General features: G+C 69.9%; 54 protein-coding genes, 2 tRNA genes and 1 pseudogene. 20 read left to right on the forward strand and 37 right to left on the reverse strand.

Annotated elements, in window-relative coordinates; all coding sequences use genetic code 11:
* The first annotated feature begins 371 nt into the window (after positions 1–371).
* The 3 genes from AQJ27_RS05970 to AQJ27_RS05980 all read left to right on the forward strand — a co-directional run bounded on the left by AQJ27_RS05970 (position 372) and on the right by AQJ27_RS05980 (position 5,269).
* Positions 372–2,558: a transglycosylase domain-containing protein gene (locus AQJ27_RS05970; protein WP_067362915.1), complete on the forward strand. Its 2,187-nt coding sequence runs from the start codon at positions 372–374 to the stop codon at positions 2,556–2,558.
* Between the two features lie 111 nt (positions 2,559–2,669).
* Positions 2,670–3,971: a polysaccharide deacetylase family protein gene (locus AQJ27_RS05975; protein WP_096239740.1), complete on the forward strand. Its 1,302-nt coding sequence runs from the start codon at positions 2,670–2,672 to the stop codon at positions 3,969–3,971.
* Positions 3,972–4,138: 167 nt separating this feature from the next.
* Positions 4,139–5,269 carry an amidase domain-containing protein gene (locus AQJ27_RS05980; protein WP_067362920.1) on the forward strand — a complete coding sequence of 377 codons (1,131 nt, stop codon included), beginning with the start codon at positions 4,139–4,141 and terminating at the stop codon, positions 5,267–5,269.
* Between the two features lie 22 nt (positions 5,270–5,291).
* On the opposite strand, the gene AQJ27_RS05985 is transcribed toward AQJ27_RS05980, so the two are convergent.
* The 3 genes from AQJ27_RS05985 to AQJ27_RS05995 all read right to left on the reverse strand — a co-directional run bounded on the left by AQJ27_RS05985 (position 5,292) and on the right by AQJ27_RS05995 (position 8,537).
* Positions 5,292–6,050 (reverse strand): DUF4383 domain-containing protein, encoded by a 759-nt coding sequence (locus AQJ27_RS05985; protein ID WP_079064825.1) that lies wholly within the window; start codon positions 6,048–6,050, stop codon positions 5,292–5,294.
* 241 nt (positions 6,051–6,291) lie between these two features.
* On the reverse strand, positions 6,292–7,680 hold the full coding sequence (locus tag AQJ27_RS05990; protein WP_067362924.1) for a coiled-coil domain-containing protein: 1,389 nt from the start codon (positions 7,678–7,680) through the stop codon (positions 6,292–6,294).
* Between the two features lie 74 nt (positions 7,681–7,754).
* The gene (locus AQJ27_RS05995) at positions 7,755–8,537 is read right to left on the reverse strand and encodes a DUF4097 family beta strand repeat-containing protein (RefSeq protein ID WP_067362927.1); all 783 of its coding nucleotides are present in this window, start codon (positions 8,535–8,537) and stop codon (positions 7,755–7,757) included.
* 179 nt (positions 8,538–8,716) lie between these two features.
* On the opposite strand from AQJ27_RS05995, the gene AQJ27_RS06000 reads away from it, so the two are divergent.
* Positions 8,717–8,791: transfer RNA gene (locus tag AQJ27_RS06000), tRNA-Val, on the forward strand.
* 92 nt (positions 8,792–8,883) lie between these two features.
* Here the strand turns inward: AQJ27_RS06000 and AQJ27_RS06005 are convergent.
* The 11 genes from AQJ27_RS06005 to AQJ27_RS06050 form a co-directional block, all read right to left on the reverse strand.
* A complete protein-coding gene (locus tag AQJ27_RS06005; protein ID WP_067362930.1) occupies positions 8,884–10,017 on the reverse strand; it encodes a tyrosine-type recombinase/integrase in 1,134 nt (377 codons plus the stop codon).
* Complete coding sequence (locus AQJ27_RS06010) at positions 10,017–10,229, reverse strand: helix-turn-helix domain-containing protein (protein WP_067362932.1); 213 nt, start codon at positions 10,227–10,229, stop codon at positions 10,017–10,019. Before AQJ27_RS06010 ends, AQJ27_RS06005 begins: the two co-directional genes overlap by 1 nt.
* Positions 10,226–11,605, reverse strand: coding sequence for a replication initiator protein RepSA (gene repSA / locus AQJ27_RS06015; RefSeq protein WP_067362933.1), 1,380 nt, complete (start codon positions 11,603–11,605; stop codon positions 10,226–10,228). The genes AQJ27_RS06010 and repSA overlap by 4 nt, the downstream gene beginning before the upstream one ends.
* The gene (locus AQJ27_RS06020) at positions 11,598–11,783 is read right to left on the reverse strand and encodes a hypothetical protein (protein WP_067362935.1); all 186 of its coding nucleotides are present in this window, start codon (positions 11,781–11,783) and stop codon (positions 11,598–11,600) included. The genes repSA and AQJ27_RS06020 overlap by 8 nt, the downstream gene beginning before the upstream one ends.
* Before the next feature lie 88 nt (positions 11,784–11,871).
* A complete protein-coding gene (locus tag AQJ27_RS06025) occupies positions 11,872–12,207 on the reverse strand; it encodes a SpdD-like protein (protein WP_067362938.1) in 336 nt (111 codons plus the stop codon).
* A gap of 23 nt (positions 12,208–12,230) precedes the next feature.
* Entirely contained in the window at positions 12,231–12,386 is a 156-nt protein-coding gene (locus AQJ27_RS54600) for a hypothetical protein (protein WP_096239738.1), read from the reverse strand.
* Positions 12,387–12,398: 12 nt separating this feature from the next.
* A complete protein-coding gene (locus AQJ27_RS06030) occupies positions 12,399–12,590 on the reverse strand; it encodes a mobile element transfer protein (protein WP_067362941.1) in 192 nt (63 codons plus the stop codon).
* 19 nt (positions 12,591–12,609) lie between these two features.
* On the reverse strand, positions 12,610–13,257 hold the full coding sequence (locus AQJ27_RS06035; RefSeq protein ID WP_067362945.1) for a DUF2637 domain-containing protein: 648 nt from the start codon (positions 13,255–13,257) through the stop codon (positions 12,610–12,612).
* Positions 13,254–13,460: a hypothetical protein gene (locus AQJ27_RS06040; RefSeq protein WP_067362948.1), complete on the reverse strand. Its 207-nt coding sequence runs from the start codon at positions 13,458–13,460 to the stop codon at positions 13,254–13,256. Before AQJ27_RS06040 ends, AQJ27_RS06035 begins: the two co-directional genes overlap by 4 nt.
* A gap of 81 nt (positions 13,461–13,541) precedes the next feature.
* Positions 13,542–14,897: an FtsK/SpoIIIE domain-containing protein gene (locus tag AQJ27_RS06045; protein WP_067362951.1), complete on the reverse strand. Its 1,356-nt coding sequence runs from the start codon at positions 14,895–14,897 to the stop codon at positions 13,542–13,544.
* 2 nt (positions 14,898–14,899) lie between these two features.
* Entirely contained in the window at positions 14,900–15,253 is a 354-nt protein-coding gene (locus tag AQJ27_RS06050; RefSeq protein ID WP_067362955.1) for an SCO3933 family regulatory protein, read from the reverse strand.
* Positions 15,254–15,588: 335 nt separating this feature from the next.
* Between AQJ27_RS06050 and AQJ27_RS06055 the strand changes: the two genes are divergently transcribed.
* Complete coding sequence (locus AQJ27_RS06055; protein ID WP_079064826.1) at positions 15,589–16,722, forward strand: helix-turn-helix domain-containing protein; 1,134 nt, start codon at positions 15,589–15,591, stop codon at positions 16,720–16,722.
* Here the strand turns inward: AQJ27_RS06055 and AQJ27_RS06060 are convergent.
* From AQJ27_RS06060 to AQJ27_RS06080, 6 genes and pseudogenes are all read right to left on the reverse strand, one after another.
* Positions 16,706–17,500 (reverse strand): NUDIX domain-containing protein, encoded by a 795-nt coding sequence (locus AQJ27_RS06060; RefSeq protein WP_079064827.1) that lies wholly within the window; start codon positions 17,498–17,500, stop codon positions 16,706–16,708. The genes AQJ27_RS06055 and AQJ27_RS06060 overlap by 17 nt on opposite strands.
* A 585-nt stretch (positions 17,501–18,085) precedes the next feature.
* The gene (locus AQJ27_RS51820; protein ID WP_079064828.1) at positions 18,086–18,574 is read right to left on the reverse strand and encodes a hypothetical protein; all 489 of its coding nucleotides are present in this window, start codon (positions 18,572–18,574) and stop codon (positions 18,086–18,088) included.
* A gap of 159 nt (positions 18,575–18,733) precedes the next feature.
* Positions 18,734–18,823: transfer RNA gene (locus tag AQJ27_RS56310), tRNA-Ser, on the reverse strand.
* A gap of 302 nt (positions 18,824–19,125) precedes the next feature.
* Positions 19,126–19,974, reverse strand: coding sequence for a hypothetical protein (locus AQJ27_RS06065; protein ID WP_159064334.1), 849 nt, complete (start codon positions 19,972–19,974; stop codon positions 19,126–19,128).
* A 667-nt stretch (positions 19,975–20,641) separates the two neighbouring features.
* Positions 20,642–21,361, reverse strand: a pseudogene (locus AQJ27_RS06075) (tyrosine-type recombinase/integrase); the annotation flags it as partial.
* Positions 21,362–21,544: 183 nt separating this feature from the next.
* A complete protein-coding gene (locus AQJ27_RS06080; RefSeq protein ID WP_067362964.1) occupies positions 21,545–23,038 on the reverse strand; it encodes a protein kinase domain-containing protein in 1,494 nt (497 codons plus the stop codon).
* Positions 23,039–24,947: 1,909 nt separating this feature from the next.
* Here AQJ27_RS06080 and AQJ27_RS06090 point away from each other — a divergent pair.
* On the forward strand, positions 24,948–26,390 hold the full coding sequence (locus AQJ27_RS06090) for a DUF7405 family protein (protein ID WP_067362967.1): 1,443 nt from the start codon (positions 24,948–24,950) through the stop codon (positions 26,388–26,390).
* A gap of 156 nt (positions 26,391–26,546) precedes the next feature.
* Positions 26,547–27,047: a GNAT family N-acetyltransferase gene (locus AQJ27_RS06095; RefSeq protein ID WP_067362970.1), complete on the forward strand. Its 501-nt coding sequence runs from the start codon at positions 26,547–26,549 to the stop codon at positions 27,045–27,047.
* Between the two features lie 38 nt (positions 27,048–27,085).
* Here the strand turns inward: AQJ27_RS06095 and AQJ27_RS06100 are convergent, their stop codons facing one another.
* From AQJ27_RS06100 to AQJ27_RS06110, 3 genes are all read right to left on the reverse strand, one after another.
* Positions 27,086–27,460 carry a hypothetical protein gene (locus tag AQJ27_RS06100; RefSeq protein WP_067362973.1) on the reverse strand — a complete coding sequence of 125 codons (375 nt, stop codon included), beginning with the start codon at positions 27,458–27,460 and terminating at the stop codon, positions 27,086–27,088.
* Between the two features lie 83 nt (positions 27,461–27,543).
* Positions 27,544–28,014, reverse strand: coding sequence for a hypothetical protein (locus AQJ27_RS58505; RefSeq protein WP_235613463.1), 471 nt, complete (start codon positions 28,012–28,014; stop codon positions 27,544–27,546).
* Between the two features lie 83 nt (positions 28,015–28,097).
* Positions 28,098–30,068, reverse strand: a complete 1,971-nt coding sequence (locus AQJ27_RS06110) for a SpoIIE family protein phosphatase (protein ID WP_067362976.1) — start codon at positions 30,066–30,068, stop codon at positions 28,098–28,100.
* A gap of 109 nt (positions 30,069–30,177) precedes the next feature.
* On the opposite strand from AQJ27_RS06110, the gene AQJ27_RS06115 reads away from it, so the two are divergent.
* Together AQJ27_RS06115 and AQJ27_RS06120 are read left to right on the forward strand one after the other, a co-directional pair.
* Entirely contained in the window at positions 30,178–30,414 is a 237-nt protein-coding gene (locus AQJ27_RS06115; RefSeq protein ID WP_067362979.1) for a hypothetical protein, read from the forward strand.
* Positions 30,415–30,464: 50 nt separating this feature from the next.
* Positions 30,465–30,992, forward strand: coding sequence for a GNAT family N-acetyltransferase (locus AQJ27_RS06120; RefSeq protein WP_067362981.1), 528 nt, complete (start codon positions 30,465–30,467; stop codon positions 30,990–30,992).
* A 105-nt stretch (positions 30,993–31,097) separates the two neighbouring features.
* Here AQJ27_RS06120 and AQJ27_RS06125 read toward each other — a convergent pair whose 3' ends face one another.
* From AQJ27_RS06125 to AQJ27_RS06135, 3 genes are all read right to left on the reverse strand, one after another.
* Positions 31,098–31,988 (reverse strand): nuclease, encoded by an 891-nt coding sequence (locus tag AQJ27_RS06125; RefSeq protein WP_067362983.1) that lies wholly within the window; start codon positions 31,986–31,988, stop codon positions 31,098–31,100.
* 74 nt (positions 31,989–32,062) lie between these two features.
* Entirely contained in the window at positions 32,063–32,404 is a 342-nt protein-coding gene (locus tag AQJ27_RS06130) for a hypothetical protein (protein ID WP_067362986.1), read from the reverse strand.
* A gap of 110 nt (positions 32,405–32,514) precedes the next feature.
* Positions 32,515–32,922 carry a winged helix-turn-helix transcriptional regulator gene (locus AQJ27_RS06135; protein ID WP_067362989.1) on the reverse strand — a complete coding sequence of 136 codons (408 nt, stop codon included), beginning with the start codon at positions 32,920–32,922 and terminating at the stop codon, positions 32,515–32,517.
* Positions 32,923–33,040: 118 nt separating this feature from the next.
* Between AQJ27_RS06135 and AQJ27_RS06140 the strand changes: the two genes are divergently transcribed.
* Positions 33,041–33,943: an alpha/beta fold hydrolase gene (locus AQJ27_RS06140; protein ID WP_079064832.1), complete on the forward strand. Its 903-nt coding sequence runs from the start codon at positions 33,041–33,043 to the stop codon at positions 33,941–33,943.
* Here the strand turns inward: AQJ27_RS06140 and AQJ27_RS06145 are convergent.
* On the reverse strand, positions 33,905–35,422 hold the full coding sequence (locus tag AQJ27_RS06145; protein ID WP_067362992.1) for a hypothetical protein: 1,518 nt from the start codon (positions 35,420–35,422) through the stop codon (positions 33,905–33,907). The two genes, AQJ27_RS06140 and AQJ27_RS06145, sit on opposite strands and share 39 nt — an antisense overlap.
* Positions 35,423–35,566: 144 nt before the next feature.
* Between AQJ27_RS06145 and AQJ27_RS06150 the strand changes: the two genes are divergently transcribed.
* From AQJ27_RS06150 to AQJ27_RS06160, 3 genes are read left to right on the forward strand one after another with little or no spacing between them, the layout of a single operon-like run.
* Positions 35,567–36,055, forward strand: coding sequence for a MarR family winged helix-turn-helix transcriptional regulator (locus AQJ27_RS06150; protein ID WP_067362995.1), 489 nt, complete (start codon positions 35,567–35,569; stop codon positions 36,053–36,055).
* Positions 36,055–37,467: an MFS transporter gene (locus AQJ27_RS06155; RefSeq protein ID WP_201264265.1), complete on the forward strand. Its 1,413-nt coding sequence runs from the start codon at positions 36,055–36,057 to the stop codon at positions 37,465–37,467. Before AQJ27_RS06150 ends, AQJ27_RS06155 begins: the two co-directional genes overlap by 1 nt.
* Positions 37,468–37,469: 2 nt before the next feature.
* Positions 37,470–38,060, forward strand: a complete 591-nt coding sequence (locus tag AQJ27_RS06160) for a hydrolase (RefSeq protein WP_067363001.1) — start codon at positions 37,470–37,472, stop codon at positions 38,058–38,060.
* 93 nt (positions 38,061–38,153) lie between these two features.
* Here the strand turns inward: AQJ27_RS06160 and AQJ27_RS06165 are convergent, their stop codons facing one another.
* The gene (locus AQJ27_RS06165) at positions 38,154–39,155 is read right to left on the reverse strand and encodes a ketopantoate reductase family protein (protein ID WP_079064833.1); all 1,002 of its coding nucleotides are present in this window, start codon (positions 39,153–39,155) and stop codon (positions 38,154–38,156) included.
* Between the two features lie 62 nt (positions 39,156–39,217).
* The gene (locus AQJ27_RS06170) at positions 39,218–39,991 is read right to left on the reverse strand and encodes an MBL fold metallo-hydrolase (protein WP_067363004.1); all 774 of its coding nucleotides are present in this window, start codon (positions 39,989–39,991) and stop codon (positions 39,218–39,220) included.
* A gap of 78 nt (positions 39,992–40,069) precedes the next feature.
* On the opposite strand from AQJ27_RS06170, the gene AQJ27_RS06175 reads away from it, so the two are divergent.
* The gene (locus AQJ27_RS06175) at positions 40,070–40,306 is read left to right on the forward strand and encodes a DUF2277 domain-containing protein (RefSeq protein ID WP_067363007.1); all 237 of its coding nucleotides are present in this window, start codon (positions 40,070–40,072) and stop codon (positions 40,304–40,306) included.
* Positions 40,307–40,350: 44 nt separating this feature from the next.
* On the opposite strand, the gene AQJ27_RS06180 is transcribed toward AQJ27_RS06175, so the two are convergent.
* Positions 40,351–40,986 (reverse strand): DedA family protein, encoded by a 636-nt coding sequence (locus AQJ27_RS06180; RefSeq protein WP_067363010.1) that lies wholly within the window; start codon positions 40,984–40,986, stop codon positions 40,351–40,353.
* Between the two features lie 201 nt (positions 40,987–41,187).
* On the opposite strand from AQJ27_RS06180, the gene AQJ27_RS06185 reads away from it, so the two are divergent.
* Entirely contained in the window at positions 41,188–41,724 is a 537-nt protein-coding gene (locus tag AQJ27_RS06185; protein WP_067363013.1) for a superoxide dismutase, read from the forward strand.
* A 101-nt stretch (positions 41,725–41,825) separates the two neighbouring features.
* On the opposite strand, the gene AQJ27_RS06190 is transcribed toward AQJ27_RS06185, so the two are convergent.
* The 4 genes from AQJ27_RS06190 to AQJ27_RS06205 form a co-directional block, all read right to left on the reverse strand.
* Entirely contained in the window at positions 41,826–42,281 is a 456-nt protein-coding gene (locus AQJ27_RS06190) for a DoxX family protein (RefSeq protein WP_067363016.1), read from the reverse strand.
* 85 nt (positions 42,282–42,366) lie between these two features.
* Positions 42,367–44,331: an FAD/NAD(P)-binding protein gene (locus AQJ27_RS06195; protein ID WP_067363019.1), complete on the reverse strand. Its 1,965-nt coding sequence runs from the start codon at positions 44,329–44,331 to the stop codon at positions 42,367–42,369.
* 215 nt (positions 44,332–44,546) lie between these two features.
* Positions 44,547–46,214 carry an alkaline phosphatase D family protein gene (locus tag AQJ27_RS06200; RefSeq protein WP_067364648.1) on the reverse strand — a complete coding sequence of 556 codons (1,668 nt, stop codon included), beginning with the start codon at positions 46,212–46,214 and terminating at the stop codon, positions 44,547–44,549.
* Between the two features lie 130 nt (positions 46,215–46,344).
* Positions 46,345–46,989, reverse strand: coding sequence for an HNH endonuclease family protein (locus AQJ27_RS06205; protein ID WP_067363022.1), 645 nt, complete (start codon positions 46,987–46,989; stop codon positions 46,345–46,347).
* Between the two features lie 470 nt (positions 46,990–47,459).
* Between AQJ27_RS06205 and AQJ27_RS06210 the strand changes: the two genes are divergently transcribed.
* Positions 47,460–48,041 (forward strand): TMEM165/GDT1 family protein, encoded by a 582-nt coding sequence (locus AQJ27_RS06210; RefSeq protein ID WP_067363025.1) that lies wholly within the window; start codon positions 47,460–47,462, stop codon positions 48,039–48,041.
* Positions 48,042–48,327: 286 nt separating this feature from the next.
* A complete protein-coding gene (locus AQJ27_RS06215; protein WP_067364651.1) occupies positions 48,328–48,987 on the forward strand; it encodes an HAD family hydrolase in 660 nt (219 codons plus the stop codon).
* A 598-nt stretch (positions 48,988–49,585) separates the two neighbouring features.
* On the opposite strand, the gene AQJ27_RS06220 is transcribed toward AQJ27_RS06215, so the two are convergent.
* Positions 49,586–50,545, reverse strand: a complete 960-nt coding sequence (locus tag AQJ27_RS06220) for a peptidoglycan-binding domain-containing protein (RefSeq protein WP_067363028.1) — start codon at positions 50,543–50,545, stop codon at positions 49,586–49,588.
* Between the two features lie 189 nt (positions 50,546–50,734).
* Here AQJ27_RS06220 and AQJ27_RS06225 point away from each other — a divergent pair, with 189 nt between their 5' ends.
* Positions 50,735–52,867, forward strand: coding sequence for an MDR family MFS transporter (locus tag AQJ27_RS06225; RefSeq protein WP_268814573.1), 2,133 nt, complete (start codon positions 50,735–50,737; stop codon positions 52,865–52,867).
* Between the two features lie 33 nt (positions 52,868–52,900).
* On the opposite strand, the gene AQJ27_RS06230 is transcribed toward AQJ27_RS06225, so the two are convergent.
* Positions 52,901–53,413, reverse strand: a complete 513-nt coding sequence (locus AQJ27_RS06230; protein ID WP_067363031.1) for a GNAT family N-acetyltransferase — start codon at positions 53,411–53,413, stop codon at positions 52,901–52,903.
* Positions 53,414–53,546: 133 nt separating this feature from the next.
* On the opposite strand from AQJ27_RS06230, the gene AQJ27_RS06235 reads away from it, so the two are divergent.
* Positions 53,547–54,215 (forward strand): hypothetical protein, encoded by a 669-nt coding sequence (locus AQJ27_RS06235; RefSeq protein ID WP_067363034.1) that lies wholly within the window; start codon positions 53,547–53,549, stop codon positions 54,213–54,215.
* A gap of 4 nt (positions 54,216–54,219) precedes the next feature.
* On the forward strand, positions 54,220–55,059 hold the full coding sequence (locus tag AQJ27_RS60770) for a hypothetical protein (protein WP_201264264.1): 840 nt from the start codon (positions 54,220–54,222) through the stop codon (positions 55,057–55,059).
* Positions 55,060–55,180: 121 nt separating this feature from the next.
* Here the strand turns inward: AQJ27_RS60770 and AQJ27_RS06245 are convergent, their stop codons facing one another.
* Positions 55,181–55,585: a DnaJ family domain-containing protein gene (locus tag AQJ27_RS06245; RefSeq protein ID WP_067363037.1), complete on the reverse strand. Its 405-nt coding sequence runs from the start codon at positions 55,583–55,585 to the stop codon at positions 55,181–55,183.
* Between the last annotated feature and the right edge of the window lie 68 nt (positions 55,586–55,653).

Genomic DNA, 55,653 nt, shown 5'->3' on the forward strand with positions numbered 1-55,653 from the left:
ACGAGCCGCAAGGTCGGGGAGGGGGGCTCGCAGCCGCATGTGCGGCAGCTGCATCTACCCGCGCGCGCAATTCCGAAGTGCGGAGGGAGACGCAGTCGTGACCGAGGCATGGCATCGAACAGATGCCCCGCATCCTCTGGGCCGTCCACGCGCCGGAGCCCGCCGTGGCTAGCGGGGAGGGCGACGACCGCCAAAATCGCCGCGGGCTCGGTCCGCAACGGCCCGCGAGCCGTCGTACGGAAGACGGCGCGAGCCGTCGTGCGGAAGACCCTGCGAGCCGTCGTACGGAAGACTCCGCGAGCCGTCGTGCGGAAGACACGGAGAACGAGACCCCCGCCGAGCGAACCACTCAGCTCCGCCTCCCGCCCGGCATGGACGAGACCACTCAGCTTCGCCTCCCGCCCCGCGCCGAGGAGACCACTCAGCTCCGCCTCCCGCCCGGCGCCGAACGTCCCGCCGAGAAGACCACTCAGCTTCGCGTACCGACTCCTGCCGAGATCGAGGCGCGCTCAGGCGCGGAGGACCCCGCACCACGCGCCGATCGCGGGACGGCTTCCGGCCGTCGCGGCACCCGTCGCAAACCGGCCGCGCCCTCCGCGCTCGCCGGACGCTGGGCGCGCATCGCCCGCCGTCTGAAACCGGCGTACCCGCGCCCCGGCCGCACCGGCTGGCGACGCTGGATGCCCTCCTGGCGCCAGTGGCTGGGAGGCTGGGGCCTGGCCATCGGGCTGAGCGGAACGTTTCTGGTGATCGCCTATGCCGCGACAGACATACCCCAGAACCTCAACACGTATGCCACCCAGCAGGACAACGTCTACTTCTGGTCCGACGGGACGCCCATGGCCCGTACCGGGTGGGTGCGGCGGCAGGCGATGCCGCTGAAGGACATACCCCAGGACGTGCGCTGGGCGGTGCTGGCCGCGGAGAACCAGAGCTTCTACTCCGACCCGGGCATCTCCTTCAAGGGCATCAGCCGTGCCCTGGTGCGCACGATCGGCGAGGGCAACACCGAGGGCGGCTCGACGATCACCCAGCAGTACGTCAAGAACGTCTACCTGAACCAGAACCGCTCGGTGAGCCGCAAGTTCACCGAGGCGATGATCTCCCTCAAGCTCGACCAGAAGATGAGCAAGGACAAGATCCTCGAGGGCTATCTCAACACCAGCTGGTTCGGGCGCGGCACGTACGGCATCCAGCGCGCCGCCCAGGCGTACTACGGCAAGGACGTCGGCGAACTCAACGCCAGCGAGGCCGCGATGCTCGCGTCCCTGCTGAAGGGCGCGGGCCTGTACGACCCCACCCTGAGCCAGGCGAACCACAAGCGCGCCGTGGAGCGCTGGTCCTGGATCCTCGACCGCATGGTCAAGATCGGCAAGCTGTCGCCGGCCGAGCGGGCCAAGTACACGAAGTTCCCCGAGCCGACCACGCAGTCCCAGACCTTCGACACCGGCAAGCAGAGCGACTACCTGGTGGAGCTCGCGACCCAGTACGCCAAGAAGGCCGCGCACATCTCGGACCAGCAGTTCGACCTGGGCGGCTACCAGATCTACACGACCTTCGACCGGAAGCGGGAGACGGCGCTCGCCGACGCCGTGACCAAGGCCCGCAACAAGGCCCTGAAGGACGACCCCAAGACGGCGAAGACCGCCCACTACGGGGCCTCCTCGGTGGCCGCCGACGGCAAGATCCTCGCCGTCTACGGCGGCCCAGACCACCGTACGCAGGGCTACAACGAGTCCAACGCGACCACCGTCCCGGCAGGTTCGTCGTTCCTGCCGTTCGTCTACGCGGCCGGACTGGAACACGGCGTCCACAAGACCCGCGACAGTACGGCGACACCGGTCACGCCGGAGACGCTCTACAACGGCGACGACAACATCCCCGTCACCACACCCGAAGGGCCCTACTGGGACCGCGCCAACAAGAAGGTCGCCGCCCACAACGACGGCAACAAGTCCTGGGGGCAGATCAGCCTGCGCAAGGCGCTCGCCGAGTCCGTGAACGTGCCGTTCATGCAGCTCGGCATGGACACGGGCCTGGACAAGGTGCGGCAGACCGCCGAAGCGGCCGGGCTGCTCTCGTCGACCATGGGTCCCCAGGTGCCCGCGCTGTCGCTCGGCAACTCCACGCCCAGCGCGATCCGGATGGCCAACGCCTACGCCACCTTCGCCGCGGGCGGGTCGCACACCGAGCCGTACTCCGTGCGACGCATCACCCGCAACGGCTCCCAGGTCGCCCTGGACACTCCCCGCCCCAAGCGCGCGGTGAGCGCCGAGGTGGCCCGTGAGGTCACCGAGGGGCTCACGGACGCCTTCGGTACGGCGCACCCCACCGCGGCCCTGAGCGCACCGGAGACGGCCGGGAAGGCCGGCACCACGGCGGACGACACCGCCGCCTGGTACGTCGGCACGAACCGTTCCGTGTCGACCGCGATCGTCCTCTACCGCATCGACCTGACCAAGAGCCTCGAACCACTGCCGCTCAAGGGGCTCGCCGGCACGTCCGCCGACGACGTCCCGTACGGCATCTGGGCCGGCGCCATGAGTCCGCTCGGCTGACCGCGACGGCCACGAGGCCGCACACCCCGACGGCCGAGAGGCCACCGCGCATCCCGACGGCCGAAAGGCCCCCGCCCGCTCCTTCCACCCCCCTCGCAGAATGTGCCCCGTATGAACTCGAAGCACAGCGGTCACCGCCGCCGCGAACCCGCGCCCGCTCCCGGTTCCGCCCGCCAGGGTTTCGTGGCCATGGCGGCCTTCCTCGTCGTGACGTCGACGACCGCCACCTACCTGGCCCTGAACCACTCGGACAACACCACACCGGCCGCCTCGGCCGGCGGTCCCCGTTCCGGGGCCAGTGCCACCAAGACGACCAAAGAACCCCCGTGGGACGGCAAGACGAAGGTGCTCGGGGACGGCTCCACGTCCTACACCGGGCCGCAGAAGGGCCAGTTGAAGCCCGTCCCCCTCAAGCCGGGTGAGAAGCCGCCCCAGTTCGTCGTCTTCTCCTGGGACGGCGCCCTCCAGGGCGACGACAAACTCTTCACGCACTACCAGGAGTTGGCGAAGCAGTACAACGCCCACATGACGTTCTTCCTGACCGGCATCTATCTGCTGCCCAAGGACAAGAAGACGCTCTACAACCCGCCGATGCACGCGCCGGGCGCCGCGGCGATCAGCTACGCCACCGACCAGCACATCCGCGACACGCTGGAGGAGCTCGGCAAGGCCTACAAGGCGGGCAACGAGATCGGCACCCACTTCAACGGTCACTTCTGCGAGGACAAGGGCGGCGGGGACTGGAGCGTGGCGGAGTGGGAGAGCGAGATCAACCAGTTCTTCTCGTTCGTCGAGAAGTGGAAGACCAACACCGGCTACACCGACCTGCCGGCCCTGCCGTTCGACCCCACGAAGGAGGTCAACGGCGGGCGCGCGCCGTGCCTGGAGGGCCAGAAGAACCTGCTCAAGGCCATGAAGGCGACCGCCAAGGACTACGACTGGCGCTACGACGCGAGCTCCTCGGGCAACCTCCAGATATGGCCCAACAAGAAGGAGGGCGTCTGGGACTTCCCGCTGCAACTGCTCCCCTACGAGGGCGGCAAGTACCAAGGCCTGTCCATGGACTTCAACTTCCTCGCCAACCAGTCCGGCGACTCGACCGAGGGCGACCCGGCCAAGTACCCCGAGTGGGAGCAGGAGACCGTCGCGTCGTACATGGACGGTTTCAACCGCGTGTACTACGGCAGTCGCGCACCGCTGTTCATCGGCAACCACTTCGAGAACTGGAACGGTGGCATCTACATGAAGTCCATCGACCAGGTCGTCAAGAACGTGTGCACGAAGAAGGGCGTTCGCTGTGTGTCCTTCCGTGAGCTGGCCGACTGGCTCGACGTGCAGAAGCCCGAGACCCTGGAGCGCCTGCGGAGTCTGGATCCCGCGCAGTCCCCGGACTGGTCGACGGTGGTGAAGTAGCCGTGAACGGCACCCCAGCTTTCGGTGCGTCAACTTACCCTTTTTTCAAGGGAGTTGACCTGGGCGTGCACGAAATCCCCCCGGGTTCACCACAGTTGAGGAGGACGTGTAAAGATTCCCTCCCCGGCATCTGATCGGGTGTAAGGAGATCATCAGTGAGATCGAAGATGTTGAGCCGTTGCTCGACCCTGACGGCGATCGCCGTCTCCGCAGTGCTGCTGCCCCTTTCCTCCGCCCACGCGGCGACCGCGTCCGTCACCGTGGACCGGGCGACGACCGACGCGTTCGGCCGGATGGCGGACGCCGTGCTCACCGACCGCACGGCGGCCCTCCTCGACAAGAGCCAGGCGGCACCCCGCACTGCCCTCGCGTCGAAGTCGACGGGAGGCGTCAAGCTGACCGCCGCGCTGACGAAGGCGGAGGACACCGCGGTGACCTCCCTGCGCGGCACCCGCTCCCGCCTCGCGGCGCTGGGTGAGGCCTACACCGCCGCCGACACCAAGGTCACCGTCGACAGGACGCGCAGGTGGGGCAAGGTGGCCACCGCCTGGGTCACCGAGACCACCGTCCTCACGTACAAGAAGATCCACGGCGACGAACCCGACACCACGGGCTTCGACGCGCACCACGTCCTGACCTTCGCCGCCCAGCCGGACGGCACCTGGAAGCTCTCGGGCCTGCGCACGACCGACAAGGGCGCCCGCCAGGTCAACGAACCCGTCACCGCCGCCCCCGCGCGCAGGACCCCGATGGCCGTTGTCGACGCCCCCCCGGCAGCGACCACGTATCCCGCGCCCGCCAACCCCAAGAAGCTCACCGGAGGCGCGTACGACTACGCGGCGATGGCGACCTACGCCGAGAAGTACTGGAAGAACTACAACGCGGCCTACCGGAAGTTCAACGGGGTCGGCGGCGACTGCACCAACTTCGTGAGCCAGAGTCTGCTGGCGGGCGGCTGGCAGCCGATCAGCACCGTGACTCCGGAGGAGTACGACACCTGGTACTACGTCGCCAACGGCCAGTCCGACTCCTGGGCGGGCGTGAACGAGTGGTCCTGGTTCACCCAGACCGCCGCGCGCACCACGCCGCTGGCGAACGTCTACCAGATGGACGTCGGTGACGTCCTGCAGGTGGACTTCGACAAGGACGGGGCCAAGGACCACACCATGATCACGTCCTACCGCAGCTCCAGCGGCATGCCGTACCTGACGTACCACGACGCCGACACCTACCGCCGGTCGCTGTCGAGCATCATCGCGTCGTACCCGACCTCGGCGTACTACGCGTACCGCACCTGATCAGCTGATCACCTGAGGTGACTCAGGGGTCTGTGGTCCTGGGCGGCTCGGCGGCCTTGGTCTCCGATGCCCTGGTCTCCGATGCCTTGGATTCTGCCGCCTTGGATTCCGCTGCCTTGTTCTCGGACGGCGTGGTCCCGGACGATCCGGTTCCCGTCTCCACGGCTCTGGTTTCCGTGCCGCCCATGGCCTCGGGCGTCGGCGCGGCCCTGTGCGACTGCTGCAGGGCCGTTGCCGAGGCAGACTCCCGCAGCGCCTGGATCCGCTCCGCCCGCTCGGCCTCCTCGGGGTGGCGGGCTTTGTAGTACGGGTTGTCGTGCGGCAGGGCCGAGCCGACCCTCCCGTACATCCCGAAGAACATCAGCAGGACGCCGACCACAAAGCTGAACAGCACGTTCTGGATGTGGAAGGCGAGGAAGTTGTAGCGGCCGTCCAGCAACGCCAGGTTCAGGAAGCCGTTGAGGATGAACAGGACGCCGAAGACCATGTTGAGCGTCGAGGCGAAGTTCCCGCCGATCACCATGCCCACGAACAGCAGCAGCCCCACGCAGATGGACAGCACACTGAGCGAGCCGTTGGTGTTCAGCCCTATGACCCTGTCTCCGTGGGTGGTGAAGAAGCCGACCTGGTTGGTCAGGCCCAGGATGCCGAAGGCGAGCAGGAAGAGGCCCATCAGGCCCGCGCCGATCCGGTAGAACGTGTTCAGCCGGTGATCGACCGGCAGATGGTCGTCGAAGGCGATGCGTCGTCGGGTTCCGGGACGAAGTACGTGCGTGGCCATGTCCGCCTCCCTCTCCAGCTAGCGGAGGCCGTACGTACATCCCAGCATCCGCCCGCAGGCCGGGGACCGCCAACACCGGGGACCGGGATTGCGGGTACTCGGGGACCGGGAGCGCCGGTACTCGGGGACCGGGACCGTCGGTACCGGAGGCCGGGACAACCGGTACCGGAGGCCAGGATCGGCGGTACCAGAGGCCGAGGCGACCGTCACCCGAGACCGGGGTCGCCGGTACCGGAGAAACTCAGACCGGGCCGCCGCGCTCCTCGCGGATCTGGGAGACCACCCGGGCGGCCGTCGCCCGTACCGCCTCCGTCTCGGTCAGGAAGTGCCAGTAGTCGGGGTGGCGCCCCTCCAGCGCGGCCACGGCACGCTCCAGCCGGGCGACGGAGTCGTCGAGCGGGCGGGCGTGCCGCGGATCCGGGGTGTTGCGGCCCGCCATGGCCAGGCGCTGGGCGTCCCGGATGGCGAAGCGGGTGCGGTCGATCTCCTGCTGGGGGTCCTTGGACACGGCGTTCAGCCGTCGCAGCCGGTCGCCGGCCGCCGACACGGCCTCGTCGGTACCGTTCAGCAGCGCGCGCACCGTGGACAGCAGCGAGGTGGCGTCCGGCCAGCGCTGCGCGTCGCGCGCGGCCTGCGCCTCCTTCAGCTTGAGCTCGGCCTGCCGTACGTTCTCGGCGGCCTGCTCCGGTACGTGCTGCAGGTCCTGCCAGCACGCGGCCGAGAACCGGCGCCGCAGCTCGCTCAGCACCGGCTCCACCTGCCCGGCGCGCGTGGTCAGCGCCTGGGCGCGGGTGCGCAGCGACACCAGCCGGTGGTCGGTCTCCGCGGCCCGCTCCGGCAGCCGCTCGGCCTCCGCGCGCACCGCGCCGGCCTCCCGCGAGACCCGCTCGGCGCGCTCCAGCGTCTCCGGTACGCCGTGCTGTCCGGCTCCCTGGTTGAGCTTGGTCAGCTCGGGCCCGAGCGCGGCGAGCCGGCCGGCCAGATCATCCGCTCTGAGCCCTGTCTTGCGTACGTCATCGAGGGCGTTCGAGGCGGCGAGCAGGGCCTGGCGGGCGCGCTCGACGGCGGGCGCGAGCCGGGCGAGCTGCGTCTCGGCCTTCCCGAGCAGCGGCGCGAGTCCCTGCCCGAACCGGTCCAGGTCCTGTTTGACCCGCCCCAGCTGGTCCTTGGCGGCGGTGAGTTCGGCGCGGGCGCGGGTGGCGACCGACGCCTCCAGCTCGTCCCGGTCGAGGTCGTGGGCGTCGACGGCCTCGATGTACTTCCCACTGGCCTCGTCGATGCGCCGGCCCAACGCCTCGAAGTCGGAGACGGCGCGGCGGGCCGCGGGGGAGTCGTCGACGGCGACGATGGTCTCGATCGAGATCCGCAGATCGCGCTGGGCGGTGTCCAGCTCGTAGAACGCGGCCGCGGCGGCGTCCTTCGCGGCCTGCGCCTCGGCCCGCTGACTCTCGGCGCGCCCGCCGAACCAGCGCCGGGTGCCGCCACCGGCGAAGGCCGCGGGCAGGACGAGGGCGGCGAGGAGCGGGAGGGTGACGAGGGTCAGCACGTCACGGCATCGATGGGGCTGACGGCGTACCGACTGCGCGCGTGGCGCAAACGGCGTGTACGGCTCTGAAGGTGTCGCCGTCACATCCCTCTCCCGTGCTGTGATCCGCCTTGCCCGGTGTCATTCTCCCACCGGTTAAGGACGAACACACGGGCCGGTTAGTTCGCGGTTCGTACTGTGATGCTTCCGTCGTTCGCGCGGGCGGACACCACGTGCGAACTGGCCGGGTCCCGGGGCACGGACACCCGCACGGATCCGTCCCCGCTCCTGGCCGTCACCCGATAGGTACCGTGGGGCAGCCCGATGTTGAGCGAACCGTCCTGGCTACGGGCCTCGACCAGGTCGGGTACGACGCCGAGTTCGAGCTGTACGGACCCGTCCGAGGTCTGGGCGCGCACGTGGCGCGAGTCGATGCCGAGGGCGTGGATCGAGCCGTCGGCGCTACGCAGGTCCAGCGCGCCGGAGGAGTTCGTCACGCGGACACTCCCGTCCGACGTACGGATCCCGAGCGCCTCCTTGAACCCCTCGGCCCGTACGCTCCCGTCCCCGTCCACGACCTTCACCGCGACACCGCGCGGTACGACGATCCGGTGCTTGGCGCTGCAGTCGGCGACCACGCCGGAGCACTTCATCCGCAGCGTCAGCCGGTCGTCCTTCATCGCCCAGGTCGCGCGCGGGTCCCCACCGACGACGTTGTGCCCCTGGAACCACCGGGTGACCTCGACCTTGTCCGCCTCGGCCGACTCGGCGACCACGAGCTCCAGCGCGGAGTCGTCCGAGTCCACGGTGAACGTACGACCGTGCAGCGCGAACGCCCGATGCTCGGGATGCCTGTCGTCCCCGGCACTCGCCCCGCAGCCTGCGGCGGTCGCGACGAGAACGCCGACGGCACCGGCGACCACCGCGGTCCGCGCGGCCGTCTGTGTCCGAGTCCGAGTCATGAAGATCTCCCCCTGGGATGAAACGCCGACGCGCTCCGATGCCCTTCGACGTCTTTCGACCGTACGGTTCCGGGGTCCGCCGGGGGATCCGGGCCGCTCCCGGACCGGGGGTGGGGTTATCCCCCGGATACGGGTTTGCGGGGCATCCCCCCGGGCAATGTAGGCTGTCGACTCGTCCTGGGCGCGTAGCTCAGCGGTAGAGCGCCGCCCTTACAAGGCGGATGTCGGCGGTTCGAAACCGTCCGCGCCCACCAGTCTCAGGACACGAACAAGGCCCAGGTCAGCCGGTGAGAATCCGGTGATCTGGGCCTCTGTCGTTTCCGGCCGCCGAGGGGCGCCGTGCCACTTACGTGCCAGATGGGCCGCGCGGAGGTCGCTTCACCTTCCTGATCTGACCGTCCACGTAGTCGGCGATCTGGTGGTCGCGCCCGTTGACGAGGTGCTGATAGACCAGCGCGGCTCGCACCGACGAGTGGCCCATCCGGTGCATCAGCTCGCGGGTGGTGGCGCCACCGGTCGCGGCGAGGGTGTTCCCGGTGTGCCGGAGATCGTGGAAATGGACGTCACCGAGGCCGGTTGTCTTGAGCGCGCGGAGCCAGATCCGACGGAAGTTGTTGCGGCGGAGGACACCGCCGCGGGCCCCGACGAAGACGAGACCAGTTCGGCCGGCGGAGGCATGCTCGGCCAGCTGGTGCGCCAGCTCGGGCACGAGCGAGGCCGGGAAGGCCACGGTGCGGACACCGGCCGCGCTCTTGGGCGCCTTGACCGTCAGGCCGTCTGTCCGAGTCTCGGCGTATGAGCGGCGGACGGACACGGTGCGGGCCTCCAGGTCGATGTCCCGGCGCTGGAGAGCGGCCAGCTCACCGAAGCGGAGCGCCGCGAAGGCGGCCAGGAGGATCAGGGCGCGGCAGTGAGGCGGAACGGCGTCGGCGAGCCGGTACACCTCGGGCACGGAGAGGAACGGCCGCTCGGTGTGGGTGACCGTCCCCGCGCCTTTGACCCGGCACGGATTGCGCCCGATCAGCCCGTCATCCACGGCCGTGTTCATGATGGCGCGGAGGACCTGATAGGCCTTGGCGACGGTTGCCGCGCCGACTCCGGCGTCGAGGAGATCGGTACGCCAGCGCCGTACCTGCGGCGTGGTGATCTCCCGCAGCGGGATCGCACGGAACGTCGGCAGGATGTGCCGATTGAGAACGCCTGTGTTGCGCTCGCGGGTGGTGGCCGCGTAGTCGCGATCCTTGATCCAGGCCTCCGCGAAGTCACCGAACGCCACCTTGACGTCGGGGTTCTGCCAGTTGCCGTCGAGGATCTTCGCTTCCTGCTTGACGAGCCAGCGGTCCGCGTCGGTCTGGGTGGCGAAGGTCTTGTCCGCCGTGCGCATCAGCCCGTCGGGGCCCCGGTAGCGGGCCTGGAAGCGCCCCGACGGCAGCTTGCGCACAGACCCGAAGCGGCGACGACGCCCCTTGGCGTTCGGCATCAGGCCACCGCCTTGAGGTGCGAGGCACGGCCCGTGATCGGCTCCACGGTGTGCTCAGTGATGTACGCGTCCACCGCACTCTCCGGGATGCGAACGTGACGGCCGACCTTCACGAAGGTGATGCGTCGCTCGGCTATCAGACGACGGGGGAAGCGCGCCGAGGTGCCGAGCACTTCGGCCACCTGGTCGACGCTGAGGTATCGGTCATTCACGCTGCGGCTCCTTCCATGGCGAGTTGGTCGCGTAGGGCTTCGCGGGCGGTTTCGCGGTTGTGCTGGAGGTCGCGGGCGATGGTGGCGGCGAGGGCGGATTCGCCGGGGGTGTGGCCGTGTCCGGCGTATTGCCAGTCGGCGAGGACGAGGACGGTGTCCGGCTCGCGGTCGTCCAGGCCGAGGGCTTGGCGTTCCTGGGCGGCGCGGAAGTCGGCGCGGGCCTGGCGCAGCTCGCCGAGGGTGGTGGAGTAGCGGCGGGACTTGGAGGAGAAGTGGCCGCGGAAGCCGAGCATGTGAGCCCAGGCCCAGAGGCGGCGGTCCGGGTAGAGCGGATCGAGGTGCTTGCATGCCTCGATGAGGCGGCGGGTGTGGTCGGGGACGTGGTGGCGGTCGAGTTCGGAGAGTTCGCCGATGCGGCGGTCGAGGGTGCCGGTGTTCTCGGCTGCTTTGGTGGCGTACTTGGCGACGTAGGAGGCGACGGCCTGTTCGGTGATGTCGGAGCCGTCGCCGAAGGCCTTGACGGGGCGGACGTCGAGTTGGGTGCCCCAGCGGAAGGTGCGGGCGGGCTGGTCGGCGGCGGCGGGGACGGAGACCGAGGTGTAGGAGTGCGCAGTGGCGGCGCGGATGGCGTCGGTGAGCAGGCCGACGCTGGCCCAGGACGGGGGCGGGGTGTCGGGTCCTTCGGGGCCGTCGATGCGGATGACGGCGTGGAAGTGGAGGGCGCCGCGCTTCTGGAATTCGGCGACCTTGCCGTAGGAGAGCCGGGCCGACTCCTTGAGATCCCGTTGTGTGAGCCCGGCGCGGGCGGCGATCTCGCGGCGGAGCCGGTTGGTGAAGCGTTGCCACAGGTCGCCTGCGTGGTTGTTGAAGAGGACGGCGCCCGCGTAGTCGTAGGTGGATGGGTTGAGCGCGGTCCCGAGGGCCGGATCGGCGGGGGCGTGGTGGGTGCCGCAGCGGCAGACGCCATGGTCGGGGCGGTTGTGGACGGGGCCGAAGGACGGGGCGGTGAGGGTGGCGAAGACGCGGGGGTGATCGCGGACCGTGGAGGGGATGTCGCGGCGGTCGTCTCCGGCCAGGCCCGCGCGGATGAGGTGGTAGGTGTCGCCCGCGTACGTCCAGGCGCAGGACGGGCAGCGGGATGCACGCCGGTTGCCACAGGCGACCCGGAGCCGTCCGCCGGGCTCATTCTCGGTCGTGTAGTGGTGGAGGGTTTCGCCGGTGGTCTTGTCCTTGGTGAGGGTCCAGCCGGTGAGGTGGATGGGGTCGGCGCATCCTCCGGTGCGCTTGATCTGGTCGTGCCAGCGGTCGAAGTCGTCGGCCGAAGCCACCCTCAGCAGGTCGCCGAGGGTGGTCGGGTCGAGCAGCGGGTTAGGCACGGGCGCCCTCCCGTGCTCGGGTGGTGCGGGCGGTACCGGTGCCGTGGCAGGCCGGGCAGTGCGCGGTGATGGTGCGCAGGTGTCCGCGGTGGTCGCGGCCGCCGAGGGTGATGGCGGCGGAGGCGAAGCCGTCGCAGGCCGGGCAGATCCGGGACGGCGGGCGGGTGCGGTGCGTCATGCTGGGGGTTCCTTCCGGTTGCGAGATCGGGATGGGGCACGGCTCCCGGGCGGCGGAGACTTGGCGGTTGAGGCCGCCCGGGGGCCGGTCAGCGGCGCTTGCCCTCGGCACTGATGAGCGAGCGGATCACTAGGGCGCAGATGGCGACGGATGCGCCGGTGATGGCGATCGCGAGGAGCATCGAGACGAGGACAGCGCCGACGACCAGGACGACGGCGGTGCCGCTGCCGACGAGGGCGATGACGGCGCTGGGGGTCAGCTGCACGGTCGGCCGAGCCGGAGCCGGGGCCGGGGCCGGAGTGACGACCGGGGCGGGCGCGGGGGTCTGCGGGGTGTGCTGGATGACGGCGGTCGGCTCGACGACGGCGGGCGGGGTGACCAGGCCGGTGGGCTGGGGCATGGTCGGGACCTTGGGACGGAACATGGCGGTTCTCCCTTCGCGGGTGGTTACTTGACGGCGGTGTCGATGGCGGGGGCGAGCAGGCTGTCGGCGAGGAGGTAGCCGCCGAGGAGGAGCACGGCCACGAGCCACCAGGGCGGGCGGATGAGCTTGATGCCGAGCCAGCCGACGACCAGGAGGGCGAACCAGAGCGGGACCTGCACGGGGTGCCTCCCTTAGCGGACGGTGCAGCGGTGGGTGCGGGCGGCGAGCTGGGCGGCGGACTGGCTGGAGTAGTCGGCGGACCAGCCGCAGCGGTCGTTGGTGCACACGGCGGCGTGTTTGGTGTGGCCGTGGCGGTCGCGGTGGGTGCCGATCTGCACGGGGCCGATCCGCATGACGGAGTGGAAGTGGTCGCGGGCGGGCATGGCGGTCAGTCCTTCCGGGTCAGGTGAGTTGGGTGGCGATGGCGTCGGCGAGCTGGGGCGGGACGCCGAGGCGGGCGCGCAGGGTGTCGGTGTCGATCCGGGTACCGGTGCGGGCGTGGTGGTCGTCGGCGACCTTGCGGGCGTGGTCGACCAGAGCCGCCGGGACCGGCGGAACCGGGGCGGGCAGGGCCGGGGCTTCCTCGGCCGCGGGGACCGGGGTGGCCTCCGGGGCATTGGTGGGGAGGGGTTCGACGTCGATCTCGGGTTCGGGCGCGGGTGCCGGCGGAACCGGCACCCGGTCCCCGGTGGAGTGGGCGAGGAGGGTGCCGCCGAGGAAGGCGAGGGCGGGCCATCCGGCGATGCCGAACCGCAGCCAGGCGGGCGGGTGGGCGAGGTCGAGGAATCCGGCGGTGGCCACGTTCGCCCCGAGCGAGGCGAAAAGCGCGATGACGAACCAGCACCAGGCCAGCCGGGACGGACCCTCCGAGCGGAGCCGTCGCCAGGCAGCGACCAGGAGCAGGTCCACCGAGATCGGATAGGCCCACGCCTTCCACCCGTCCTGTCCGGCGGCGTCGGCGAGGTCGTGCAGGTGGGCGAAGGAGAGCGCTCCGGCGATGACGGCCTGGACGAGGACGGCGTCCACGCGGAGCGCGGGCCGGGCGTTCATGACGGATCTCCGGGGTAGTCGGGGCCGTCGGCGGGGTCGTAGCCGGGCGGGAACGTGCCGGGCGGCGGCTCCGGCAGGGACGCGGCCAGCGACGGGCCCACGGCCTCGATGAAGTCGTCGTCAGCGCCGAGCATGTCGGCGTAGAGGGCGAGTTGGCCGAGCAGCAGGACGGTGCGTGCGAAGTCGTCGCAGTCGGGGCACATGGAGTGTTCTCCCTTCCTCGGGCATGGAGGGGGTAGGGACCTGGCGCGATGCGGTCGCGCCGACCGGGGAAGCGAGAGAGGTCAGGCGGTGGCGGGGGCTGTCTTGGACAGCGGCACCCGGTCCGAGGGCAGCGCGGCGGTGGCGGGCCGGAAGGCCGCGAGGGCGGGCAGGTCCGGGGTGCGGTCGGCGTGCTTGTTGCAGAGGTTCACGGCCTCGCGCAGCGAGGTGTGCGGGGCGCGGATACGGGCCCAGCCGCCCGATGAGTCACCGGTGACGGCGATGCCGGGGGCGTCGGTGGGGATCTGGATGGCGGCGAGGACGGCGTCCGGGGAGATGTCCCCGAAGGCCATGTTCGCCGAGGATTCGTCGTTGACGCGGTGGGCGGTACGTCCGGTGAGCTGGGCGCGGAGCATGGTGATTCCCTTGCCGAGTTCGGAGCCGAAGCGTTGCCCGCAGATCTCCAGGTAGATCCCGGCGGCGCGGCCGAGCTGGGCGAGGCGGACGAGGGCGGTGATGATCCGGTCCCGGCGCTTCTCCTCGTCCTTGCTCGCGTAGAGGGCGAGTTCGGCGACCTCGTCCACGAGGACCACGACCGGGACCGGGCGCAGGTGGTCGGGCAGGTCCCAGATGTCGGCGGCGATCTCCGCATCCGGCACGTTCACGGTGATCCGCTGCTCAGCCCGTATGAGCTGGTAGACGCCCTCCATATGGGTGACGAGGGCTTCGAGGAGGTCGAGGGCGGTGTCCGGGTTGTCGGCGAGCGCGGAGAACCGGCGCGCGAGGGGGAAGAGTTCGACGCCCTGTTTGCAGTCGATGCCGACGAGCGCGACGTTCATCGGGGCGAGACCGGCGACCAGGTTGCGCTGGTAGACGGACTTGCCGGACTCGGTGGCACCGAGGGTCAGACCGTGCGGGACGGCCCGGTAGTCGCGGTAGTGCACCGCCCCGTCCTCGCGCAGGGCGACCGGCACCCGCATCGGCTCATGGTCGGTCTTGGCGGGCATCTGCACCCGCTTGAGGACGTCATAGCCGGTCATCCGCACCTCGACGACGCCGGAGCGCAGTTCCCGGGAGGTGACGCCGTACATGGAGAAGGAGTGGCGCAGCCGGTCCGTGGCGGCGGAGACATCGAAGGCGTCCTGTCCGGGGCGGAGCTTGAGGCGGAGCACCAGGCCGGTCCGGGTGGGGCGGATGCGCAGGATGCGAGGTGCCCGGGACTCGGGGACGGGCCGGTTGGCGACCCGGGCGACGGCCAGGCGCCAGCGCGACGGCGGAACCGTCAGCCCGCAGGCGTCCATGACGGAGGTGTAGCGGACCAGGACCCGCAGGGCGGCGAAGGCGGCACCGAAGGCCAGCCAGTACCAGGCGGGGCGCCGCCACCGCAGGATCAGTGCGGAGGTGACGACCAGCAGCAGGGCGACCGTTAACGCGGTCATGATCAGGCTGCCTTCGACGTCGAGGCAGCGGCGGCGAGCGAGGTGACCGCGACCGCGCGGAACGCGATACCGTGCCGCTTCTGCCCGTTGAACTCGTTCTCCCACGCCGAGGCGACCAGCCCGGTCAGCGCGACCGGGGTCCCCATGGTCAGGTCCTCGGAGACGCCGGGCTGCGGAACGGTGAGCTTGAGGATCTCCACCTCGTCGGGCGTGGAGAACATGACCTCCACTGTCATCAGGGTCACGCCGTCCTTGTCGAGGGCGATCTCACCGGTACGGCGGTCCTTGACCTTCGGCTGCGGAGCCTTAGCGACCATCACGGTCGCGTTGGTGGTGTCGACGGGAATCTGACGCATGATGGAACTCCCTTTCAGGGGCGGGAGCGGCGTACTTGCTTGGCGGTGGGTCGCCGCTCCTGTGCGTTGACGGGTGGCCTGCAGCAAAGCCGCGGGCGTTTGCGCTTCAATCTGGTGCGCACCAGTAGGTTGCATCTGGTGCGCACCAGATGTCAAGCGTTGTCGTCGGTCCGGCTCTTCAACTCGCCTTCCTGTGACGTTTCTAGGGAACCGTTTCTGCCAACGCCCCGGTAGCCAACAGGGGTTAACACCCGGCTCGTTAACCCCTGCCGACCTGCGCGGATGTGAGGCATGCTGCTATTAGGGCTTGGCAACCACAGGCAGGGCGAGGCGACGTGACGAACGGACTCAAGGCAGCGCGGAGTGCACGAGAGTGGTCGCAGGAGCGGTTAGTTCGAGAGATCGAACGTCATGCGCATCAGCACATGCTCACCGTCGCGTCCACGGCCAGCCTGCGCGTCTACGTCTCGGAGTGGGAGAACGGCCGCCGTTCGATCTCAGCTCGCTATGCGAAGATCCTGCGCGCTCTTCTCGGCATCACGGACGACGAACTGCATGGCAGGGCCGAGGCGTTGGCCGTGCCTGTCGTGGCTGACGGATACGACGAACTCATAAGCCGGATCGACGCCGCCCGCAGCGTCAGCCTCACCATGGTGACGACGTTCATGGATCAGACGGAACTGTTCAGGACCATGGACCGGCAGATGGGCGCCGCGAGCCTTGTCGACCCGATGACGGGGCACCTGACGAAGCTCGAGGACGCGCTCACCTTCGCCGTACTTCCGGAGACCCGGCGCCCGGTCGCCCTCGCGTTGGCGGGGGCTGCAACGCTGGCCGCATGGCAGGCACTTGATGTGGGCGCCGTGGAACGAGCCTGGCGACACTATGAGTTGGGCAAGCGAGCGGCACAGGAGGCTGACGAGCCGATGTACCTCGCGCACGCCACGGCCGAGCAGGCGTATGTGCTGTGCGACGCGGGCCGGGCCACCGTCGCGGTCCAGCTGATACGGGACGCCCAACGCGTCGGCGGCAAGACGATGTCCCCACGACTCATGGCCTGGTTGTACGCGGCCGAAGCCGAGATCTGCGCCCGGGCGGGGTTGCCGGACGACTGCCGGCGGGCGCTGGAAAACGCGATGCGACACCTGCCGCCGGGGGAGGAGGCCCGAGACGCGGACATGCTGAGCATCTTCTTGAACGAGGGGCACCTCAGCAGGTGGCGCGGTAACGCACTCGCTCTGATAGGCGACGACGAAGCGGTGACGAGCCTGTACGACGCCCTTGATTCCGCAGACCCCACCTTCATACGAGCGTCGGCGGGACTGCGGTGTGATCTCGCCCAGGCGCACATGGCGCGCGGCGAATACGACCAGGCGCACGAGCACCTGCGGCAGGCCCGACTGCTGGCGAGCCGTACCGGGTCAGTGCGTCATCGTCGCCGGATCGAGCAGCTCACGCAGCGGTTGTAGGCGCGGCTCCAGCACCCCGTGAGGCGAGCACGTGCAGGAGAGCCACGAGCGTCCCCGAGCCCATGAGCTCACCGCGGGCCATCAGCCCGGGAATGTCCGCGAGAGGCACCCAGGCGACGTGCCCCGCTTCTTCGAGGTCGGTCGGTTCTCCGACGAGCTTCGCGCCCTGACCGACGTAGATCTCGTGAGGCGAGTCGACCATGCCGACCATGGGCTGATAGGTGACCACGTGCTCCAGGGCGTCCGGCCGCCAGCCGGTCTCTTCCTCGACTTCCCGCAGCGCGGTCTGAGCCGGGTCTTCTCCCTCGTCGACGATCCCGCCGGGCAGCTCCCAGCCGAACGAGTCGGGGACGAAGCGGTAGCGCCAGAGCATCAACACGCGGTCCTGGTCGTCGAGGACGGCGGCGATGGCGACGTGATGCAGCCGTACGACGTGATGCTCGAAGCGTTCGACGCCGGGCGGTTCGACGTCCACGAGACTGAGCTTCACCCAACGGTTGTCGTACACGGTCCGCTCACCGTGAATCTGCCACGGCTCCACGTCTGTTGGCGTCTCAGTGCTCACGGACCGGTCCGGCACGCGGTACGAGCTACGGCCGTGCACCTCGATGGCGCCCTCGGCGATGAGCTTGGCCAGCACCTGACGAAGCGCCGTACGGCCGATGCTCAGCTCTTCCGACAGGGTGCGCTCAGAGGGGAGCTTGGAGCCAGGCTGATACTTGCCCGTTGAGATCCACTCGCGAATCGTGAGGTAGACCCGCTCCGACTTCGGTCCCATCCTGTGAGCACGCTCCTTGTCGTCGTGTTATGCCATCTGGCACAACAAGCCTAGCCGTGTAGCTACAAACACGAGTAGCTCTGTAGCTACGGACATGCGTAGGTTGCCTCGACATCGACGATCAGACGGGCGCGGTAGAACTTTCCCTACTTCATCAAGCACCCGGCTGCGCTCCGCTCCGCCGGGCGGGCTTCCCGGCTCCGCTCGGGGCGCCGCTCCTGCCTTCGGCCCGCTCCGCCCCGGCTGCGCCGACGCCCGCCCACTGTGGATAGGCCCGGAGGCCATGAGTCGAGCACCCGACACGTTCGCGGCCCACGGTCGCAGACGATGCCTCCGGCGGGGGATCGGCCGGCACCGGGTGGGAGGGGGCGCCGTTCCCGGCCGCGGGCACATCGTGGCGAGCGTGGTGGTCTCCCATCCCGTCCACCGTCGACCCAGGCAGAGCCGAGCAGACGCGGCCCATGGCGTCCAGGTCGTTCGTACAGTGGCGCGCTCCACCTGGACGCCATGAACCACGCCCGCTCCACGGTGTGTGGGTCGACGGCAGACGGGATGGGAGCTGGGGTAGGTGTGTGGTTGAGGTGGTCAGGTGAGGGTCGACCGGATCCGGTCAACGGCACGCAGCACCTCACCTCTGTTCTTTGCGCTCTTGATCCAGGTTGGTAGCCGCGCGACAACCGTCATCTTCTTGACCTGCGCATCCCATGGGGCCCTTTCGCGCAACGGCGCCTGTACGAACTGCCGGAGCAGCTCCAGGTGCTCTGGGTTGTAGGCCCACAACCAGCCGTGCCGCGTCTCTGCCTGCAACCACAGCGGCAGCCCGAAGTACGGATCTGTAGCTTCACCACGCCCCCGGAAGAGGCGAAACCCTCCCGCGGCCGCATCCCGAGTCAGACCGCACGCCCGACAGACGAGACGGCGGCGCGCGAACACCGAGGGGAGCGAACCATCGGTCGCAGGCACCGCCGGGGCAACGTGTGCAATCCCGGCGCACTTCGGACAGCGCACGAGCACATGGTCAATGAAGTGGTACTTCGTGTGCCGAGCGTCTCGGAACCGCAGTGGCGGGAGCATGCCGCCAGTATGCGACCCGTCCACCTGCTCATGCTCGGAATATCCGTGCCCCTCCCGTGCCCGATCAGGCGGGGAATCACGGGGAACAACGGTCGCTCACAGCGAGGAGCAACGAAGAGAGCCTCCGACCGATCCTGCTGGTCAGAGGCTCTCAACCACTGCGGTGGGTGTGGGATTTGAACCCACGGTGACTCGCGCCACGACGGTTTTCAAGACCGATGCAGTCGACCCACCCGCTGAGACCCCCGCGCCCTTGCGACAGCTAGCTCCGGCAGAGCGAGGTCAGCCCGCCTGAACCCACCAGATCAGCCATGTAACGGCGGTGCCACCGAGGGTATAGGCGGCGCCCTTCAGGGCGTTCAAGAGAAGAATGCGCAGGTAGCGGCGGCCACGGCGGCGCCAACGAGTCGTAGAGTGTGGAGCAGGGCTTTCCGTAGAAGGAAGTCCGAGGGAGTGCTTGTTCAAGGGGTACTCCGTAAGTCCAGTGATGTGTGCTGGCGATGCCGCACCGCTCCGCCCAGGCGCCAACCAGATGCGGAGCGGTGCGGCCTTCATTCCTTCGGGGCAGCGTCCGAAGAAATTCCAGTGGTGGTCTCTTCGCCGATCGTCGGCTCGCCGAGGGCGCGAGGGGTGAAGGGGGGCCACAAGCTGTACACGGGGCGACAGCCCCGTCCTGATCGCATCTTGAGGGTGTCGAACCACTCCTCGTCGACTTGAACGAGAATTCCGTGCTTCATCAGCTCTCGGATGCCCTTGCCGGCGCTGTCGGCGGAGATGCCGTACCACTCGGGCATCCGCTCCTGAGGAAGAGTGAACTTGAGCTTTCTCTGGCTCGAGGCGATCAGGAGCATGGCTTTGCCGGGAAGGGAGAGATTGTTATGCCAGCCTTTGTCCCAATATTCGAACGGAAGCTGGAAGTAGGGGTCTCCGAGGCCTTCACCCGGAATCGTGTACGCCTGGCCAGAGCCATCCTCGTGCAGTTTTGTGATAACCGACTTGCCACCCTCGCCCCGAGCTCGGGTGATGAGCCCCAGCTCCTTAAGGACCTTCCATGCGCGAGACACGGCGGTCATTCCTGCTGTCTCATCAAAGATGCCGACTGACCGGGCCCAAGTCGTGGACCACTCGGTAACGGAGAAGTCGCCGGCGCTTGTCACGGCACTGAGCAACAAGTACAGGTCCAGGGGTCGCTTCGCGGAGCGACGCACCAAATCGGCCATAGCTCCGGGTGACTTCGTTCCGCCCTTGCCCGCCTCCCTCTGTAGGAAGGCTCGGCGGATAGGCACCGTGCGGGTGGGGCGCAGAGAGCGATCAAGGATGAGCTTGATGGTTTCAGGCTGCCCTAGCGGGGTTGGCGCCTGCGCGGGGGATGAGTTGGAACCGGGCTGAGTGGTCGTCATGCCGTTATTTTGGCACGCACTTGGCACCCAGTGGCGACCTGAAGAGACACCTGGGGCTGATTCGACTTGCCGCCTGAGCGGGTGCCATACGATGACTTTATGATGACTCGTAAGACACCTGGTAAGACGACAAGTTACGATGACACGTTATTGGGCTCGATTGCGGGGCGTCGATGAACTGGCTATCCAGCACAGGAGGCTTGACTCGCGGGGGGCCCACCGCGAACTTGTCTATGTTCCCTTGGGCCCCAGGCGTTCACGCGGTTGATGCCGTAGCGGCGCCTCCGTCTGCAGGTGTCGAGGGTCATTAGTCGCCGGTGAGTGTCTAACTCCGTGACAACGCCGATGCATAGCCGCACGTGAAGGGCGCTGTGACCAAGGGAGCACACCCACCCAAGTTGCTTCGGGGCGAACCAATCCCCGTGCCACAGCCGTGCCACATCCCGCGGTCAGCCACGGTCAACGACGGGTCGCCGCAGTCGAGATGCGCTGTTCACCTGGGCTGCCGCAACGGCCGTAGTGACCTGGGCGAACATACCGACGACCACGCCCGCCCTTACAAGGCGGATGTCGGCGGTTCGAAACCGTCCGCGCCCACCAGGCAAAAGACCCCCAGCCGATCATGGCTGGGGGTCTTTGACATCCGGATCTGACATCAGCGCCGGGACTACTCGCGCTGTAGGCGCCGCGTGAGCAGCCGGTCCATGTGGCTGACGGCCTCGCGCTGGGTGTCCTGGACGACATGGGCGTAGACGTTCATCGTGACGGCGATCTGGCTGTGCCCCAGGATCTCCATGACGACGCGTGGCGCCACGCCAGCCGCGGTGAGCAGGGTCGCGCAGCCGTGCCGGGCATCGTGCAGTCGGATGACCCGCAGGTCCGCGTTCTTGGCGACCCGGGTGAAAGAGCGGTAGACGTTGCGCGGTTCGATCGGGCGCCCCGTTCGCGTGGTGAAGACGTGGCCACTCTCTTCCCAGCGATCACCCGCACGCTCACGCATCGCGGTTTGCCGCATGCGCTGGTACCTCAGAGGCGCCACGCAGATGGCCGGCAGTGGCAGCACCTGCCTACGACGTCGGCCCTTGGCATCGTCCTCGTATGCCTCCCCTCCGACCCGTTGCCGCTGCTTGCGGATCCTGATCTCGCGCTTGTCGAGGTCGACGTCCTGCCACCGGAGTCCGATGACCTCCCCACGACGGAGGCCGAGCGCGATGGAGAGCACGAACGCCGGGTAGAGCGGATCAGTCCGAGCCGCGGTGAGGAAGGCGAGCGTCTCGTCCAGACTCCAGGGATCGAGACTGCGGGACTCGACCCGAGGCGCGTCGACGAGGGTGACGACGTTCCTGGCGATCAGCTCCTCGCGGCAGGCGGCCGAGAGAGCGGTACGCCTGTCGAAGAGACTCCAGGTCAGAGCGCTTCTTTCGACGGCGTGACCGGCTCGCCGGACTTACGTACTACAGGCAGCACTCCAACGAAGTTTCACCTATAGGTTGATGTAGATCCGGCGCTCTCCGGAAGCCTGGCGCTCACGGCATGACCCGAAAGACGGGGCCTGCGAGCCAGGACCGACTCACCGGGCGGCCGGCTCCGGGGCCGAGACGGCGGGGCTGCGGGAATCGGCGAGACGGGTCTTCAGAGTCTGGGCGCCGAGGGCGAGGCAGACCCCGAGCAGCAGGACGTAGAACACGCCGATCTTGCGCAGGTCGTCGAGGAAGTACCACACCGACGTCAGCCCCGTGAACCAGAACGACATCAGTGCGAACCCGCCCGTGCGCTCGTCTCGGTAGCCGGCGGTCAGGCACGCCCCGGCGACGAGCCCCAGCAGCAGGGCGATGACGACGTACCGCGTCTCCCAGCCCATATTGGCGCGGGAGAACTCCGACCACACCGCCACGGCCTCCGCCACCGGAGCCCAGGCCACGGCACACGCCAGGCGGGCCGACCACAGCAGCAGTACACACCCCGCGAGGCCGCTGAGCAGCGCGACCAGAGGGAAGTGCTCAGTGGCGATCATCTCGGACCGCGACACCACCACCGCGAGGGTGCTTCCGAGGAGTGCGACCATCCCCTCCGGCGTGGGCTGGAACACCACCCGGCCCAGGGACCTGATCCCATCCGATCGCCTCGCAGCCCGGTCGTGTCGCGGAGCCTCTGCCGGCTCGGGCCGGTCCGCCTGAGCACGGGGATCCATGGCGGTCGGGGTCGGCATCGCGGGCGCCGTGGGTATCTGCGCGTACTCCGCGACTCGATCCAGTTCCGCCTTCATCTCCGCCGCGTCAGCGAACCGGTCCTCCCGGCGCTTGTGCAGCGCCCGCAGCACGACCGCGTCCACGCCTGGCGGCAGTCCCGGGCGCAGCCGCGACGGTGGTACAGGTTCCTGCGCCAGGTGCTGGTGCATCACCGAGAACGGCGACTCCCCGGTGTACGGAGGGCGGCCGGTCAGCAACTCGTACAGCAGGCAGCCCACCGCGTACAGGTCCGTCCGGTGGTCCGTGTCGCGGCCTTCGATCTGCTCCGGCGCCAGATAGGCGGGCGTACCGACTGCCACGCCCGTCCCGGTCAATCGGGTCGCCATCTCGCTGAGCGCCTTCGCGATACCGAAGTCGAGGACTTTGGCTATCCCGGCCCGGGTGAACATGACGTTCGCCGGCTTGATGTCCCGGTGCACTATGCCGTGGCCGTGGCTGTGCCGCAGGGCCTCAAGCACCTGCCCCGCCGCGTCGACCGCCTGCTCGGTCGGCAGCGGTCCGTCTCCCAGTACCTGGGCGAGGGTCCGACCCTCGACGTACTCCATGACCAGATACGGCACGGCGAAGCCGTCCACCGCGTCCTCGCCCACGTCGTACACGGTCGCTACGCCGGGATGGTTGAGCGCGGCGGCCGCGTGTGCCTCGCGCTGGAACCGGGCGAGGAACTGCGGCTGCCGCACCAGCTCGGCGGAGAGCGTCTTGACCGCGACGGTACGGCGCAGGCGGTGGTCAACGGCCCGGTGCACCGTGCCCATCCCACCCTGGCCAAGCTGCTCCACCAGCTCGTACCGCTGCCCCAGCGTCCTGTGCTCCACCGCGTTCCCCCAACGGGCCGTCCACGTCCTCTGCGTGTCGACGCCGGCAGTCCGCGGTTCGCAGATCGCGTTCGACACATGGAAGGAGACGCTGGACGCCGGGTACCGTTCCCATCGGATGACGTGATCAGAGCCTCATACGCAGGCGACCACGAGGCACAGGCCTCTTACAGCGCATCTTTCGATGGTGTGATCGGCGTGCCAGACTTACGGCATGGGGGCAAAACAGACCACGGGAAGTTGATCCACTCACCGTTGGACAGCACCCCGCCCGCCTCGGACGACCGACTGACCTGCCGAGCAGATCCCAGACCGTCCAGCCCGTAGTTCGCATCGAGGGGCACGCACCACAGCACCCCCGCTCGGGCCGTCTCTGGGCCGTACGGGGGTGCTCGACAACAACCAACGCTGACAACCGTCGACAGCTAAGTCGCAGGTCGCGGCGTTGGTCGATTACATGACCGCAGGTCACAGACCCGGCCCGTCACTTCTTCGGCTACTGATCGAGCCCGGAGACGCTTGACGTCGCCCATTGAGACTCCGCCGACCGCGATGTTTCACGGAACGTTCCACGATCTTGCGAGACCAGCAATTACGCCTTGCAGGCTTGACGAAAACTCTGTACGGCGTAGCTCTCCTACGTCTCTACGGGCTTGATAGGTAAAGAGTACGCAAAGGTCGGAAGCGTACGCGCCTCCTCAGTGACCCCAAAGCCCCATGCGAGGGCCTGACAAGGGTGCACGCGGTGATGCACGAGTACACATCCAATTCCCGGACTCCACGGCCCAGTTCGGGCGGCAACATGGGTTCAGACATGAAGAGGCCCACCCGAGCCGCGCAAGCTTCCCAACGTGAGCGGCAGAAGTGGGCAACGAACCTTGGAGGTCCAGCTTGAGTGTCCCCCTGTTCACCCCGCGACTGTCAACTCGCACTCCTCGGTCGGTCTTGGTTATCACCGTGATCATCTGTCTTCTTCGAGTCGATCCGCAGGTACAGGAACTGATCACGTCACTAATCGTCCTCAACGCGCTCTGGTTGGCCCATATGAGTATGGGCAGCGTGGCGCGGAGCCTGCCGGACGCACAGCAAGCAAGTACCGCAACCACAGCGACCGTTCGCGTCCCGCAGTACCCGTCTGAAGCCATCGCGTGACCGGTATGACCGCCATCGGCCGATCCACATAGAGCTACGGATCAGAAGGTGTCTGACATCTACGGATGACATCAACGACGCCGGACGGAGACGCACCCCAGCGTTCTCGTCCGGCCATCGTGTCAGCGAGCGGTTGCGGCCGGAGCGGACCCGGAGCGAACTTACAAGGCGGATGTCGGCGGTTCGAAACCGTCCGCGCCCACCAGTCTCAGGACACGAGAAAGGCCCAGGTCAACCGGTACGCATCCGGGGACCTGGGCCTTCTTCTTTGGTGGCGGGTCGGGGCGGTAGGCCTGGCTGGGCCGGTTGACGCCGTTCTCCCATCGAGAGATCTGCACCGTCCGCTTGCCTCGGGCTCGACCCTTGATGGCTTACCGGACCGTGCCCGGCGGCCCTTTGCCCTCCAACTCGGTGGCGATGCGTGCGCGTTCTGCGCCGGGTTCCAGTTGAGCAGTTGGGTATTCGGCCCAGTCTTCACTATTCGAAGTGGAGAGAAGCGTACTCATGGGTTCGTGGGGCTGAAAGGCCGCGTGTTGGCTTCAATGACCCAGGCCGCGTGTGGTTATATCGCGACAGCGAAGGTGATTTGCCGGGTGATGGCGGATATCTACTCCACAGTGGCGGAATACGTTTCATGACAGATAGCAATGAAAATGAGCGTGCGGGACGATCACACGGGAACTTGAGTAGGCGACGCCTTCTTCAAGGGACAGCGGGCACCTTCGGTGCCGCTCTGGCATCTGCCGGCATCTATGAGATGATCGACGGCATTGCGAAACCACCCGATCGGGCCGCTGCCGCCGACAGCCCGACCATGCAGGAACAATATATCCTGCAGAACGAGCAGGTGGTCATGGTCAATGGCTCGGGTGTGAAGAGTAGAAATGGCGCGATTGCCGTCCGGGTACCAGCCCTGCACGATCACGTCATTACCGCAAGGCTGAATGTGCCGGCGAAAGCCAAGGCGTTGCAGGAGGCGCAGCACCACCTCGAGTCCGCCCTCCTGGATCTGGAACGCCAATTTCCGCCCACTCCCACAGGAGTGGCCACCACGGTGGCCTGGGGACTTCCCTACTTCCACCACTACATCCCCACCCTGGGCAAGACATCAGGATTCTTCAAGGCGGGAACACGCTACCCAGCGTATCTGCCGGTCGATTTGATGACGTCCAAGGCGGATGGCCATACCGTATATGCGCTGCAGGAAGCCAGGACGTTCCCCAGTGACCAGCCCCCGCCTGGCTTCGGGCCGGTCCGCTTGGAACAGAATGATGTGGCCGTGCTGCTCCGCAGTGACTCGCTCGCCAATATCAAGGAAGCCCAAAAAGCCCTCTTCGGGTCTGGAAACAACCAGGCGGGCAGCTTGTTCAAGGTGACGAGTATCCGCCAGGGTTTCTCCGGGGGCGGTTTCTACGGACAGCAGGGCCTGCCGAGCAAGCTGGCGCTGGCAGCCAATATCCCCGGTGCACAGTCGATTCCTCGACAGGCGCAGGGATTCCTCGGCTTCGCCACCACCCTGGACTCGAATATGGGACCCGGCAACATCGCCAATCTGGAGACCCTGCCCGGCTTCACCGATCAGTGGCCCAATGGTTACTTCAAACAGGGGACCACCATGCATCTCTCGCACCTGTTTCAAGATCTGGTGACCTGGTACGAACGGAACTTCCCTCAGTACGCGGATCGTGTCCAGGCGATGCTTCAGCCCGGCCTCTCGCCCGCGCCCGCGCCGGGTACGCTCGCCCTTCAACCGCCAGGTCAAAGTGAGGCCGAAGTGGCGCAAGGGGTCCAGCGGTACCACGCCTACGGCCACACCGGGAGCATGTCGAAGGTGGACAGCACCACGTCATCGACGACCAGCAATTACGGGAAGGCCTACCCGGCGGGGACGACCATTCCCGTGCGCGGCGATTTCGACACGCTGGACAATCCATTCCACTACACATCCGATCCGGCGGCAGACCACTACAGCAAGAAGCCGGCGGCCGGGTTGCACTTCATTTCGTTCCAGCCGACGACTGCCATGTTCAATCTCGTTCGGCTCTCGATGGACGGCCACTATCCCGATATGACACTCCCTGTCGCACCGCGCAGCCCCCACGCCGGCATCAACTCGGTCCTGCAGACGACCCACCGGCAGAACTATCTGGTTCCACCACGTCGCCATCGCTCCTTCCCGCTCGCCGAGTTCCTCGCCTGACACGAGCCGCGCGCCTCGCCCGCGGGGCTGTTGCCGCGGTCCGGGAGCAGTTCGGCGAACCCTGTGAGTTACGTGCGGATCTTGCCCCGGCGTCGTGATCTTGATCGCGGTGGAAACTCAGGTGGCCTCAGCGCACCATCTGGGTACAGTCGGGCGGTGCCCGAGCTGAAGCGACTACATGCCGACGACGCCCCGGCGGTCCTGGTCTTCGAGCTGGCGAACCGCGCCTACTTCGCTGCCTCGGTCTCCGATCGCGGCGACGAGTACTACGACCAGTTCACTGACCGGTACAGCGCCTTGCTGGCTGAGCAAGAGGCTGGAATCTGCGCCTTCTACGTGCTCGTCGCCGAGGATGGCTCGGTTCTGGGCCGGTTCAACCTGTACGACCTCAAGGACGGCACTGCCGAACTCGGCTACCGGGTTGCGCAGCACGTCGCCGGCCGCGGCGTGGCGACCGCGGCCGTCCGGGAGCTGTGTGGGCTGGCGGCGGCGCGGCACGGACTGCGCACTCTGCGGGCGGCCACTGCCGGCAACAATGTCGCGTCCCAGAAGGTGCTGACCAAGGCCGGGTTCGTTCCGGTTGGCCCGGCCGACCCGGCCGACATCGGTGGCAAGCCAGGCACTTGGCATCAGCGTGACCTGGAAGTCCAGCCGTAGCCCCGGCGCAGATCGCCGATCTCTCGGGCCCGTGTGTACTAGGCAGCTGTGACCGTCTCCACGACGGCGTCGAAGTACTGCCATCCGTCTACTTCGATGACCTGCTCGGACGCAAAGAGGGCCGAGGTCGGCGCAACCGCGTCCAGGAGGCGGCGGACCGTTCCCGGCTCGTACAGGTTGAGACAGCTGTGGTCCGGGAGACGCACCACGGTTCCGGACAGGAAATAGCAGTTCGAGATGATCCGGTCCGAATCCGGGCGAAAGATCAGGGCCAGTCGGCGTCGCGTGCCCTCGGGGTAGAGGGAGAGCGTCAGACGGCAGTCCTCGTAGGCGGGCTTCACCCGCTGGCGGACCGTCCAGTACCAAGTGGTGTCGTCCACGACGAGGCGGCGGAGGCGTCGGTCGTTCTTCACCAAGACACCGTAAGCGGCCGACCTGGTGTGAGCATGGGGATTTAAGCTCCGCCGGCCTCACACCGTCGAGTTCCCCAGCGCTGTCATGCAGCTCGAACCCGGCGCCGGCTCACCCACGCGTAACCCGCCAGTCCGACCGAGCCGCGCGCCATGAGGTCGGCCCACAGCGATACGTCTTCGCTGTGCAGGGCCACCCGCAGGACCAGGGCTGTGAGCACTCCCGCAACCACCAGGGCCGAGGCGTAGCCGATCAAGCCGCTGTGGTTCCGGCCCAGCCACGTACCCAGAAGCCCGGACGGAATCTGCACGAGCACGTGGAAGGCCACGCACGCGAACAACATTGAGGCGAGGATCGCAAAAGGGGGCACATCTGCTGATGGATCACTCACTGGTGCCGCGCCGTAGGCGTCGAGAGCCCAGGCCGGAGGGATCAAGAAGCTGCACAGCAGGATCACACCACTCAGATGCATGGCGCCCAGATGCAGTGCGACTTGGCGCACGCTTCCTCGCCGCGCGTCACGCCAACCAGGCCGACTGGTCATGCCCGTGTTCATGCGCCCCCCTCGCCCGTCACAGCCAGGCCGTCCGACTCACCATGAGCTTACGGGTGCCCGGGGTTCCGGGGGCGAGGGTGCTGTCATGCGCGCCGGACGACCAGCACGGCCACGTCGTCGAGGTGGTCCACCGCGACCGCGGCGTCGAGGACGCGGTCGGCGGTCTCCTCGGCGTTCAGTCCGTCACGGAGGGCCGCGCCGGCCAGTGTTCCGGCTCGCTCCAGTCCGGCGTCCAACGTGAGGCCCGGCCCTTCGACCACGCCGTCCGTGACCATGACGAGCGCGCTGTCCTCGTCCAGGGTGAAGATCTCCTCGCCGTACTCGGTGTCGGGCACCACTCCCAGGACCGGGCCGCCCGGCAGCTCACGGACGCTGTGGCTGCCGTCCTTGTGTGCGCACAGCAACGGCACGTGGCCGGCGCTGGTGCCGATGACCTGTCCGTCGCGTGGGTCGAGATGCAGCATGGTGCAGCTGGCGAATCGCGGGGGAACCATCGTGGTCAGCAGCTCGTTGGTGCGCATCAGCACGGTCCCCGGATCCCGTTCCTGGGCGGCGATCGCCCGCATGGACAAGCGCACCTGTCCCATGAGGGCGGCGGCGTCCACGTCATGCCCTTGAACATCGCCGATCTCCAGGGCGACCGCGCCGTCGGGCATCTCGAAGGCGTCGTACCAGTCTCCGCCGATGTCCAGCCCGTCCCGGCTCGGCCGGTAGCGGGCGGCGACCTCCAGGCCCGCGAGATGCTCGGGCAGCCTGGGGAGCATGGTCTTCTGCAGCGCCGCGGCCAGCTCGACCCGCGCCTGCTGCAATCTGATACGCCGCAGCGCCTGGCCCGCCAGGTCGGCCAGGGTACCCACGAGGGTCCGCTCGTCCAAGGACGGCCGGTATCCGCTGCTGTAGGTCACCAGCCATCCCCCGAGCGGTTGGTTGCCGGCCTCGACGAGGGGCATGATCGAGACGGCGTAGTCGGAGCCGAGTCGGCCGAGCCGCGGAAATTCGGCCCCCTGTGGCCAACGGCGGATGTAATCCTCCCGGTCGAGGATGAACTGCGGCTTGCCGGTGCGGATCGCCTCGGGCAGGGCGCTCGGATGGTCCAGCGGCAGGCCGTGCAGGACGCCGGCCTCCCACGTGGCTATCCCGGCATCGGTGGAGACGCGCAGGCGGCCTTCGTCGACGAGTGCGAGCAGGGCGCCGCTGGCACCGAAGGTCGCGGCGAGCCGGGTCAGGACGACCTGCTCCAGCTCCTGCTCCGTGGCTGCGGTGATCAAGGCGGAGGAGAAGTCGGCGATGTCCTTGGCGCGCTGTCGCTCGGCAGTCAGTGCGGCCTGCGCCTCCTCCTTGCGCTTCTCCTGCTTGGTGTCGTCGCGGATCAGCCCGAAGATCCGCTCGGGGCCGTCATATCCCAACTGGATCCGACGGGTCTGGGCGGCCAGTTGGTGCCAGCCCTCGTGCTGGGGGAGGTACCGCACCCTCACCCAGGGGGACTGCTGGGTGGAGGCCGAGCGCAGGAGCTGCCGCAGGGCCTCCTGGTCGTCAGGGTGCACGGCCGATATCACTCTGGAAAGCGACGTGGTGGGATCCGGGAAGAGCGCGGCCACGGCCGGTGCGCCACCGAGCCACTCCAACTGGTGGTCATTGGGTGAATACATCCACAGGCCGAGGTGGGCGGCCGTGGTGGCCATCCGGAACGGGATCAACAGGCTGGTCAGGTCGTTCCGTGCGTCCAGTGCGTGCACCCAGACCAGCTGCTCGTCAGTGGCGGGATCCTTCACCGGCCGCGCCTCGATCAAGCTGGCAACGGGTGCTCCGTCTCGCGCGGGGAAGTCCAGCACCCGCATCGCGACCGCCTTCGTCTTGGCGGCGTGGGTCACGAGACTCTCGGCCGACATCCGCTGGCCTGCGGGCCACAGATCAGCGAAGTCACGTCCCAGGCACTGCACCGCCGGCCTGCCCAGCGCCGTGGCCATCGCGGCGTTGAGGCTGCGGATGACACCGTCCAGCGTCAGGAGAGCCGCCGGGCCGGCCGAGTCAAGGAGTTCGTTCGAGGTGTCCATCTGCGGCTCCCTGACCCATTCCGAAACAGCCCCTTCATCCATAATCGCGCATTTTGTCGCGCCGTCGGGCCCGCCAGGTTCAGGACGTGAGTGGCTATCCTCATCCGCCATGCGTGCTGCAGTGATCGTGTCCAAGGCCGTACTTGTCGTTCTCGGCACGTGGGTGGTTCTCGTGGTGGGCTTGGGGCTGGTCGCGCTCCTGCCTGATCGCGTGCAGTACTACGCGATCTCCCCCCTCACCATGTTCCTCTGGGTGTGCGCCCTTGTGGTGTGCCCCGTGATCTCCTGCCTGGTGCTGCGCCGCTGGATCAGGACCGTGCCGGGCATGCCGAAGCGGGACCCGTGAGCCCCGGAAATTCGGTGGTTGCGCCGGCGGGTGCTGGCCATACTGCGGCCATGGATCCCGTGACTCTGGAGACCGCGCGACTTCTGCTCAGGCCCTTCGGCCCCTCCGACGCGGACGCGGTGTACGCGGCCTGTCAGGACGAGGACATCCAGTACTACACTCCGGCGCCGTCACCGTATCGGCGTGAGGACGCCGAGAAGTACGTCGGGGAGACCGCGCCCCAGGGCTGGGCCGGGGATCGCGACCACATTCTGGGTGCCTTCCGGTCTGACAACGGTGCCCTCGTCGGTTCGTTCTGTCTGACGAGGCTCTCCGAGGGGGTCTACGAACTCGGCTACTGGGCGGCCAAGGAGCAGCGCGGCCGGGGGTACTCCGCGGAAGCGGCCCGGGTTTTGTGCGACTGGGGTTTCGCCGTACTCGGGGCACACCGGATCGAGTGGTGGGCGATGGTCGGGAACGTGCCCTCCCGCGCACTCGCCGAGAAGCTCGGCTTCACCGTCGAGGGAACCCTGCGCCATCGCACCGTGGTCAGGGGTGAACCGCGTGACTGGTGGGTGGGCGGACTTCTGAAGCCCTGATGATCGACGGTTCTGATGATGGTCGAGAGCTCGGATGGTCGAGAGCCCTGACGGTCGAGAGTCCTGAGACGGTCGAGAGTCCTGACGGTCGAGCGTCCGGCCTCGTCATTCCTCGGCGAAGACCAGGTCGTCGATCGGGTGGGTCATGCGTACCGTCCCGCCGTTGACCTCGACCACGTGGTGCAGGCCGGTGAGGGTCTTGGCGGTGGGGCCCTGGGAGAGGATGCGGAATCGGTCGCCGCCGCCGAAGAGGTAGCTGGGGAAACAGTCCAGCGAGGAGTCGGGCGCGAAGCGCAGGTGGTCCGCGAGGCGGCGGAAGAGCTTCGGCAGCAGCACCAGGTCGTCCATGAGGGAGGACAGGCCGGTGATCACCGCCCCGTCGGTCGTCATGTCCTTGGCCCATACGCCGAGACCCGCCGACCTCGCCTGCTGGGACACCGCGGTCAGCTCGGCGCGCAGGTCGGGGAAGAGGTTCGAGTAGAAGGTCGGGAAGACCAGGCCGAGCGCGAGCAGATGGTGGTTGGCGGTGGTGCGGAGCAGCGGTACGTCCACGGTGATCAAGTCGCCGCTCTTCTTGCCCGCGGGTGGTGCGCCGCGACCGGCCAGCGCGACGCAGCGGCTGTGTACGTCGATCGTGCTCGCCAGGATGAAACCGGGCACGCTCTCCGGGGTACTGGCGGTGACCTTCTCACCCGCGTGCTGGACGGTGGTGAAACCGAGCCAGCTCAACAGCTCGTCCCGGGCGGCGTGGGCTCCGAGGTCCAGCGGCTGGTGCACCTCGTGCGGGCCCGTGCCCAGATAGTGGGTCTCCAGCGCGTCGATCGCGTCGAGCCGCAGGTTGGCGCCGCCGCGGCTGTTCCGGTGCGTCTTGTCGATCTTGTGCGTGCCGGGGATGTCGTACCAGAAGGCCGCGTCGTGTGGGTCGAAGTGGACGGTGTCGCCGTCCGGTTTCGCGTTCAGGATCCGGTAGTCGCCCTCGATGAGGAGCATGGGCATGAGTACCTCCGCGTCAACGCCGGTGACTCATTGTTGCCACGCGGATGCTCCTCCGTACCCGGAGTGACGCGGATTTACGACATCTGTGCCGGGCCTTCGTGGGCGTGCTTCAGCATCGCGCGGGCGTCCACCGTGTCCGGTGGGGCGACCTCCGACCAGAAGCGGTGGCAGGTGACGAAGACGGCGAGTTCTCGTTCACGTTGGCGGAGCTTCTCGACCTCGGCCTGTTCGTCGGGTGTCCAGCCGGGGGAGGCGGGGCGTTCCACCTTGCGCCAGCCCTTGTCGTCGCTGAAGCCGTCCAGGGGCTCCACCGACCAGGGGAGCCTCTTGAGCAGGGCCAGGAGCTCCGCCCGGACCTGATGCAGCTCCTCCTGGCCTGCCAGGAGGTCACTCGGGAAGTCATAGGTCGCAGCCACACGGCAATGGTACGCCTGTTCGAATTTGAGGTGCGAGTTCCTTCGGGGACTTCACGCGAACGGGTGGGCCGTCCGCGGCGGATGACTTCCTGTCGTGGCGGCCCGAACTGTCAGTCGCCGTCGGCGAGTTCACGGCTGCGCGCGTTGGCTCGGTCCACCTCGGCCATGTGCTCCTCGGCCCAGGCCCTGACCACGGCCAGCGGGCCCTCCAGCGACAGGCCGAGCGGAGTGAGCCGGTAGTACACGCGCGGCGGCACCGACGGCTCCACCCTGCGGCCGACCAGGCCGTCGCGGGTCATGCCCTGGAGGGTGACCGACAGCATCTTCTGTGAGACCCCGGGCATCCTGCGCTGCAGTTCCGCGAAGCGCACCTCCTCCGGGGACGCCTCCGCCAGCACTTTGACGGCCATCGACATCCACTTCGTACCGATCCGGTCGAGCAGGCGACGGGTCGGGCACTGCGGATCGAACAGATCGCCGCGAGTCCCGTCGCGGGGCTGTGGCGGAGGAGGGGTCATGAGGGGGTCACCTGGGGCTCACTACCTGTCGTGGAAGTGCGGTCTTGGCGTCTCCAGGTTAGTTACCTAGCGTTTGGTTGTCACCATTGGTAACCGCCCCCTCGCACCTGGAGGTCTCGTGTCCGTCGTACTCCGGCAGGTCAAAGCCAACGGCGTCGAACTCAACGTGGCCCTGGCCGGCGAGGGCCCGGCCGTTCTGCTGCTGCACGGCTTCCCGCACACCTGGCGGCTGTGGACCCACGTCCTGGACGGGCTCGCCGGGCGGTACCGGGTCATCGCGCCGGACCTGCGCGGATGCGGCGCGAGTGAGCGCACGGCGGGCGGCTACGACGCCGGTACGCTCGCGGCCGACGCCGAAGCCCTCCTCGACGCCCTCGGGGAGACCTCGGCCGCGGTGGTCGGCATCGACGCGGGCACCCCGCCGGCGTTCCTGCTCGCCATGCGCCGCCCCGACCTCGTCCGGCGGCTCGTCGTCATGGAGTCGCTGGTGGGCAGGCTGCCGGGTGCCGAGGAGTTCCTCGCCCACGGCGCGCCGTGGTGGTTCGGCTTCCACGCGGAACCCGGCCTCGCGGAAACCGTCCTGACCGGACACGAGGACCGGTACATCGACTGGTTCCTCGACGCGGGCACCCTCGGACAGGGCGCGGATCCCGACGTCCGTGACGCCTTCGTCCATGCGTACACCGGCACCGAGGCCCTGCGCTGCGCCTTCTCGTACTACCGAGCCCTGCCCGAAAGTTCCCGGCAGATCCAGGAAGCCGTCCGTACGGCCCGGCTGACCGTGCCCACCATGGCCATCGGCGCCCACCCCGTGGGCGGCGCGCTCGAACGACAACTGCGGCCGGTGACCGACCACCTGCTCGGCCACGTCATCGAGAACTGCGGACACATCATCCCGCTGCACCGCCCGGACCGGCTCCTCGCCCTGCTGGAGCCGTTCCTCGCCCCGACGGGATCAACGGGATCAACGGGATCAACGGGATCAGGGGGTCAGCTCCAGCATCATGGCCGACGGCAGTGACGGGTTGGCCGCGGCCGCCTCTGCCACGCGCTCCTCGGCGTCGCTGAGCAGTTCGACGATGACCGGTACGGGCAGGGACGGGTGGGCGGCGGCCAGCGGTCGCGCCTGTCGGTCGGTCAGGCAGGCGAGCAGGGACGGCGCCGTCGCGTTGCGGTGGCGGGCCACCTCGCGGAACGCCTTCTGGACCGGTGGGTCGTGTCTCGTCACGTGCTCCAGGAGGGACGGCGACGCGTCCGGGTTCGTCGCCACCTTGGCCAGCACCCGGACTCCGTGACGGTCGATCATGTCGCGCAGCCCGGTCTCGGAGAGGCCGGGGTGCGGGGCGATGGACTTGAGCACCTTCGCGTCGGTGTCGGCGGCCAGCGCGTCGCGTATTCCGGGCGGCAGATCACGTCGTGCGGCCAGGAGCATCCGTACGGCCGGATCGGGAGACGTGGCCAGGCTCTCGACCTCGGCAGGGGTGGCGGCGGCGATCCGTGGCAGCAGGGTCGCGCCGATCTTGGTGGTGCCCGCCAAGGAGCTGAGCAGGTCCAGTGGCACCCGGGGATTGTGGGCCAGGCTGCGCCGTACGTCGGGGCTCACGTCGGTGGCCAGCGCGCGCAGGTGCGTGGCGTCGACCGTGGGGTTCTCGGCGAGGTCGGCCCGTGTGCCGGGCAGCGGGTCGTCGGCCAGCCGCCCCCATACCTCCAGGGGCAGATCGGGGCGGGCGGCGAGCGACCAGCGCAGCAGCGCCGAGGAATGGCCGGCGAAGCCGGCGGCGGCCCGGGCGGGAGTCGCCGGGTTGCTCAGTGCCTGCCGCCACATGTCGTGCACCGTGGACTCGTGGGAACCGGTACAGAACGCGCCCCGCGGCAGATCGTCGGCAGGGTGCGGGTGCGGGTGCGGGTGAGCGTGAGTGGCTGGAGTCCGCTCTCGGTCGCAGACCAGGCAGCGCAGCGCCGGAGGCAGCCCGTCCCCGGTCAGCAGCATCTCCAGTACGGCCGGTGGTGTCGCCTCGTTGGCCGCCACCGCGCGGCGGACCTCCGCATGCGGGTGTCGCGCGAGCCGGGCGGCCATGTCCGGGGTGGTCCACAGCGCGAGCTCGGCCACCACCGCGATCTCGGAGTCGGCGGCGAGCGTGTCCGTCACATCGGGGGGAAGGTCCGGGCAGGCGGCCAGCTTCTCGCGGCGCTCGATGACCGGATCCGTCGCGAAGCGGCGCGCCCACTCCGGGAGGCCGGCCCCCGTGTCGAGCAGGGCGAGCGCGGCTTGCGGCTGGGCCACGGGATCGATGTCGGCGGACGTCAGCCGTCCCTCGTACGCGAGGTATACGGCGGTGCCCTCGTCGAGGGCGGCCAGGGCGAGTGCCTGGGCGTGGCTCAGGTCCGGGCGGGCGGCGAGTTCCATGGCGATCTCGTCGTCCGCGACCGCGATCAGCCGGTCGACCAGCTCGGAGGGGAGGGCCGGGTTGGCGGCGAGCCCGCGCAGGATGTGGTTCACAGGGGCACATCCTGCCCGGGGCGGCCGGGAAGCGCCCGTGGATTTCCTTCCGGCCCCGCCGGCTCCCCTTGCCGACGGGATTGCTCAGCCCAGACTGCGCAGTTCGAACTGGACAGTCTGGGCTGAAGGTTCTAGCGTGGGGGCATGGACGACAGCAGGGACGGCGCCGAAGGCGCGGACGGTGTCGACGGGATCTCCGGATCCGCCGCCCGCGCCGCGCGGGATCTGCGGGTCGCGTTCAACCGGCTGCGGCGGCGGATCCGGGAGGTCGCCGAGACGGAGGGGGAGGCGCAGGACCTCACGCCCTCCCAGGTGTCCGCGCTCACGCTGGTGAGCAAGAGCGGCGCCGCCACGGCCAGTGGACTTGCGGCCTCCGAGGGGGTGCGCCCGCAGTCGATGGCCGCCACGCTCGCCGCGCTCGACCAGTACGGGCTGATCGAGCGCAACCCCGACCCCGGGGACGGCCGGCGGCAGCTCGTCACGCTCACCGACGCGGGACGCGAGCGCATCGAGGGCACCCGGCAGGCCCGTGCGGAGTGGCTGGCCCGGGCCTTCGAGGACCGCTGCACGGAGGCCGAGCGGCAGACCGTCATCGAGGCCATGGCCGTACTGGACCGGCTCACCCGGCCGTGATGCCCAAGATATCCGGACTCGCTCGCTCCGACCGGCCCTCGCGCCCCCGCCCCGCGGACTCCTTCGACCGGCGGCTGATCGCCCCGATGGTCCTCGGATCCGTACTGAACCCCATCAACTCCGCGATGATCGCGGTGGCGTTGGTGCCGATCGGGGCCGCGCTCGGGGCACCGCCCGCGCAGACGGCCTGGCTGGTCACGGGGCTCTACCTGGCCACCGCCGTGGGGCAGCCCGTCATCGGACGGCTCGTCGATACGTACGGACCTCGTCGTCTGTATCTCATCGGGACGGCGCTCGTGGGGATCGCCGGGCTGCTCGGCGCCCTCGCCCCGAGCTTCGGCGCGCTGGTCGCCGCCCGGGTACTGCTCGGAGTCGGCACCTCCGCCGCGTACCCCGCCTCGATGAGCCTCACCCGAAGTGAGGCCGAGCGCACCGGGCGGGACAGCCCGGCCGGAGTACTGACCGCGCTCGCCGTCTCCGCCCAGACCGTCTCCGTCGTCGGCCCCACCCTGGGCGGACTGCTGATCGGTGTGGGCGGCTGGCGCACCATCTTCCTCGTCAACGTGCCGCTGTCGGGGGCCTGTCTGGTCCTCGGTGTGCTGCGGCTGCCGAAGAGCCCGGGCGGGCGGCGGGAGAGGCGGAGTGTCGATCCGCTCGGCATGGCGCTGTTCGCCGGCCTGCTCGCCGCCCTCATGTTCTTCCTGATGAAACCGCGGGCCGACCACTGGTGGCTGCTCGCCCTCGCCGTCGGCGCGGCAACGGCCTTCGCCCTGCGGGAGGTTCGCGTCACGGAGCCGTTCATCGATCTGCGGGTGCTCGGCGGCAACATCCCCATGCTGGCGACCTTCCTGCGCCAATTCCTCAGCTTCACGACGGCGTACGCGTTCCTGTACGGCTTCACGCAGTGGCTGGAGGAGGGGCGGGAGCTGTCCGCCGCCACCGCCGGACTCGTACTGCTGCCCCTGTCGCTCAGCGCGCTGGCCGTCTCCGCCGTCACCGGGCGCCACGAGGCGATCCGGGGCAAGCTCGTCGTGGGGAGTCTGGTGCAGATCGCCGGGTGTGCCGCGCTGTTGGGCGCGAACTCCGGCAGTGCGATCTGGCTGCTCGGCGCCGTCGGGATCGTCATGGGCATCCCGCAGGGCCTCAACGGCCTCGCCAACCAGAACGCCCTCTACCGGCAGGCCGACCCCGCCCGCATGGGCTCCGCGGCCGGACTCCTGCGCACCTTCATGTACCTCGGCGCGATGGTCGCCTCCGCCGCCGACGCGGCCGTCTTCCCCCATGGCGCCGACACCGGGGGCCTGCACGACCTGGCCCTCTTCATGCTCGCCGGAGCCACGCTGCTCCTGGCGGTGACCCTGCTCGACCGATCCCTGCGCACCCCCGCGCCCCCCACCCCCCGAAAGGCCTGACCATGGCTGTCACCACGCTCGACCCGAAGACCGCGCTCGTCGTCATCGACCTGCAGAACGGCATCGCCGGAAACCCCGGTCTCGCCCCGCACCCGGCCGCCGAGGTCGTGGAGCGGTCGGCCCGGCTCGCGGACGCGTTCCGCGAGCAGAGCCTCCCCGTCGTCCTGGTCCGGGTCACCGCCGCCGCCGACGGCGCGGACGGCGTCCCCGGTCGCATCGACGGCCCCGCCCGCGCCCCCCGTGTCTGGCCGGAGGGCTGGGACGTCCTCGTCGACGAGCTCGCCGGTCACCCGGAGGACATCGTCGTCACCAAGCGGAACTGGGGCGCGTTCTACGGCACCGACCTCGACCTGCAGCTGCGTCGCCGCGGGATCACCCAGATCGTGCTGGTCGGCATCGCCACCAGCATCGGCGTCGAGTCCAGCGCCCGCGCCGCCCACGAGCACGGCTACCACGTCACCCTGGCCACCGACGCGATGTCCGACATCGACGCCGAGACCCACCGCAACAGCGTCGAGCGGATCTTCCCGCGTCTCGGGGAGACGGGCACGACCGACGAGATCCTGGAAGTGCTGGCCAAGACCCACGCCTGAGCTGTAGTCAGGGTGAACCGTAGACAGGGTGAGCTGTAGGCGGGGTGAACCGTAGACAGGGTGAGCTGTAGGCGGGGTGAACCGTAGTCGGGGTCAGTGGCGGCGGTTGCCTTCCGGCTCCGCCAGCTCCTCCAACTCCCGCACCAGCCCCCGCGCCACCGGCACGGCCACCCCGTGCCGGTCCGCGGCCCGCAGCAACGCGCCGCCGATCGCGTCCAGTTCGAGCGGACGGCCCGCCTCGGCGTCGCGCTGCATGGAGGACTTGGTGTCCGGCGGGAAGGTGTCGTAGCGGGCGAGGGCCACGGCCGGGTCCGCCGGGCCGCCGCACGCCCGGCTGACGGCGGCCGTCTCCGTCACCAGGGCCGTCAACTCCTCGCGGTGGCGCGTACGGACCTCGCCCAGCGGTACTCCGTAACGGGTCGTCAGCAGCGCGAACGGCGCGAGGAACGACATCTTCGCCCACAGCGTCGCCGCCTCGTCGTCCACCACGCGGACGGTGGGGCCGGTGGGGCCGGTGGGGTCGGCCGCCGCCAACACCCCGGCGAGCGCGTCCAGTCGGCCGCGCGGCACGCTCGCGCCGGTCAGGTCGATCTCGGCGAAGGGGCTGCCGTGTTCGATGACCCCGGGGGCGGTCCGGGTCGACTCGACGCGGATGACGGCGGGGGCGACACGGGCGGCGCCGTAGCGGGCGCGCAGCGTCGCGGGGTGTTCGACACCGTTCAGGAACGGGACCAGCAGGCCGTCGCCGAGCACCTCCGGCCGTACCCGCTCCAGGGCCGCGTCCAGCGCCGTGTGCTTGACGGTGATCAGGCAGGCATCGACCGGTTCGCGCAGTTCGGTGTCGGCCTCCACGGCCGCCGTGAAGTCCCCGAACCGGCCGCTGCGGACGCGGATGCCGTCCGTGCGCAGCGCCCGTGTCGTCCCGTCCCCGGCCAGGCAGATCACCCGGTGTCCGGCCCGGGCCACCAGCGCCGCCAGCAGTCCGCCGACGCCGCCCGGGCCCAGTACCGCCACGGTCGACCGTTCCTGAGACCGTTCCTGAGACCGTTCGGCGGCCCGTTCCTTCGGCTGGTCCTTCGGCTGGTCCTTCGTCATGGCTGTTCGATCCTCTCGTCGGTCGGCCCCGGAAGGTGGCCGCCTCGACGTAGATCATCCCGCTACGGCAGCCGGACCGACACCCCGGGCTCCAACAGGTGCAGCCGGTCGGTGAGTCCGGCCTCCGCGAAGGCCTTCGTCAGCGTGGCGCCGTCCTGCGTGAAGTGGCCCCAGTGCTCGAAGTGCAGCGGTACGACGTGCCGGGCGCCCAGGATCTCGGCGGCCCGCGCGGCGGCCTCGCTCGTGAGGGTCAGCGGGGCGTCCGGCACGAGCGGGGTGCGGGCCGCGCCCGCGAACAGCACGGCCACGTCGAAGGGCCCCTCCCGCCCGGCGATCTCGGCGACCACGTCCAGCGAGGCGTTGTCCCCGCTGACGTACACCTTCGGGAGTCCCTCGCCCGAGAGCACGAATCCGGTGACCTCGCCGACGATCGGTTCCGAGCCCTCGGGACCGTGCAGCGCGGGTACGGCGGTCACCCGGAGCGCGCCACCGTCCGGGCGCGACAGGTCGACGTGCTCCCAGGCGGGCAGGGCCCGCACGGGCGCGCCGAGCCGGTCGTACGCCGCCGCCGTGGACAGGGTCAGGGGCGCACCGGAGAGGTACGTCCGCCCGGACGTGTCGAGGTTGTCCGGGTGCTGGTCGTGCGAGAGCAGTACGGCGTCCACCGCGCCGATCCGCGAGGCGGTGAGCGCGGGACCGGCCGTCTTCACCAGCTTCCGGGTACCGATGGGGTACTCGCCGGGCGCGTCGAAGGTCGGGTCGGTGAGCAGCCGGATTCCGCCGAGTTCGACGACGGCGGTGGGCCCGCCGACGTACGTGATCTCCACTGGGGTCATGTTCCGCACAATCGGTGACGTGGGGGGCGTATTCCCGACCGGGTCCTCTGACCGCGGCGTACGCGCGAGACTGGACGCATGTGCCGCAGCATCAAGACACTCCGCCCGCCCGTGCTCCCCGAAGAGGCCACCGAGGAGGAGATCCGGGCCGCCGCCCTCCAGTACGTCCGCAAGGTGTCCGGATTCCGCGCCCCGGCCGCCCACAACCGTGAGGTGTTCGACCGCGCGGTCGAGGCGATCGCCGCCGCCACGACCGAACTGCTGGACGGTCTGGAGGTACGCGGGGCCGCTCAGCCCCAGCGCGCCGCCGGATAGCGCCCCACGCGCCCCACGCGTCCACGCGTCCGCGGCTTCGTGGGTCAGGCGCCGGCGCCCGACTCCTCGGGCGTGGGACGGCGCATCAGGTACGCCGCGCCCGCCCCCGCGCCGAACAGCGCCAGGAACGACACCCCGGTCGCGAACCAGCTCGCGCCCAGCCACTGGCCGCCGAAGTAGCCGAGGGCGACGCTGTAGGCGGCCCAGGCCAGGCCCGCCACGATCGACCACGGCAGGAACTCGCGGACCCGGCGGTGGGCGGCGCCCGCTCCGAGCGAGACGACCGAGCGTCCGGCGGGCGCGAAGCGGGCGAGGACGACCAGCGCGCCCCGGGCGCCGCCGCCGCGCGCGAGGACCGCGCCGAGACGTTCCTGCGCGCTGGACAGCCGGCGCGAGCGGGCTATGGCCCGGTCCAGGCGTTCGCCGCCGCGCCAGGCCAGCCGGTAGGCCACCAGGTCGCCGAGGACCGAGGCGGTGGCCGCGGAGAGGGTGAGCGCCATGATGTTGGGCACCGCCTGCCCGACGGCGGCCCCCGCGGAACCCGCCGCCGCTGCCGTGGCCGCCGTGATGACGAGGACGCCGCTCGGCAGGACCGGCAGGAAGACGTCCAGCAGGACCGAGACGGCCACCGCCGCGTAGATCCATGGGCTGCCCGTCAGCGGCCCCACACTCTCCAACACCGAAACTCCCCTGTACTCCCCCGTTGGCACGACCTCGCCGCTACGTCGCGGGGGAGCGGCAGGCGGCCTGTGACAGCCATACAGCGTACGCGGCGGGTGTGACAGGAGGGTCACTGGGGGTTCATGTGCTCCTCAGGGCGGGAGCGAGTAGGGGAGGGGCGAAGTCAGGGCGGGGACGAGTGTCGGAGGAGTGGGACAACGATGGTGGCAGGGATGATCGCCGGCGCCGTGGCGTCGGCCGTACTGGCGGTGGGCGGCGGCGCGGGAGCGGACGGCTACTGGATGACGACGGACGCGCGGTTCGCGCCGCCCGGCGCCTTCGTTCCGTCGGCGGCGCTGACGTACGACATGCAGGTCGTGCCGGCGGCAGGCGGGATCGAGGTGAGCCAGCTGATGGACGAGCGGGGCGCCACGACCGTACGGCTGCGGGTGACCGGAGTGAAGGCGGGCCACGCGTTCGGGGCGCGGGTGCACCAGAAGTCCTGCGCCGCCGATCCGGCCGCGGCGGGCGGGGTCTACCAGCACCGCGAGGACCCGGCTCACACCGATCCCGACAACGAGGTGTGGCTGGACTTCACCGCCGACGAGAAGGGGGCGGGTGACGCGAGGACCCGGCACGACTGGGGCTTCAGGCCGGGCGGGGCCGGTTCGGTCGTGCTCTACGACGGGCCGGGCGCGGGAGGTGCGCGGCTGGCGTGCTTCACCGTCCCGTTCGGCTGGGTCGCCGGGACCGCCTGAGCGAGGGCGGGTCGCCGGACAGGCCCCGGGGCGGTACGGGACGGGGCCCACCTCCGGGTGAGGTGGGCGCCGTCCCGGGTGGCGGCCGGGTGGCGGCCGGGTCAGGCCGCGACGGGCTCCGAGGCCCGCTCGTCCGCACGGGACGCGGCCGTGCGCCCGGCGAAGAGCCGGTCGAGGCCGAGCGCGCCGGAGCCGGTGAAGACCAGCAGCAGCATGGTCCAGCAGAACAGCACGGAGAGCTCGCCGCCGTTCTGGATCGGCCACAGGGCCGCCGACTGGTGCACGTCGAAGTACGCGTACGCCATCGAGCCCGACGCGATGAACGCCGCGCCGCGGGTGCCGAGGCCCAGCAGCACCAGGGCGCCGCCGACGAGCTGGATCACGGCCGCGTACCAGCCCGGCCAGGTGCCGGACGGGATGGAGCCGCCGTGGGTGCCGGCCGCGCCGCCGAGGACACCGAAGAGCGAGGCGGCGCCGTGCACGGCGAAGAGCAGGCCTATGACGATGCGGAACAGGCCGATGGCGTACGGCTGAGCTCTGTTGAGGCGGTCGGTCATGTGGGGGACTCCTTCGGTCTGGTCCGGTCCGTGGGGGACCGGATCCTGGGGGCGGAACCGAGTGAGTCACCAAGGTTAGGTGAACCTAATCAATGCTTGCAAGTTCAACATTTAGCCATACTCCGGGTTCCGCTTGGGCTTCCGTTTCCGCTGTCGCCGCACGTAGCGCGGCCCGCGCCACCGCGTCGGCGTCCGAAAGCGTGACCGAATCCACACCTGGCCGGGCCCCGGCCGCGGTCACCCAGTGCACGCCCTCCGTAGGTACCCCGAAGGCGAACCGCCGTATGTGCGCGCGACCTTGACGGTCAATCAGACGGTAGGGGCGCGGTGTTACGTCCAGCCCTCCGGTTTCGTAACCGTCGCTCGTGTGCGGGCGGCACCCGCCCGTCCTCAGCAGCCGGGTGAGCAGCTCGTCGCCCGTCCGCCTGAGGTCCGGTTCCGGCAGTCGCGCCTCTATCAGCGTCGTCGCGCGCACGGTCGAACCCGGCACGTCGGGGGAGTGCGCGACCCACGCCCCGTCCTCGGCCCGCACCTCCAGCCGGGGGCCCAGGACGTCCAGGACGCCCGCCTCGATCAGCGCGGCCATCTCCTCGACGCGGCGGCGGGGCGGCCCGATGGAGAGGAAGGCGTTGAGCGGTGTGTACCAGCGGTCCAGGTGCGCACGCCGCGAGCCGCCCGGCAGGCCCCCGTGGTCCACGATCCGCCGCACCTCGTTGCGCAGGTCGCGCAGTACGTCCAGGGCGGCCTTCAGGGGACCGTCGACGTTCCCGAGCGCGGCCTGCTCGGCGTCCTCGCGCAGATGCGCCAGCAGCCAGGAGCGCCAGGCACCGGGCGTGGCGAAGTCGCGGCCGGCGTACGGGCGCGAGACGCGGTCCCAGCACCAGCGCTCGCCCTCCGGGACACCGAACTCGTCGAGAACGAGGGCCTCTTGAGGGCTCCGGTGCGGGGCGGCGAGGAAACGGTCCCTGAACTCCAGCAGCCTCGGACGCTCCCACCGCCCGGCGCACACCCCCTCGTAGTAGACCGTCTCCACCTCCTTCGCGATCAGCGGCCATATCTCGCCCAGGAAGTCCGGCGCCTCACCGGAGTCGGCGCGCTTGCGGAAGCCGGCGATGACCTCGTCGGTGAGGACGAGGGGGAGGTGGCGGCCGTAGGGGCCCTTCGCGTTGTCGCCGCGGGCCTGGTAGGGCACACCGCGGCGCGAGCCCGCGTACAGGCGGGGCTCGCGGCCGGAGGGGGAGTAGCGCAGGCCCTCGGCGGTGCGGGTGAAGCGGCCGCCGCGGCCCGTCGTGAGCAGGGCCATGTGGTCGAAGAAGTTGAGACCGAGGCCGCGCAGCAGGACCGGTTCGCCGGGAGCGGGAGCGGCGGCGGACAGGTCGACGTCCGCCGGGTTGGCGGGCGGGATGTGGCGCAGGCCGTGCCGTTCGGCGTACGCCGTGAGGTCGCGCAGGACACGGTCCGGGGCCGCCGACAGATGGCCCTGGGCGAGGACGACCGCGGACAGCTCCGGCAGTGCGCGCCCGTTGTCGAGGGTGAGGGTCTGGCGGCCGTCGGGGTCGTCGTCGAGCCGAACCGCGCGCGCCGGGTGCACCTCGACGCGCACCCCGGGCGGCGCCGCGCGCACCACCTCGGCGAACACCCACTCCAGGTAGCGGCCGTAGTGCGCGCGGGTCGGGTAGTCGTCCGGGCCCAGCTCGCCGCCCGCCCAGGTGTGCAGGCTCGGCCCGGGGCGCACCGGGCCCGAGCAGTCCACGCTGTCGTCGGTGAAGAGGGTCACCTGCGAGGCCACGGTGTTCATCAGCAGATGCGGGGACTGCGCGGTGCGCCAGACGCGGCCGGGACCGGGCGGCGACGGGTCGACCATGTGGACCGTCAGCCGTGCTCCGGGCGGGAGCAGCTCCGGCGCGGAGGCGCACAGGCGTTCAAGGACGCTGGTGCCCCGCGGTCCCGCGCCGACGACGGCGAGGGACACATCGACGGCAGGGGTGGTCCCGGACGGCGCGGCGCTCACTGCAGACAAAGGTGTGACTCCCGGGCATGGAGGGCGCATGACGGCGAACCGCCTGCTGGGAGCTCCACGGGAAGGCCCCCTGGAAGCGGACGGTCCGCCTCATCATGCCGTCGGCGCGAACCCGAACCGAGCCCCGGGCGGGAGGATCGCCGCCCGCTGTGGGATGCGTCACGGGTGCCTCACGCGGCCCTCACGTACCTCTCGCACGGCTATCACGCTTGCTTCACAAGCGTGTTGTGAACGACAGGGGATGTTCACGAAGCGATCTCGGACTCCATGACCGTCCGCAGCCGGGCGGCGCCCGCGCCCTTCCCCGCGCGGGCCTGCTCCAGTCGAAGCCGGGCCGAACGTCCGTGCAGGGTCAGGGTCATGAGCTGGTTGCCGAACCAGGGGCCGCCCGTCCTGCGCCAGTCGACGGGCGGCCGGTCGCACTTGCCGTGCCGGGTGAACCGGCGCCCGATCGCCCGGCCGACCGCGCTCCACCCGAAGCGGAAGCCGAGCCGTATGGACAGGGGGATGGAGTTGTGGACGGGGGAGCAGGTCAGCTGGAGGACGCGGGCGTCGGGGGAGCGGGGGGAGTCGGGCGCCCCTGGGGTCCCGGAAGGCCACTGGGGCTCGGCGATGTAGGCGTGGTGGACGTCTCCCGACAGCACGGACACCGTCGCCGGGGCGTCCGGCCCGGAACCGGCCTCGGCGATCAGCTCCGCGAGCGCGGCGAAGGACGCGGGGAAGGCGGCCCAGTGCTCGAGGTCAGCCCGTTGGCGCAGTTTCTCCCCGAACCGGGCCCAGCGCGCGCCCCGTTCACCGCGGCACAGGGCGGCGTCCCATGTTTCGGCGTCGTGTATGAGGTGGGGGAGCAGCCAGGGCAGTGAGGTGCCGATCAGGAGGTGGTCGCAGGAGCCCGGCGCGTCGAGCGCCTGCTCGCGCAGCCACCGCTCCTCGCCCGCGTCCAGCATCGCCCGCTGGTCCTCGGCCAGCACGCGGGCCGCCCGGGTGTCCACCATCAGCAGCCGTACGCGGCCGAAGTCGCGGCGGTAGCTCCAGCGGGCGGAGGCCGGGTCGGCGTCGGACTGGGCGGCGAAGGCGCTCAGCACGTCGGTGCCGTCGGGGGTCTCGCGGACTGCGGCGTACAGGGCGTCCTCGGCGAGTTCGCGCGGTGAGAGGTTGCCGAGGTGCTGGTGGACCCAGTACGACATCAGGCCGCTCAGCAGCCGCTCGCGCCACCACACCGTGGCCCGCATGTCCGCGAGCCAGGAGGCGCTGGTGTTCCAGTCGTCGATGACGTCGTGGTCGTCGAAGATCATGCAGCTGGGCACGGTCGACAGCAGCCAGCGGACTTCCGGGTCGAGCCAGGATTCGTAGTAGAGGCGGGTGTACTCCTCGTAGTCCGCGACCTGGTCGCCCGGGGGGTCCGCGAGGTTGCGGCGGGCGCCGAGCCAGCGCTGGGTGGCCTTCGAGGTCTCGTCGGCGTACACCTGGTCGCCCAACAGGAGCAGGACGTCCGGCCGTTCGCTCTCGGGCTCGCCCGCGATACGGGCCGCCAGCGTGTCCAGCGCGTCGGGTCCGACCGGGTCCTTCTCGTCCGCGGGCGGCGCGGCCCAGCGGCAGGAGCCGAAGGTGACTCGGACGGCGTCCTCCTCGGCCCGGGTGCGGACGACGGAGGGCGGGAAGGGGGAGCCGGGCAGTGGCCAGACACCGGCGCCGTCCAGAAGCACCTCGTAGGTGGTGTCCGTGCCCGGGGTGAGACCGCTCACCGGCACCAACGCGTAGTGGTGACCGGCGACTTGGAAGGTGCGGGCCGAGCCGCGGGCGCCGTCGGCGCAGCGCACCTCGACGGTGCACGGACGGCTCGCCTCGACCCAGAAGGTCGCGGACGAGCCGTCGACGTACCTCAACAGTGGTCCCAGGCGCAGCTCCGCCAAGGTGATCACCCCTCTCCGTCGCCCCGTACGGTACGGAACGACGGAGATGAGCGGGGAGGTTCCGGGAACTGCGCCGGTTTCCGTGGGGGGAGGGGACCGGTGGGGATCCGTGGGGGGAAAGGTGTGGGGATCAGCAGCCGCTGAGGACCGAGCTGAGCTTGCTCTTCTCCGCCGAGTCGACCTTGAGGTTGTAGTAGTACTTCACCTGGACCCAGGCGCGGACGTAGGTGCAGGCGTAGGAGCTGAGCGGGGGCATCCACTCGGCCGGGTCCTGGTCGCTCTTCTGCTGGTTCACGTTGTCCGTGACGGCGATGAGCTGCGGACGGGTCACGTCGTTGGCGAAGGCCTGGCGCTGGGCGGTGGTCCAGGCGCTGGCGCCGGAGTCCCAGGCCTCGGCTAGCGGGACGAGGTGGTCGATGTCCAGGTCGGAGGCGGCGGTCCAGGTGGCGCCGTCGTAGACCGAGTACCAGCTGCCGCTGGTGGCGGTGCAGGCGGAGTTGGTGACGACGTTCGAACCGTCGCGCTTGAGGACGTACTCACGGGTGTTGCAGGTGCCGCTGATGGTGATCCAGGTGGGGAAGAGATCACGGTCGTAGCCGGTGCGGCTCTCCGTCGCCACGGTGAGCGAGGCGAGGTAGGTGCGCGCGGTGGCGGCGCTGACCGGCGTGGGGAGCGCGGCGGAGGCGGTCGGGCCGTTGAAAAGCCCGACCATGGCTATCAGGCCGGTGAAGGCTGCGAGTATGCTCAGCCGTCGACGCGCGTAGACCTTTGGCATGCGAACTCCCTTGAGGTGGGGGGACGTTGGGGCGAGCGGGCCCATGCTCGCGGTGCCGCATTTCCGGAAGGTGTGAGGCAGGTAAGAAGCTAGTGACGTGGGCATGACATGCCAAGGGGTTCGGGGCAATCGGTTTCTGTGGATCGGGGAAGGCGGGCTCCGAGGGTGCGGCGGTGTGGCCGGTCCGAGGGGCTCGGGACCTTCGGCCCTGTCCGGCCCGTTTCGTCATCCCGTACGATGGGTGGCGCAGAAGGGGAGTAGCTCTTCGCCGGACCGTCGACATACTGCTCAGCTCGTCTGAGCCGGCGCCCGGAGGCAGACCGTCACGGTCGGCCAGCGAGACCTTCGGCAGAGCAGTGCACTGTCCGCGCGTACGTCCTCGCGCGGGCGCCGATGTGTGCTGCCGTGCCGAGGTGTCGCGTAGCAGTCACAGCACTCTCGGTGGGGCAGCCCCGACCGATTGAGGGATTTTGATCAGCATCACCGTGATGGCGCTCGTCTTCGGCGTCGTCTTCCTCGCCGAGCTGCCGGACAAGACCGCGCTCGCCGGGCTCGTCCTCGGCACCCGCTATCGCGCCTCGTACGTCTTCGCGGGCGTCGCCGCCGCCTTCGCCGTGCACGTCGCGCTCGCCGTCGCCGCGGGCAGTGTGCTGACCCTGCTGCCGCAGCAGATCGTGCACGCGATCACGGGTGTGCTGTTCCTCGCCGGTGCCGCCGTACTGCTCCTGAAGAAGGGCGAGGACGAGGAGGAGGTCCGCGATCCCGCGAACCAGAGCTTCTGGAAGGTCTCGGGGGCGGGCTTCATGCTCATCCTGGTCGCCGAGTTCGGTGACCTCACGCAGATCATGACGGCGAACCTCGCGGCCCGGTACGACGACCCGCTCTCGGTCGGCCTCGGTGCGGTGCTCGCGCTCTGGGCGGTGGCCGGACTCGGGATCGTCGGCGGCAAGGCCCTGATGAAGCGGGTTCCGCTGGAGCTCATCACCAAGGTCGCGGCCATGCTGATGCTGGCGCTGGGCGTCTGGAGTCTGTACGAGGCGGTGGCGGCCTGAGCCGACGGTGCCCCGCTTGTCGGGGTGCCGTCTCGTCGGGGTGTCGTCGAGGGGGTCGGCGCTCGTCCGTCGGGGTGTCGTCGAAGGGCTTGGCGCTCGTCCTGGCCGGAGGTGGTGGCGCCGGTCCCTCTCGTTTTGTATCGTAGAGAAACAAAGTGGCTCCCGTCCGCACTCCCTGACCGGCGGGCGGGGCCGCCTTGTCTCCTGGGGACCCGGTGTTGATCCAGTTGATCCAGTTGGTCCAATGGACACCCCGGCCCCTTCCCCCATGCTCTGGAGCCTGCCGATGACGGCCACCACCGTTCTGACCGCCCGCGCCCTCCTGCTCGACATGGATGGCACCCTCGTCAACTCGGACGCCGTGGTCGAGCGCTGCTGGCGCCGCTGGGCCGAGCGGCACGGGCTGGACGGGGACGAGGTCATGAAGGTCGTCCACGGGCGGCAGGGGTACGCGTCGATGGCGGTGCTGCTGCCGAACCGGCCCATGGAGCAGAACTACGCCGACAACGCGCGCATGCTCGCCGAGGAGACCGCGGACATGGACGGGGTCGTCGCGATTGCGGGTGCCGCGGAGTTTCTTGCCTCGCTGGGCGGGGTGCCGCATGCCCTGGTCACCTCCGCGGATGTGGGGCTGTCCACGGCGCGGATGGCTGCCGCCGGGCTGGGGCTGCCGGATGTGCGGGTCACCGCGGAGTCCGTCGGTGCGAGCAAGCCTGATCCCGAGGGTTTTCTGAAGGGTGCTGCCGAGTTGGGTGTGGCGCCTGAGGACTGTGTGGTCTTCGAGGACTCGGGGGCCGGGATTTCTGCTGGGCGGGGGGCCGGGATGCGGGTGGTCGGGGTGGGGCCCCGGGCCGGCTTTCACCGGCCGGATGTCGTCGTGCGTGATCTGACGCAGGTGCGGGTGGAGGTCGGCGGGGGCGGGACGATACGCCTGCACATCGCCTGACACCCGTTTTCCTCGCCCCCGCCGCCCCTACCCTCCCCCAAGCTCTCGGCTTCGCTCGAGCAGGGGGGACCCCCATCATCCTCAACCTGGGGGCTCCGCCCCCAGACCCCCGGGTGGGTTCGTCGGCTGCGGGCCGGTGGGGGCCGATCGCGCAGTTCCCCGCGCCCCTGGGGGGCCGGGGCTGCGCCCCAGACCCCCCATCGGCCTGACGGCCTCGTCTTCAGACGCCGGACAGGCATGAAAGATGCGCGCCAGCGCCCTCAAGGGACGCGGGGAACTGCGCGCCCAGCCCCCACCGGGCCCGCGGCCAAACGAATTCGGGCGGGCGGCCGATGCGGGGCGCAGCCCCGTTTTAGGGCGCGGGGAACTGCGCGAGCAACCCCCACCGGCCCGCGGCCGAGCACATCCGGGTGGGTGGGGGATCCGGGGCGCAGCCCCGGCCTCAGGGGCGCGGGGAACGGCGCGATCAGCCCCCACCCACCCGCAGCCGAAGAACTTCGGGTGGGGTGAGGATCCGGGGCGCAGCCCCGTTTTAGGGGCGCGGGGAACTGCGCGATCAGCCCCCGCCGGGCCGCAGTCGAAGAGCCCGCCTAAACCCCTACGGCGTCTGCGTTTCGCCCTCGAGGCTTGCTCGTGTTGCCGCCCCGTAGACCCCGGACTTGTCGCCCGTGATGCCACGGGCCCACTGGTAGCGGCGTACCGCGTCCTCGACCTGGCGGGAGTACGTGCCGTCGGACTTTCCGGTGTAGAGGGACAACTGGCGCAGGCGCAGTTGGAGTTCGGTGACCTCGGGGCCCCGGTCGCCGCGGCGCAGGGTCTGGGCGGGCTGATCGCCCGTGGAGCCCTGGCCCGGCGCCAACGAGGCAGCCGCGGTGGGCGTGGGTGTGGACGACGGCGAGGGCGTGGGCGACTGTGATCGCGTCGCCGTCGCTGTCGCCGACGCCGAGGGGGACGGACTGGCGCTGGACGATGGGGAGGGCGTCGTCGTCGTTGCGGTGGTTGTGGGGGACGTGGCGCCCTCGGGGGCCGACCCCGAGCCCGATCGCGACGACGGGGACGGCGGCGCCGACGTCGGCGTCGGTGAAGGGTCCGGGACGCTCGCCCGTACGTCGTCCGGCAGCGCCCTGTCCCGCGCGGGGGCGTCGTACGAGAACAGCCCGCTCGCGAACCCCGCCGCCGCCACGACCGCCACCGCGGCCCCGGTCACGGCCAGCAGGGCCGTACGCCGTCGGCGCCGAGGAGGTTCCTCCGGAAAGGAGGCCGGCGGTGGGTACGGGGGCTGGTTCGCGGAGTTCGCGGAGTCGACGTGTTGTACGGCGGTGAGGGCCTCCGGCGGCACCGTACGCAGGCGCATGGTGGCGGGGGCCGACTCGTTCGCCGTCAGGTCCACGTACGGGCGGATGCGCAGGGGATCGAAGTCCTCCGCCGCTGCCGCCTCCGCCGTGCGCGCGTCGCGCAGGGCGTCGGACGCGCGCCGGGTGCAGGCGCAGGACGGGGTGCCGTCCGGCGTCCGGGGCGCGGCGCACTCGGGGCAGACATGCCCGTTCGGTTCAGTCACGCGTTGGGTCCCTCCCCCTGAGACTCGCCCCCTCGGAACCCCCGAGGTTAGTCACATCCACCACACCTTCTCCCAGGAGCCCCCGGAATCCCTCCTTCCGCACCTGTTACAAGCTTCAACAGGCCATAACCCGCCATACCGACCACCATGGAGGGTGACCGAGACCCCAGGGGCTCATGGGAGGTCCGCATGACGGGCGAGACACCCGGTGATGTGCACGGCCCGGACGCGCCACCGCACGACCCCCCGTACGGCGTGAACGAGTCGGCCGTGCGGAGACGCTCGGCGGCCGCCGTCGACGCCAAGGAGGCGCCGGTGCACGGCAGCGTCGTCGTCTCGATCGGCGCGCTGCTGCTCGGCATGCTGCTGGCGGCCCTCGACCAGACGATCGTGTCGACCGCGCTGCCCACCATCGTCAGCGACCTGGGCGGGCTCGAACACCTGTCGTGGGTGGTCACCGCGTATCTGCTCGCGTCGACGGCGGCCACTCCGCTGTGGGGCAAACTCGGCGACCAGTATGGCCGGAAGAAGCTGTTCCAGGCCGCGATCGTGATCTTCCTCGTCGGGTCCGCATTGTGCGGAATGGCCCAGAACATGGGCGAGTTGATCGGCTTCCGGGCCCTTCAGGGCCTCGGTGGCGGTGGGCTCATCGTGCTGTCCATGGCGATCGTCGGCGACATCGTCTCGCCGCGCGAACGGGGTAAGTACCAGGGGCTGTTCGGGGCTGTCTTCGGTGCGACGAGCGTGCTCGGGCCGCTGCTCGGCGGGCTGTTCACCCAGCACCTCAGCTGGCGCTGGGTCTTCTACATCAACCTGCCGGTCGGCGTGGTCGCGCTCATCGTGATCGCGGCGGTCCTGCACATCCCGAGGAAGTCCGCCAAGCACGTCATCGACTACCTCGGCACGTTCCTCATCGCCGCGGTCGCCACCTGTCTCGTGCTCGTGGCCTCGCTCGGCGGAACCACCTGGGGGTGGAGCTCGCCGCAGATCATCGGTCTCGCGGTGCTCGGTGTCCTGCTCGCCGTGGCCTTCGTGGCGGTGGAGCAGCGGGCGGCCGAACCCGTCCTGCCCCTGAGGCTCTTCCGCATCCACACCTTCTCCCTCTCCGCCGTCATCAGCTTCATCGTCGGTTTCGCGATGTTCGGCGCGATGACCTATCTGCCGACCTTCCTCCAGGTCGTCCGGGGAGTGAGCCCCACCCTGTCCGGCGTGTACATGCTGCCCATGGTGTTCGGGCTGCTGCTGTCCTCGACCGTCTCCGGGCAGATCGTCAGCCGTACCGGACGCTGGAAGGTCTTCCCCGTCGCGGGCACGGGTGTCACGGCGATCGGTCTGCTCCTGCTCCACAAGCTCGACGAGCACAGCGGCACCGGCGAGATGAGCGTGTACTTCCTCGTCTTCGGCCTGGGCCTCGGCCTGGTCATGCAGGTCCTGGTCCTGATCGTGCAGAACGCGGTCTCGTACGAGGATCTGGGCGTCGCCACCTCAGGCGCCACCTTCTTCCGCTCCATCGGCGCCTCGTTCGGCGTGGCCATCTTCGGCACCGTCTTCGCGAGCCGCCTCGGCGACAACCTGGTGGCCGTGCTGAGCGGAAGGCAACTGCCCGCCGGCATCTCGCCGAACAGTCTCAAGGCCGACCCGAAGGGCATCGCCGACCTGCCGTCCGCGCTCCGCCAGCCCGTCCTGCACGCGTACGCCTCGTCGATCACCGACGTCTTCCTGTACGCCGCCCCGGTCGCCGTGCTCGGCTTCGTCCTGGCCTGGTTCCTGCGCGAGGACAAGCTGCGGGGTTCCGTCACGGCGCCCGACATCACCGAGACGCTCGCCACCAATCCGGTGGAGCGGTCGTCGTACGACGAGGTGTGCCGCGCGCTGTCCGTGCTCGGCACCAGGGAGGGGCAGCGGGAGATCTACGAGAAGATCACCGAGCGGGCCGGGTACGACCTGCTGCCCGCCGCGAGCTGGCTGCTGCTGCGGATCAAGAAGTACGGCTGGGCGGAGCCCGCGCTGCTGGCCGAGCGCAGCACCGTACCGCTGCCCGTCGTACTGGCCGCGGCCCGGCAGTTGGAGGAGCGCCGCTTCGCCGCCCGCGGAGGGCTCGACCTCGTCCTGACGGACGAAGGCCGCGAGGTCGCCGGGAAGCTGGCCAAGGCCCGTGAGGAGTCCCTGGCGGAGCTGCTCGGCGACTGGTGGGGCCCGGACCGCCCGACCGATCTGACCAAGCTGGTGAAGGAGCTGAACGGCGAGCTGTGCGGGTCCGACGGGGAGCGGCCGCACGACGGGACGGTGTCGCGTACGCATCCGCGCGGGACGCCGGCGTGAGTCCGGACACCGGCGTGACTCCTCCGTCGGACTTCAGGGCGTCGGCTTCTCCAGCTTCTTCGTGAACCAGTGGTCGGCGTAGGTCTCGTCGTTGTGCGGCTCGGTCTCCTCGTAGCCGTGCCGCGCGTACAGGGCGCGTGCCTCCACCAGGTCGCCCCGGGTGTCGAGGATCAGCCGCTCGGCGCCGAGGCCGCGCGCCGCCTCCTCGGCCGCCGTGAGCAGCACCGCCGCGCCGCCTCTGCCGCGCAGGTGCTCGCGCACGAACACGCGCTTCAGCTCACCCGTGGTGGCGTCGAGCATCCGCACCCCGGCCATGCCGCCGGGGTCGCCGCCGTACCGCGCGACCAGCAGCACCCCGCCGGGCGCCCGGAACTCGGCACCCGGGGTCGCCGCGATCTCCCGCTCCAGTTCCTCGGGGTCGGTCCGGTGCCCCTCGTGCAGCAGGTACCAGCGGTCGCTGACCTCCGTGTAGTAGGCGCGCCACAGTGCGGCGGCGACGGACGAGTCGAAGGGCTCGGGGGCGATGATCCAGGTCATGGTCGTCATTGTCGGGAGGCGTGGCCCCCCTGCCGCAAGCGGATTTCGGCGGGGCGCCGGCGGGGGGTCCGTTTGAGTACGGGGTTCCGGGCAACCCGGTCCTCGAACCGGCCCGTCGGGTCGAGAACCCCGGAAGGCACCCATGTCCACAGGCCTCATCATCGCTTTGATCGTGATCGTGGCGGTCGCCCTCGTCGCGGCCGTGCTGATCCTTTTGGCCCGCAGGCCGCAGGGCGGGAGCACACTGCGGCGGCGCTTCGGGCCCGAGTACGACCGGGCCGTCGCCCAGCACGACGGCGACGCCAAGGCCGCCGAGCGTGACCTCGCCGAGCGGGTGAAGCGACACGGCTCGCTGCGTGAACGGCCGCTGGAGCCCGCGGCCCGCGACGAGTACGCGGCCCGCTGGGGAGCCGTTCAGGAACGCTTCGTCGACTCGCCCCAGGAGGCGGTGGCCGAGGCGGACCGTCTGGTCGCCGAGCTGGCCGGTGCACGCGGCTTCCCCGACGGCGAGCGCTACGAGGAGCAGCTCGACGCGCTCTCCGTGCACCACGGACACCATCTGCACGGCTACCGGCGCGTCCACCAGGCCACGTACGCCCCCGCCGGGGGCGCCGACGGCAGCACGGAGGAACTCCGCGCGTCCATGGTGGAGGCCCGCGCCCTCTACGAGGAGCTGCTGGCCCCGGTTCGCGAGGACGCCCGCCAGGACACCGCCGACACCGCCCCTGCCGCGGCATCCGTCCGGGACGAGCGTTCCCACCGAGCCCATGTTCCGTCGGTACTGACCAGGCGTCACGCGAAGGGGAGTTGAGGAAGTGAAGAAGATGACTTCGGACAACGGCAATGAGAACACTCCGCGCCGTGAGGCGATGACGGATCGCGGCGACGTCGACCCCCTCGTCCACCGGCACGCCCAGGACGCCCAGGTCGCTCCGTCGGCCGGATCCGGCACCCCTGCCGACCCGGCCGTCCGCGACCCCGGCGAGGCCCCCGGCGGTGGCGAGGCCCCCGGCGGTATGGGGTCCCGCGAGACCGCGAACCCGTCCCGCTCGACGGCCGGCGGCATGCGGAGCATGCCCGCCGACGACCGCGACACCCGCGCCGGACAGGGCGCCGACATGCGGGCCGGGCAGCAGGAAGGCATGCGCGCCGCGCCGCCGGATTCCGCCCGCGCCGGGCAGGGCGGTGACCCCACCCGCGCCGGCCAGTCGCAATCCCTGCGCGCCGAGGAAGCGGAGTTCGCCCGCGGCACGCAAGGTGAAGCCACTCGTGCCGGGCGGCAGGAATCGGCCCGTGCCGGGCGGCAGGAATCGGCTGCCGGGCAGAGCGGTCCCACCCCCGCGGGGCAGCGCGGTACCGGTCCGCAGGGGGACGGCGACGGGGCGTTGCTGTCGCACGACGAGTGCGACAAGTACTCGTTGCGGATGCAGCACGCCGTCGGTGGGTTCGTGGACGGCCCGCGGGCGTCCGTCGAGGAGGCGGACCACGTCCTGGAGGAGCTGACCACCGAGTTCACGGACGCCATGACCCGGCGCCGCCGCAACCTGCGGACGACCTGGCAGGCGGCCGGTGAGAGCGACACGGCCGACACCGAGAAGCTGCGGCTCGCCCTGCGCGACTACCGCGAGGTGACCGAGCGGCTCCTGCACCTGTAGGGGACCGAGCAACTCCCGCACCGGTCAGGAGGCCGAACCGACGAGTACCACCGAGTCGAGTACCACCGTGAGGCCGCGCCCCGGACCATGTTCCGGGGCGCGGCCCCACCCGTCGACGGGGTCATCCGGTCCGGCGCTCGCGCCACTCCCGGACGATCTCGTCCACGTCGTACGGCTTGAGGCCGAGGGGAGGTCCCGGCGGCGGCTTGAACATGACCTCGCGGATCTTGACGTTGATGTCCTCGACGATCCGGCGCACGACGCGCTCCGAGGGCGCCACCGAGGCCGCCGCGAGCGCGTCCTCGGCCTCCTTGCGCAGGGCCAGCGTCGGCGGCAGCACCGACAGCCCCTCGCGGGCCATCTTCCGCTTGATCCACCACAGTTCGTCGTACGGCGTGTCGGTCACGCCGGGCATGGGCTTGCCCGCACCGGGCAGGTCCGCGAACTCGCCGCGGGCCTCCGCCTCACGGATCTGTCGGTCGACCCAGGTCTCGAAGCTGACCCCGGGTGGCTTCCGTTCGGTCATGCGTCCATTGTGCCGTACGACACACGATCGGACGATCGGGCGATTTATCATGCGGCGGCGGCGCGTCA

Origin of the sequence: Streptomyces olivochromogenes (genome assembly GCF_001514115.1) — a bacterium.
Lineage (GTDB): Bacteria > Actinomycetota > Actinomycetes > Streptomycetales > Streptomycetaceae > Streptomyces > Streptomyces olivochromogenes.

Bases quoted from the DNA above. Each gene is read 5' to 3' on its own strand.
- AQJ27_RS05970 (WP_067362915.1), top strand. From the start codon at position 372: ATGGACGAGACCACTCAGCTTCGCCTCCCGCCCCGCGCCGAGGAGACC.
- AQJ27_RS05975 (WP_096239740.1), top strand. From the start codon at position 2,670: ATGAACTCGAAGCACAGCGGTCACCGCCGCCGCGAACCCGCGCCCGCT.
- AQJ27_RS05980 (WP_067362920.1), top strand. From the start codon at position 4,139: ATGTTGAGCCGTTGCTCGACCCTGACGGCGATCGCCGTCTCCGCAGTG.
- AQJ27_RS05985 (WP_079064825.1), bottom strand. From the start codon at position 6,050: ATGGCCACGCACGTACTTCGTCCCGGAACCCGACGACGCATCGCCTTC.
- AQJ27_RS05995 (WP_067362927.1), bottom strand. From the start codon at position 8,537: ATGACTCGGACTCGGACACAGACGGCCGCGCGGACCGCGGTGGTCGCC.
- AQJ27_RS06005 (WP_067362930.1), bottom strand. From the start codon at position 10,017: ATGCCGAACGCCAAGGGGCGTCGTCGCCGCTTCGGGTCTGTGCGCAAG.
- AQJ27_RS06020 (WP_067362935.1), bottom strand. From the start codon at position 11,783: ATGACGCACCGCACCCGCCCGCCGTCCCGGATCTGCCCGGCCTGCGAC.
- AQJ27_RS06025 (WP_067362938.1), bottom strand. From the start codon at position 12,207: ATGTTCCGTCCCAAGGTCCCGACCATGCCCCAGCCCACCGGCCTGGTC.
- AQJ27_RS06030 (WP_067362941.1), bottom strand. From the start codon at position 12,590: ATGCCCGCCCGCGACCACTTCCACTCCGTCATGCGGATCGGCCCCGTG.
- AQJ27_RS06035 (WP_067362945.1), bottom strand. From the start codon at position 13,257: ATGAACGCCCGGCCCGCGCTCCGCGTGGACGCCGTCCTCGTCCAGGCC.
- AQJ27_RS06040 (WP_067362948.1), bottom strand. From the start codon at position 13,460: ATGTGCCCCGACTGCGACGACTTCGCACGCACCGTCCTGCTGCTCGGC.
- AQJ27_RS06045 (WP_067362951.1), bottom strand. From the start codon at position 14,897: ATGACCGCGTTAACGGTCGCCCTGCTGCTGGTCGTCACCTCCGCACTG.
- AQJ27_RS06050 (WP_067362955.1), bottom strand. From the start codon at position 15,253: ATGCGTCAGATTCCCGTCGACACCACCAACGCGACCGTGATGGTCGCT.
- AQJ27_RS06060 (WP_079064827.1), bottom strand. From the start codon at position 17,500: ATGGGACCGAAGTCGGAGCGGGTCTACCTCACGATTCGCGAGTGGATC.
- AQJ27_RS51820 (WP_079064828.1), bottom strand. From the start codon at position 18,574: ATGCTCCCGCCACTGCGGTTCCGAGACGCTCGGCACACGAAGTACCAC.
- AQJ27_RS06065 (WP_159064334.1), bottom strand. From the start codon at position 19,974: ATGACGACCACTCAGCCCGGTTCCAACTCATCCCCCGCGCAGGCGCCA.
- AQJ27_RS06090 (WP_067362967.1), top strand. From the start codon at position 24,948: ATGATCGACGGCATTGCGAAACCACCCGATCGGGCCGCTGCCGCCGAC.
- AQJ27_RS58505 (WP_235613463.1), bottom strand. From the start codon at position 28,014: ATGAACACGGGCATGACCAGTCGGCCTGGTTGGCGTGACGCGCGGCGA.
- AQJ27_RS06110 (WP_067362976.1), bottom strand. From the start codon at position 30,068: ATGGACACCTCGAACGAACTCCTTGACTCGGCCGGCCCGGCGGCTCTC.
- AQJ27_RS06115 (WP_067362979.1), top strand. From the start codon at position 30,178: ATGCGTGCTGCAGTGATCGTGTCCAAGGCCGTACTTGTCGTTCTCGGC.
- AQJ27_RS06120 (WP_067362981.1), top strand. From the start codon at position 30,465: ATGGATCCCGTGACTCTGGAGACCGCGCGACTTCTGCTCAGGCCCTTC.
- AQJ27_RS06125 (WP_067362983.1), bottom strand. From the start codon at position 31,988: ATGCCCATGCTCCTCATCGAGGGCGACTACCGGATCCTGAACGCGAAA.
- AQJ27_RS06135 (WP_067362989.1), bottom strand. From the start codon at position 32,922: ATGACCCCTCCTCCGCCACAGCCCCGCGACGGGACTCGCGGCGATCTG.
- AQJ27_RS06150 (WP_067362995.1), top strand. From the start codon at position 35,567: ATGGACGACAGCAGGGACGGCGCCGAAGGCGCGGACGGTGTCGACGGG.
- AQJ27_RS06155 (WP_201264265.1), top strand. From the start codon at position 36,055: ATGCCCAAGATATCCGGACTCGCTCGCTCCGACCGGCCCTCGCGCCCC.
- AQJ27_RS06160 (WP_067363001.1), top strand. From the start codon at position 37,470: ATGGCTGTCACCACGCTCGACCCGAAGACCGCGCTCGTCGTCATCGAC.
- AQJ27_RS06165 (WP_079064833.1), bottom strand. From the start codon at position 39,155: ATGACGAAGGACCAGCCGAAGGACCAGCCGAAGGAACGGGCCGCCGAA.
- AQJ27_RS06170 (WP_067363004.1), bottom strand. From the start codon at position 39,991: ATGACCCCAGTGGAGATCACGTACGTCGGCGGGCCCACCGCCGTCGTC.
- AQJ27_RS06175 (WP_067363007.1), top strand. From the start codon at position 40,070: ATGTGCCGCAGCATCAAGACACTCCGCCCGCCCGTGCTCCCCGAAGAG.
- AQJ27_RS06185 (WP_067363013.1), top strand. From the start codon at position 41,188: ATGGTGGCAGGGATGATCGCCGGCGCCGTGGCGTCGGCCGTACTGGCG.
- AQJ27_RS06190 (WP_067363016.1), bottom strand. From the start codon at position 42,281: ATGACCGACCGCCTCAACAGAGCTCAGCCGTACGCCATCGGCCTGTTC.
- AQJ27_RS06195 (WP_067363019.1), bottom strand. From the start codon at position 44,331: ATGCGCCCTCCATGCCCGGGAGTCACACCTTTGTCTGCAGTGAGCGCC.
- AQJ27_RS06205 (WP_067363022.1), bottom strand. From the start codon at position 46,989: ATGCCAAAGGTCTACGCGCGTCGACGGCTGAGCATACTCGCAGCCTTC.
- AQJ27_RS06215 (WP_067364651.1), top strand. From the start codon at position 48,328: ATGACGGCCACCACCGTTCTGACCGCCCGCGCCCTCCTGCTCGACATG.
- AQJ27_RS06225 (WP_268814573.1), top strand. From the start codon at position 50,735: ATGACGGGCGAGACACCCGGTGATGTGCACGGCCCGGACGCGCCACCG.
- AQJ27_RS06230 (WP_067363031.1), bottom strand. From the start codon at position 53,413: ATGACGACCATGACCTGGATCATCGCCCCCGAGCCCTTCGACTCGTCC.
- AQJ27_RS06235 (WP_067363034.1), top strand. From the start codon at position 53,547: ATGTCCACAGGCCTCATCATCGCTTTGATCGTGATCGTGGCGGTCGCC.
- AQJ27_RS06245 (WP_067363037.1), bottom strand. From the start codon at position 55,585: ATGACCGAACGGAAGCCACCCGGGGTCAGCTTCGAGACCTGGGTCGAC.